The organism is Nitrobacter sp. MLSD-S21, assembly GCF_058809865.1.
Window position 1 is genome coordinate 111,871 of sequence record NZ_JBXASZ010000002.1, and the last position, 54,175, is coordinate 166,045.

General features: G+C 57.4%; 58 protein-coding genes and 7 pseudogenes (1 of these 65 cut by a window edge). 40 read left to right on the top strand and 25 right to left on the bottom strand.

All coding sequences use genetic code 11. The annotated features are described in order from the left end of the window. The 4 genes and pseudogenes from AC1RT6_RS06265 to AC1RT6_RS06280 all read right to left on the bottom strand — a co-directional run. Positions 1-940 carry the 5' portion of a DNA topoisomerase IB gene (locus AC1RT6_RS06265; protein ID WP_472791371.1) on the bottom strand. The gene continues 161 nt to the left of window position 1, outside the view, so the window shows 940 of its 1,101 coding nt (coding positions 1-940); the start codon lies at positions 938-940; the stop codon falls past the left edge of the window. 209 nt (positions 941-1,149) lie between these two features. After that, positions 1,150-1,941: an OBAP family protein gene (locus tag AC1RT6_RS06270; RefSeq protein WP_079447959.1), complete on the bottom strand. Its 792-nt coding sequence runs from the start codon at positions 1,939-1,941 to the stop codon at positions 1,150-1,152. Positions 1,942-2,204: 263 nt separating this feature from the next. After that, positions 2,205-2,719, bottom strand: a pseudogene (locus tag AC1RT6_RS06275) (CAP domain-containing protein). Between the two features lie 112 nt (positions 2,720-2,831). Then, positions 2,832-3,206 carry a hypothetical protein gene (locus AC1RT6_RS06280; RefSeq protein ID WP_079447961.1) on the bottom strand — a complete coding sequence of 125 codons (375 nt, stop codon included), beginning with the start codon at positions 3,204-3,206 and terminating at the stop codon, positions 2,832-2,834. A gap of 243 nt (positions 3,207-3,449) precedes the next feature. Here AC1RT6_RS06280 and AC1RT6_RS06285 point away from each other — a divergent pair, with 243 nt between their 5' ends. The 4 genes and pseudogenes from AC1RT6_RS06285 (at position 3,450) to AC1RT6_RS06300 (ending at position 6,738) form a co-directional block, all read left to right on the top strand. Then, positions 3,450-3,692: a PilZ domain-containing protein gene (locus AC1RT6_RS06285; RefSeq protein ID WP_079447962.1), complete on the top strand. Its 243-nt coding sequence runs from the start codon at positions 3,450-3,452 to the stop codon at positions 3,690-3,692. Between the two features lie 644 nt (positions 3,693-4,336). Then, positions 4,337-4,924 (top strand): hypothetical protein, encoded by a 588-nt coding sequence (locus AC1RT6_RS06290; protein WP_079447964.1) that lies wholly within the window; start codon positions 4,337-4,339, stop codon positions 4,922-4,924. A gap of 455 nt (positions 4,925-5,379) precedes the next feature. Beyond that, a pseudogene (locus tag AC1RT6_RS06295) lies at positions 5,380-5,582 on the top strand (DUF6496 domain-containing protein); the annotation flags it as partial. Between the two features lie 28 nt (positions 5,583-5,610). Continuing rightward, the gene (locus AC1RT6_RS06300) at positions 5,611-6,738 is read left to right on the top strand and encodes a YihY/virulence factor BrkB family protein (RefSeq protein ID WP_472791370.1); all 1,128 of its coding nucleotides are present in this window, start codon (positions 5,611-5,613) and stop codon (positions 6,736-6,738) included. Between the two features lie 433 nt (positions 6,739-7,171). Here AC1RT6_RS06300 and AC1RT6_RS06305 read toward each other — a convergent pair whose 3' ends face one another. After that, positions 7,172-7,324, bottom strand: coding sequence for a hypothetical protein (locus AC1RT6_RS06305; RefSeq protein ID WP_173816036.1), 153 nt, complete (start codon positions 7,322-7,324; stop codon positions 7,172-7,174). 39 nt (positions 7,325-7,363) lie between these two features. Next, the gene (locus tag AC1RT6_RS06310; protein ID WP_079447966.1) at positions 7,364-7,726 is read right to left on the bottom strand and encodes a PRC-barrel domain-containing protein; all 363 of its coding nucleotides are present in this window, start codon (positions 7,724-7,726) and stop codon (positions 7,364-7,366) included. A gap of 364 nt (positions 7,727-8,090) precedes the next feature. Between AC1RT6_RS06310 and AC1RT6_RS06315 the strand changes: the two genes are divergently transcribed. After that, entirely contained in the window at positions 8,091-8,282 is a 192-nt protein-coding gene (locus tag AC1RT6_RS06315; RefSeq protein WP_420799320.1) for an LOG family protein, read from the top strand. A 364-nt stretch (positions 8,283-8,646) separates the two neighbouring features. Here the strand turns inward: AC1RT6_RS06315 and AC1RT6_RS06320 are convergent, their stop codons facing one another. Genes AC1RT6_RS06320 through AC1RT6_RS06330 form a run of 3 tightly spaced genes read right to left on the bottom strand, consistent with a single transcriptional unit; the run spans position 8,647 to position 12,036 of the window. Further along, entirely contained in the window at positions 8,647-9,426 is a 780-nt protein-coding gene (locus AC1RT6_RS06320) for a sulfite exporter TauE/SafE family protein (protein WP_079447968.1), read from the bottom strand. Positions 9,427-9,440: 14 nt separating this feature from the next. Beyond that, complete coding sequence (locus AC1RT6_RS06325) at positions 9,441-11,105, bottom strand: bifunctional protein tyrosine phosphatase family protein/NAD(P)/FAD-dependent oxidoreductase (protein WP_079447969.1); 1,665 nt, start codon at positions 11,103-11,105, stop codon at positions 9,441-9,443. A 43-nt stretch (positions 11,106-11,148) separates the two neighbouring features. Then, positions 11,149-12,036: an MBL fold metallo-hydrolase gene (locus AC1RT6_RS06330; RefSeq protein WP_472791369.1), complete on the bottom strand. Its 888-nt coding sequence runs from the start codon at positions 12,034-12,036 to the stop codon at positions 11,149-11,151. A 384-nt stretch (positions 12,037-12,420) separates the two neighbouring features. Between AC1RT6_RS06330 and AC1RT6_RS06335 the strand changes: the two genes are divergently transcribed. From AC1RT6_RS06335 to AC1RT6_RS06365, 7 genes are all read left to right on the top strand, one after another. Further along, entirely contained in the window at positions 12,421-13,053 is a 633-nt protein-coding gene (locus AC1RT6_RS06335) for a peroxiredoxin (protein ID WP_079447972.1), read from the top strand. Further along, positions 13,050-13,445: an ArsR/SmtB family transcription factor gene (locus tag AC1RT6_RS06340; RefSeq protein WP_079447973.1), complete on the top strand. Its 396-nt coding sequence runs from the start codon at positions 13,050-13,052 to the stop codon at positions 13,443-13,445. The genes AC1RT6_RS06335 and AC1RT6_RS06340 overlap by 4 nt, the downstream gene beginning before the upstream one ends. 297 nt (positions 13,446-13,742) lie before the next feature. Next, positions 13,743-14,495, top strand: a complete 753-nt coding sequence (locus AC1RT6_RS06345) for a DUF3732 domain-containing protein (protein WP_244553557.1) — start codon at positions 13,743-13,745, stop codon at positions 14,493-14,495. Positions 14,496-14,666: 171 nt separating this feature from the next. Next, the gene (tnpA, locus tag AC1RT6_RS06350) at positions 14,667-15,188 is read left to right on the top strand and encodes an IS66 family insertion sequence element accessory protein TnpA (RefSeq protein WP_079448504.1); all 522 of its coding nucleotides are present in this window, start codon (positions 14,667-14,669) and stop codon (positions 15,186-15,188) included. Beyond that, the gene (tnpB, locus tag AC1RT6_RS06355; protein WP_009798194.1) at positions 15,185-15,544 is read left to right on the top strand and encodes an IS66 family insertion sequence element accessory protein TnpB; all 360 of its coding nucleotides are present in this window, start codon (positions 15,185-15,187) and stop codon (positions 15,542-15,544) included. The genes tnpA and tnpB overlap by 4 nt, the downstream gene beginning before the upstream one ends. A 71-nt stretch (positions 15,545-15,615) precedes the next feature. Continuing rightward, positions 15,616-17,157 (top strand): IS66 family transposase, encoded by a 1,542-nt coding sequence (gene tnpC / locus AC1RT6_RS06360; RefSeq protein ID WP_472791368.1) that lies wholly within the window; start codon positions 15,616-15,618, stop codon positions 17,155-17,157. Between the two features lie 127 nt (positions 17,158-17,284). After that, entirely contained in the window at positions 17,285-18,025 is a 741-nt protein-coding gene (locus tag AC1RT6_RS06365) for a DUF4336 domain-containing protein (RefSeq protein WP_472791367.1), read from the top strand. A 306-nt stretch (positions 18,026-18,331) separates the two neighbouring features. Here the strand turns inward: AC1RT6_RS06365 and AC1RT6_RS06370 are convergent, their stop codons facing one another. Continuing rightward, a complete protein-coding gene (locus AC1RT6_RS06370; protein ID WP_472791366.1) occupies positions 18,332-18,931 on the bottom strand; it encodes an AI-2E family transporter in 600 nt (199 codons plus the stop codon). Beyond that, the gene (locus AC1RT6_RS06375; protein WP_472791365.1) at positions 18,928-19,389 is read right to left on the bottom strand and encodes an AI-2E family transporter; all 462 of its coding nucleotides are present in this window, start codon (positions 19,387-19,389) and stop codon (positions 18,928-18,930) included. The genes AC1RT6_RS06370 and AC1RT6_RS06375 overlap by 4 nt, the downstream gene beginning before the upstream one ends. Positions 19,390-19,827: 438 nt before the next feature. Between AC1RT6_RS06375 and AC1RT6_RS06380 the strand changes: the two genes are divergently transcribed. Further along, entirely contained in the window at positions 19,828-20,046 is a 219-nt protein-coding gene (locus AC1RT6_RS06380) for a hypothetical protein (protein ID WP_472791364.1), read from the top strand. A 1,984-nt stretch (positions 20,047-22,030) separates the two neighbouring features. On the opposite strand, the gene AC1RT6_RS06385 is transcribed toward AC1RT6_RS06380, so the two are convergent. Further along, positions 22,031-22,285: a DUF6894 family protein gene (locus AC1RT6_RS06385; protein ID WP_472791362.1), complete on the bottom strand. Its 255-nt coding sequence runs from the start codon at positions 22,283-22,285 to the stop codon at positions 22,031-22,033. Between the two features lie 245 nt (positions 22,286-22,530). Here AC1RT6_RS06385 and AC1RT6_RS06390 point away from each other — a divergent pair, with 245 nt between their 5' ends. Continuing rightward, the gene (locus tag AC1RT6_RS06390) at positions 22,531-22,713 is read left to right on the top strand and encodes a hypothetical protein (RefSeq protein WP_472791361.1); all 183 of its coding nucleotides are present in this window, start codon (positions 22,531-22,533) and stop codon (positions 22,711-22,713) included. Between the two features lie 597 nt (positions 22,714-23,310). Here AC1RT6_RS06390 and AC1RT6_RS06395 read toward each other — a convergent pair. After that, positions 23,311-23,570 (bottom strand): annotated as a pseudogene (locus AC1RT6_RS06395) (GlsB/YeaQ/YmgE family stress response membrane protein). Positions 23,571-23,603: 33 nt separating this feature from the next. Next, positions 23,604-24,065: a YidB family protein gene (locus AC1RT6_RS06400; RefSeq protein WP_472791360.1), complete on the bottom strand. Its 462-nt coding sequence runs from the start codon at positions 24,063-24,065 to the stop codon at positions 23,604-23,606. Positions 24,066-24,587: 522 nt separating this feature from the next. Between AC1RT6_RS06400 and AC1RT6_RS06405 the strand changes: the two genes are divergently transcribed. The 12 genes from AC1RT6_RS06405 (at position 24,588) to AC1RT6_RS06460 (ending at position 31,618) form a co-directional block, all read left to right on the top strand. Then, positions 24,588-24,815, top strand: coding sequence for a hypothetical protein (locus tag AC1RT6_RS06405; protein ID WP_472791359.1), 228 nt, complete (start codon positions 24,588-24,590; stop codon positions 24,813-24,815). A gap of 467 nt (positions 24,816-25,282) precedes the next feature. After that, entirely contained in the window at positions 25,283-25,546 is a 264-nt protein-coding gene (locus AC1RT6_RS06410; protein ID WP_472791358.1) for a hypothetical protein, read from the top strand. Positions 25,547-26,059: 513 nt separating this feature from the next. Then, positions 26,060-26,896 carry a DUF1810 domain-containing protein gene (locus AC1RT6_RS06415; RefSeq protein ID WP_472791357.1) on the top strand — a complete coding sequence of 279 codons (837 nt, stop codon included), beginning with the start codon at positions 26,060-26,062 and terminating at the stop codon, positions 26,894-26,896. After that, positions 26,893-27,663, top strand: coding sequence for an exodeoxyribonuclease III (gene xth, locus AC1RT6_RS06420; RefSeq protein WP_472791356.1), 771 nt, complete (start codon positions 26,893-26,895; stop codon positions 27,661-27,663). The genes AC1RT6_RS06415 and xth overlap by 4 nt, the downstream gene beginning before the upstream one ends. A gap of 232 nt (positions 27,664-27,895) precedes the next feature. Next, a complete protein-coding gene (locus AC1RT6_RS06425) occupies positions 27,896-28,216 on the top strand; it encodes a pyridoxamine 5'-phosphate oxidase family protein (RefSeq protein ID WP_472791355.1) in 321 nt (106 codons plus the stop codon). 586 nt (positions 28,217-28,802) lie between these two features. Next, positions 28,803-29,234 carry a PRC-barrel domain-containing protein gene (locus AC1RT6_RS06430; RefSeq protein ID WP_472791354.1) on the top strand — a complete coding sequence of 144 codons (432 nt, stop codon included), beginning with the start codon at positions 28,803-28,805 and terminating at the stop codon, positions 29,232-29,234. Positions 29,235-29,514: 280 nt separating this feature from the next. Then, positions 29,515-29,703, top strand: coding sequence for a hypothetical protein (locus AC1RT6_RS06435; RefSeq protein ID WP_472791353.1), 189 nt, complete (start codon positions 29,515-29,517; stop codon positions 29,701-29,703). Positions 29,704-30,054: 351 nt separating this feature from the next. Then, a complete protein-coding gene (locus tag AC1RT6_RS06440; RefSeq protein ID WP_472791352.1) occupies positions 30,055-30,228 on the top strand; it encodes a hypothetical protein in 174 nt (57 codons plus the stop codon). 65 nt (positions 30,229-30,293) lie between these two features. Further along, a complete protein-coding gene (locus AC1RT6_RS06445) occupies positions 30,294-30,584 on the top strand; it encodes a hypothetical protein (protein WP_472791351.1) in 291 nt (96 codons plus the stop codon). A gap of 82 nt (positions 30,585-30,666) precedes the next feature. After that, positions 30,667-30,873 (top strand): hypothetical protein, encoded by a 207-nt coding sequence (locus AC1RT6_RS06450; RefSeq protein WP_472791350.1) that lies wholly within the window; start codon positions 30,667-30,669, stop codon positions 30,871-30,873. A gap of 60 nt (positions 30,874-30,933) precedes the next feature. Further along, positions 30,934-31,269: a hypothetical protein gene (locus AC1RT6_RS06455; RefSeq protein WP_472791349.1), complete on the top strand. Its 336-nt coding sequence runs from the start codon at positions 30,934-30,936 to the stop codon at positions 31,267-31,269. A 118-nt stretch (positions 31,270-31,387) separates the two neighbouring features. Further along, positions 31,388-31,618 (top strand): hypothetical protein, encoded by a 231-nt coding sequence (locus tag AC1RT6_RS06460; protein ID WP_472791348.1) that lies wholly within the window; start codon positions 31,388-31,390, stop codon positions 31,616-31,618. Between the two features lie 129 nt (positions 31,619-31,747). On the opposite strand, the gene AC1RT6_RS06465 is transcribed toward AC1RT6_RS06460, so the two are convergent. Beyond that, complete coding sequence (locus AC1RT6_RS06465; protein WP_472791347.1) at positions 31,748-32,200, bottom strand: hypothetical protein; 453 nt, start codon at positions 32,198-32,200, stop codon at positions 31,748-31,750. 372 nt (positions 32,201-32,572) lie between these two features. Between AC1RT6_RS06465 and AC1RT6_RS06470 the strand changes: the two genes are divergently transcribed. Next, a complete protein-coding gene (locus tag AC1RT6_RS06470; protein WP_472791346.1) occupies positions 32,573-32,728 on the top strand; it encodes a hypothetical protein in 156 nt (51 codons plus the stop codon). 166 nt (positions 32,729-32,894) lie between these two features. Here AC1RT6_RS06470 and AC1RT6_RS06475 read toward each other — a convergent pair. Further along, positions 32,895-34,026, bottom strand: a pseudogene (locus AC1RT6_RS06475) (DNA topoisomerase IB). Positions 34,027-34,337: 311 nt separating this feature from the next. Here AC1RT6_RS06475 and AC1RT6_RS06480 point away from each other — a divergent pair. Next, complete coding sequence (locus tag AC1RT6_RS06480; protein ID WP_493029474.1) at positions 34,338-35,288, top strand: manganese catalase family protein; 951 nt, start codon at positions 34,338-34,340, stop codon at positions 35,286-35,288. A 196-nt stretch (positions 35,289-35,484) separates the two neighbouring features. Here AC1RT6_RS06480 and AC1RT6_RS06485 read toward each other — a convergent pair whose 3' ends face one another. The 3 genes from AC1RT6_RS06485 to AC1RT6_RS06495 form a co-directional block, all read right to left on the bottom strand. Beyond that, positions 35,485-36,420 (bottom strand): hypothetical protein, encoded by a 936-nt coding sequence (locus tag AC1RT6_RS06485; RefSeq protein WP_472791344.1) that lies wholly within the window; start codon positions 36,418-36,420, stop codon positions 35,485-35,487. A gap of 725 nt (positions 36,421-37,145) precedes the next feature. Then, complete coding sequence (locus tag AC1RT6_RS06490; protein WP_472791343.1) at positions 37,146-38,318, bottom strand: zinc-dependent alcohol dehydrogenase; 1,173 nt, start codon at positions 38,316-38,318, stop codon at positions 37,146-37,148. A 34-nt stretch (positions 38,319-38,352) separates the two neighbouring features. Further along, positions 38,353-39,138 (bottom strand): SDR family NAD(P)-dependent oxidoreductase, encoded by a 786-nt coding sequence (locus AC1RT6_RS06495; protein ID WP_472791342.1) that lies wholly within the window; start codon positions 39,136-39,138, stop codon positions 38,353-38,355. Between the two features lie 416 nt (positions 39,139-39,554). Here AC1RT6_RS06495 and AC1RT6_RS06500 point away from each other — a divergent pair. From AC1RT6_RS06500 to AC1RT6_RS06510, 3 genes and pseudogenes are all read left to right on the top strand, one after another. Next, a pseudogene (locus AC1RT6_RS06500) lies at positions 39,555-39,734 on the top strand (DUF6496 domain-containing protein); the annotation flags it as partial. Positions 39,735-39,768: 34 nt separating this feature from the next. Next, positions 39,769-40,896 (top strand): YihY/virulence factor BrkB family protein, encoded by a 1,128-nt coding sequence (locus AC1RT6_RS06505; RefSeq protein ID WP_472791341.1) that lies wholly within the window; start codon positions 39,769-39,771, stop codon positions 40,894-40,896. Positions 40,897-41,372: 476 nt separating this feature from the next. Next, positions 41,373-42,878, top strand: coding sequence for an FAD-dependent oxidoreductase (locus AC1RT6_RS06510; RefSeq protein ID WP_472791340.1), 1,506 nt, complete (start codon positions 41,373-41,375; stop codon positions 42,876-42,878). 394 nt (positions 42,879-43,272) lie between these two features. On the opposite strand, the gene AC1RT6_RS06515 is transcribed toward AC1RT6_RS06510, so the two are convergent. The 3 genes from AC1RT6_RS06515 to AC1RT6_RS06525 form a co-directional block, all read right to left on the bottom strand. Then, complete coding sequence (locus AC1RT6_RS06515) at positions 43,273-43,650, bottom strand: PRC-barrel domain-containing protein (RefSeq protein WP_472791339.1); 378 nt, start codon at positions 43,648-43,650, stop codon at positions 43,273-43,275. Between the two features lie 188 nt (positions 43,651-43,838). Beyond that, positions 43,839-43,997: a hypothetical protein gene (locus AC1RT6_RS06520; RefSeq protein ID WP_472791338.1), complete on the bottom strand. Its 159-nt coding sequence runs from the start codon at positions 43,995-43,997 to the stop codon at positions 43,839-43,841. Positions 43,998-44,834: 837 nt separating this feature from the next. Continuing rightward, positions 44,835-45,278 (bottom strand): DUF2231 domain-containing protein, encoded by a 444-nt coding sequence (locus AC1RT6_RS06525; protein WP_472791337.1) that lies wholly within the window; start codon positions 45,276-45,278, stop codon positions 44,835-44,837. Between the two features lie 318 nt (positions 45,279-45,596). On the opposite strand from AC1RT6_RS06525, the gene AC1RT6_RS06530 reads away from it, so the two are divergent. From AC1RT6_RS06530 to AC1RT6_RS06540, 3 genes and pseudogenes are all read left to right on the top strand, one after another. After that, entirely contained in the window at positions 45,597-46,037 is a 441-nt protein-coding gene (locus AC1RT6_RS06530) for a PRC-barrel domain-containing protein (protein WP_493029316.1), read from the top strand. Positions 46,038-46,586: 549 nt separating this feature from the next. Further along, positions 46,587-46,745, top strand: a pseudogene (locus tag AC1RT6_RS06535) (DUF3768 domain-containing protein); the annotation flags it as partial. Between the two features lie 244 nt (positions 46,746-46,989). Next, entirely contained in the window at positions 46,990-47,211 is a 222-nt protein-coding gene (locus AC1RT6_RS06540; protein WP_493029317.1) for a hypothetical protein, read from the top strand. 68 nt (positions 47,212-47,279) lie between these two features. Here AC1RT6_RS06540 and AC1RT6_RS06545 read toward each other — a convergent pair whose 3' ends face one another. Next, positions 47,280-47,462: a hypothetical protein gene (locus tag AC1RT6_RS06545; protein WP_472791333.1), complete on the bottom strand. Its 183-nt coding sequence runs from the start codon at positions 47,460-47,462 to the stop codon at positions 47,280-47,282. Between the two features lie 778 nt (positions 47,463-48,240). Between AC1RT6_RS06545 and AC1RT6_RS06550 the strand changes: the two genes are divergently transcribed. The 3 genes and pseudogenes from AC1RT6_RS06550 to AC1RT6_RS06560 form a co-directional block, all read left to right on the top strand. Then, on the top strand, positions 48,241-48,354 hold the full coding sequence (locus AC1RT6_RS06550) for an NINE protein (protein ID WP_493029475.1): 114 nt from the start codon (positions 48,241-48,243) through the stop codon (positions 48,352-48,354). 33 nt (positions 48,355-48,387) lie between these two features. After that, complete coding sequence (locus AC1RT6_RS06555) at positions 48,388-48,513, top strand: hypothetical protein (RefSeq protein ID WP_472791332.1); 126 nt, start codon at positions 48,388-48,390, stop codon at positions 48,511-48,513. A 282-nt stretch (positions 48,514-48,795) separates the two neighbouring features. Beyond that, positions 48,796-48,873, top strand: a pseudogene (locus AC1RT6_RS06560) (KGG domain-containing protein); the annotation flags it as partial. On the opposite strand, the gene AC1RT6_RS06565 reads toward AC1RT6_RS06560, so the two are convergent. Continuing rightward, positions 48,858-49,259 (bottom strand): hypothetical protein, encoded by a 402-nt coding sequence (locus AC1RT6_RS06565; protein WP_472791331.1) that lies wholly within the window; start codon positions 49,257-49,259, stop codon positions 48,858-48,860. The pseudogene AC1RT6_RS06560 and the gene AC1RT6_RS06565 sit on opposite strands and share 16 nt — an antisense overlap. A gap of 315 nt (positions 49,260-49,574) precedes the next feature. On the opposite strand from AC1RT6_RS06565, the gene AC1RT6_RS06570 reads away from it, so the two are divergent. Together AC1RT6_RS06570 and AC1RT6_RS06575 are read left to right on the top strand one after the other, a co-directional pair. Beyond that, positions 49,575-50,123 (top strand): hypothetical protein, encoded by a 549-nt coding sequence (locus tag AC1RT6_RS06570; RefSeq protein WP_472791330.1) that lies wholly within the window; start codon positions 49,575-49,577, stop codon positions 50,121-50,123. 1,565 nt (positions 50,124-51,688) lie between these two features. Further along, entirely contained in the window at positions 51,689-52,360 is a 672-nt protein-coding gene (locus tag AC1RT6_RS06575) for an HAD family hydrolase (protein WP_493029320.1), read from the top strand. A gap of 51 nt (positions 52,361-52,411) precedes the next feature. Here AC1RT6_RS06575 and AC1RT6_RS06580 read toward each other — a convergent pair whose 3' ends face one another. Then, positions 52,412-52,750 carry a hypothetical protein gene (locus tag AC1RT6_RS06580; RefSeq protein WP_472791328.1) on the bottom strand — a complete coding sequence of 113 codons (339 nt, stop codon included), beginning with the start codon at positions 52,748-52,750 and terminating at the stop codon, positions 52,412-52,414. 698 nt (positions 52,751-53,448) lie between these two features. Between AC1RT6_RS06580 and AC1RT6_RS06585 the strand changes: the two genes are divergently transcribed. Then, complete coding sequence (locus AC1RT6_RS06585; protein ID WP_493029322.1) at positions 53,449-53,850, top strand: hypothetical protein; 402 nt, start codon at positions 53,449-53,451, stop codon at positions 53,848-53,850. Positions 53,851-54,175: the final 325 nt, after the last annotated feature.

The window sequence follows — 54,175 nt, forward strand, 5'->3', positions numbered from 1 at the left end:
TCAGCACCTCGGGGTGCACGTAACATTTGCGACAGATGGTCGGGGTGTTGCCCAAGCGCGCCGCCACGTTCTCAATTGCGGAGCGAAGGTTGCGCTTGGCCTGGGCCGCACTGTCGAAGGCCTTCACCTCATTCAAGGCCATGGCTGCAAGGACGGTACCAGCCCAAGTCCGAAAATCCTTTGCTGTGATGTTCCGTCCGGTGATCTCCTTCAGATACTCGTTGACGTCGCCTGAGGTCACGTCTTGCGGCTTCCCATCTTCATCCAGGTACTGCAATAACTCTTGGCCAGGAAGCTCCTGGCAGGCCCTGATGATTTTTGCGATGCGCCGGTTTCTCACGCGCAGCGACCACTGCTTGCCACTCTTACCGATAAATCGGAAGCGGACTTCGTTGCCCTCCACCGTCGCGTGGCGGGTCTTCAGCGTGGTTAGACCATAGCTATTGTTTTGCTTCACATAGTCATCGTTCCCGACGCGGATAAGAGTGGTTTCGAGAAGGTATACGACCGTAGCAAGAATTTTCTCTCGCCGGAGTCCCCGACATGCCATGTGCTCGCGTATCTGGGCTCGAATCCCAGGCAGAGCCTCAGCGAACGCCACCACGTGCTCGAATTTGGTGCTCTCGCGCACCTCACGGAAACGCGGGTGGTAGCGATACTGCTTTCTGCCTTTCGCGTCGCGGCCCGTCGCTTGAATATGCCCATACGCAAACGGACAAATCCACACGTCAGTCCAAGCCGGCGGAATTGCGAGCGACTTGATGCGACTGAGTGCATTTGCCTCTGCGAGCCTGGAGCCGTCAGCACGAGTGTAGCAGAATCCTTTGCCCGATCTCCGCCGTCGTATGCCGGGCTTACCGTCTGAGACATATCTCAGCCCGGCCGACTCCGCTGCATCCTTAGGATCGACGATCGCCTGCTCGGCCGCGGCTGCGAACAAGGTTTTCCCCTTAGTTGCCTACAGCAGAAACTTGACGCGGTAGTCAAAGTTCCTGCCCAATCGATCCTATTCCTGTGCCGAGAGGCAAGCCGCGGCGAGGACCGTTGAGCCTTCCAAAGATAAAATTGGATGCTCTGTCGATTCCGACGAAAAGGCGCGATCGGCCCTCGGCGGTTTGGATCTCGGCGAGGTGGACCTCCGACAGTCGGCTACCGCTTGTTTATAATCGGCGTCTTAGTCAGGACGAGCTGCGGTGTCGTGCCGCTCTTCCATGCGTCTGCCGCCGCGTCGGGCTGCGGCGCGGAGCTCGCCAAATCCTCGCGGGACTTTTTCGCTTGCGAGGTGTAGGTGCCCAGCTCCTTGTCCCGGCTCTTGATCATCTCGGGCTTGAGCTGGCCGTCCGCCGTGAAGCCCATCATCAGTTGCGGGATGCCGGTAGGAAGCGCGGAGTCCTTGTCTACCTGCCAGGTGTGCCACGTCTTCCCGTAGGTGGACACGAGCGTAGCCATGGCGATGTGCTGCACCGTCGCCGGTATTCCCGGCATCAGCAGCTCGCCTGCGAGCGCCTCGTGGCGGTGGCTGTGCCACAGCGCCTTCTCCTCCTCAGGCAGCGTCTTGAAGATGCGCTCCGAGACGATGTACTCGATGCCTATTAGCCGGGAGTGGGGCTCGTTCCCGTCATAGATGACGCACTGGTAGAATTCCTCGGTCACGTGGCTGCAATAGTGGTGCGCTTCGATCTGCCGGCCCATGTCGTCGGCGTAGAAGTGAAAGCCGTTGAGATACATGTTGATCGCGCTGACGGGGCCGCGGCTCTGAAGAAGGTCCGCCCCCGCGCCGAGCATCGTGCTCTTGGCGGATTTCTCCCCGCCGGGAATGGCGCCGCCTTTCTCCGGCTGCTGCGCGTGGGCGCGGCCGCAGGCGCATGAGAGGAAAGCCGCCGCCGATCCGGCGAGCCCGACGAACCCGCGGCGATTGAACGAGGGATATCTGAAAGCCATGGCGATGATCCGTGCGGTTGACTTGCGAGCCGACAATCATCCGCGAACGTGATTGTTCCCCTTGGCTTGGGGGAGCCGGTCTCAGTCGGTCCTAATCCACACTGAGCCGAAGTGCTCGTGGCAGTACTACTGCACCGCTTAACGAGGAGGATATCGACGCCCTAATCGCGGCGCACTAATTTTTCCCGATTTTAAATCTCCGTTCGAGTATTTCACGAGGTCAAGCACGACCCATTGCCTGATCGTTCAGCGCGGGGGTTCAGCTAATGTGTACTCGGCGCGCGAGTCGCATCACGTTTCCTAGCAATAGGATGCTCCTTTGGCTTCTTACCGGGCGGTCTCGCTTCGTAATCACCGGCGATCACAAGGGTCCAGTAAGTGCGCTTGCCGCTCGCGTCCTTGGCACTCGCAATCCCTACGCGAGACGCATTGTGCAACAGCAGGTTCTTGCGGTGGCCGGAAGAGCCGATCCATTGGCTGAGCGTTTGCTTGAAACCATCATGGCCATAGGCAATGTTCTCGGCGGCACGCCCCGCTCGCGCCGGTGCGACCCGGCTGGTAACGAACCCAGCGTCTCATGACTCAGTTCGTTCTTTGCCGCCATCGCTCGTGCTTGCTCCAGCGCAATGCGGTCAAGGGTTTCATCACGCACGACGGCAACTTCGCCATGCATGAGCCGGAAGTCGGAGATCAGTTCTGCAGGCGACTCGCCGGCTACTGCCGGTGAAGTCATTAGCAAAAAGACTGCGGCAGCTCTGCCAACTCCTCGCTCTTTCATTCTCCCGAAGGACATGGGCTCACCACCATAGCTTCTCGGTGCGGAGGTTCGACGAATCCGCTCCTGGAGTTAGGGTGTTCGAGATCATGCACACTTCGACTGCGTCCCCAGGTCAGCGTTTGGATTTCCTTGACTTCGATTTCTTGGCGACCTTCTTTGCGGTCTTTTTCGCGCTCTTTTTTGGAGCAGATTTCTTAGTGGACTTTTTGGTTACCTTCTTGGCGGCTTTTCTACCGGCACTTTTCTTCGGTGTGGCTTTTTTGGAAGCTTTTGCTTTCTTCTTGGGAATGGCCGACTTCTTCGATTTCTTCCTAGCCTTCGAGACTGCTTTCACTGGAGCCCTCTTCTCTTTCTTAAACCGGTCCACAACCGCCTCGGCTGAATGCGCCAGCAGGGTGGTACTGCTTGCAATCAGGTTGCCGATGGCGTTGCCAATACCCTGTTTGGGTTCGTCGTCCTCTTTATCTGGCTTTTTCTCAGTATCCATGAGGCACCCTCCACAATGGGGATAAGACTAGCCGATTCGACTTTGGCTCAATGGGGAAATAGCGCCTACATTGCTATAGAGTGTGTTTATGCACCAATAAGGGGTGGTTTCTCGGTGCAGTCGAGACGCCGGACTGAACCTGCCAGGCCCGTCGAGCCTACCCGCCTCGACAACCCCTCGCGCGATCCAGAGCCGCCTCGCCAGCGGGAAGTTTGTGATCCATTCTGATTGTTCGAGCGGGCTATGGACGAACGTCGCAGCACAAAGCGCCAGCGGGTCCTGAAGGCCGGCAGCATTCAAATCGGCGCTGGCGGCGCAATCGATTGCACCGTGCGAAATTTATCGCAGTTTGGCGCAGCGCTCGATGTGCAAAGCCCGGTAGGAATTCCAGACGAGTTCATCCTGATCATACCGAACGACCGGCTGCGGCTTCCGTGTCGTGTAGCCTGGCGCAAAGCCGGGCGGATAGGAATCAGGTTCGGTTAGCCTGCATCTTCGAAATGATCCCTCTTGGAACCAGGGAAGCTGCCCGGCGAACGTCAGCTTTCGAAGGCAACGCCAACGAGATGTCGGTTTCGCCAAATCAGCCGGCATCGACGCGCTGTGCGAAATTTATTAAAGAAAATGTCAAAGACTGGGACACGATGGCGAGCCGCGAGCGAAAGGCCAAGTCCAACCTCGGGACATCTACATCCCCGAACAGCATGAGGACAACTGGAGATGAAGGTCGATCAAGATCGTGCGGAACGACTTGAATGCTTGCGCGAGCCCTATCCAGGACAAGAGAGCGCGCCAAATCCACGAAATCGTGGACACAAACAGCAAGAGGCCACGTTGTCCGTGACAAGGGACGCTTAGTCCGTTTGCTAGCCTGTTGTGCGAAACCGCTTTCCTTGTCAGTGGTCCGATGCGGAATTCCCATATGAATGCAGGGAACTGGATTTTCTGGGGGCCGTAAAATTCCCGACCAGCGGCACATCCGCGCCACCCATCCCTAGCCGCCGTCACCTTACCAGTCTGCCTCATACTGGCGCGGAACGAAAACCTTGCCCCTCAGCTTCATTCCATCATACTGACGCGAGACGAAACAGGAGCGCCGTTTGCCACGACGTCCGATAGGCGACAGAGCAATGACCGGCGCGGAACGCCATCGCCAATGGCGAGGGCTACGGCAAGAGCGTGGTCCAACGACAGCGGAGGCCGACGGATCGTCTCGGGAACTGATCAAGGCGCAGCACGAGATCGAGCGGCTGCGCGCGCAACTGGCAGCGGCCACCAAGGCCGCGCCACCGGCTACCGCCGCGTTGCTTAGGATGAAAATCGAAAACGACGAGCTGCGGAAACTGTTGGCTGCTTCCCGCAAGGCTGAGCCCGAACAGATCGCCGATCTACGCCGAGATATGGAACGTCTGCAGGCAGAGCACACTCGCCGTGACGCGGCATCCAAGGTGACAGAGGCGGCAAGGGAGAGAGTTACCAATGATCCTCGCATTGCTCAGCTTCAAAAGACGAACAACGAACTTCGCAAAGAGATCGCTGCCATGCGTAAGCACTTCGACAAGCAGCAGAGCCAGAAACAGGGCGTGATGAGCTTTAAGACAGTCTCAATGATATCAAAGGCCCTGCACCCCGACAGCAAGCCAAGCGATCACGACCGGGCGGAAGCCTTCAAGGCGTTCTCGGGATGGAAGGCCGACAGGAACGCGGCAGAACGCTAAAGGAAGCGTGTAGAAACGCGACGACAAAACGTCACGACTCAGTGCGACGTCGATGCCGAGATCGCTAAGCAGTATCTGCTTTGGGCGATCGAAGTGATCGAAAGAGCTGGCAATAAGAAAACAGCCGAGCACGCCCGCAAGGCGTTGGAGGTGCTGTGCGAAGAGCGGTACCGAACTGATAAAAGCCAAGAGCCTGACCTCGACACCGCCAGGTGGTCGACGGGACTTTGCCGAACACTCTCGATGCGGTGCCTGATGGCAAAGGCTGCTGACCCGGTGACGGGGCAATCGGGGTCCTTGGGAGAGCGATGCGGACGTAACGCGAATGCCACTATCGAAGCAACTGGTTCAAGTCGAAAACTTTAACTAGGAACGAGTTCATGAATAGCAGGTTCGTTGTAGGCGAAAGCAACGGAGAAGACCCATGTTCATGCACAATAAGCGGTTACAATATACTGTTCGCGTTTCGGAACCAAACCCGGTGCTCGGCTCGTTTATGCTCGAAAGAGGCTGGAAAGGAGATGCGCCGCTACAAGAAAGGTACGGCGAAAGCGGCCCCAGCGGCAAGGGTGGCAAGGTGAAGAGTCGCAAGCAGGCCATCGCCATCGGCCTTTCAAAAGCACGCAACAAAGGCCAGAAAGTCCCAAAGAAAAAATCCAGCTAATCTGGGTGACAGTGAGCCACTCATGGCTGTTTCAGAGCGAAGATCTAACCAATTGCTGGACAGCGAAGCAGGGCTCGCCGCGGCAATGTTCGGTATCCTGGCTATCATTGTCCTGAAGCGGTCTTTCACGCAAAACAACAAGAAGCCACCGCCTGGCGCATCACGCCGGAATGCATCGCCCGCAACTCTCGCATCCGAGACCGACGATCGCGGCCGCAACGCACGATCTCCTTCCGAAATCTCAGCCAAAGGATGGAAGGACATTTTGCTTCGCGTGTATGCGAATATAGGCGAGCACCGCATCCTGTCCTTGGCCGCCGGCGTGACATATTACAGCATTCTCGCAATCTTTCCTGCTCTCGCGGCGCTTGTCGCCATCTATGGCCTGTTTTCCGATCCCGTCGGCATCGCGAAACATCTCGACGAGTTGTCCGGCGTGGTGCCGAGCGGCGCGATTGATGTGGCGCGTGAACAGCTCACTCGCCTGAATTCGAAGAGTTCTCAGAGTCTTGGCTTCACCTTCATGATCGCGCTTTCCGTTTCCCTGTGGGGCGCGAACGCCGCGATGAAATCAATGTTCGATACGTTGAACATCATCTATGGCGAGCAGGAAAAGCGCGGCTACATCAAGCTTAATGCGATATCGCTGACGTTCACGATCGCAGGCATCGCATTCATCCTTGCTGCGCTGGGCGGCGTTGTGGTTATCCCGATTATCCTGAACTATCTTTGGCTTTCGGATGCCGCCGATTTCCTCGTTCGTATCATGAGATGGCCGGCCATGTTTGTTGGCTTGGCGCTCGCGCTGGCGTGCATGTATCGATTTGGCCCCAGCCGGCAAACGCCGCGTTGGAAATGGATCAGTTGGGGCAGCACCATCGCTACGCTGGCCTGGCTTGCCGCTTCGGCCCTGTTCTCATGGTATGCCGCGAATTTCGGCAAGTTCAATGAAACCTACGGCTCGCTCGGCGCAGCGGTCGGGTTCATGACTTGGCTTTGGATCTCGGCGATCCTCATCTTACTGGGCGCGGAATTGGACGCGGAAATGGAGCATCAAACGGCGTTTGATACCACGACCGGCAAACCGAAACCGATGGGGATGCGTGGCGCACGAATGGCGGACACCTTAGGCGCTCCGCAAGCACGCTGATAAGTCAATGGCGTTCTGCGATCTTTGAAATGGACGTCACCCGTGGGAACGTCTCGTTCCGCCCGGGCTTGTTGATGCCAACTGCCATACGACCGGCCAGTCTTTCGGAGGACGAAGAAACCAGCGTGAACACTCGTGGCATGCGCCTCTCACCATGTCGGCAACGGCATGACTCTAGGTTCTAATTCAGATGCTTCGTTTTATCACGCGAACAACTTCGCTCGAATACGTAGCTCGTATCTGCTCAATGTCATTGCATTGGGGACCCTCCACGTACGGCGGTTGCATACCGCGCTTTATCGAACGCACGGCACGATCTGCGTCGGGTGTCGGCCTTCTCATAATGATTTCGGAGGAAGGGCTTTCGAAGGACGCGCGGCCCTGCGGGATGGACGCAGGGCCGCGCTAGCTGGCCACAAGCCGTCTGTACGGCTCAGGCTGCGAAGTATGAGATGTAGACGATGATGAACGCCGCCACGACCAAACCGGTCCCTGCAACAAGCACGTTGCGTACCGTCGGCCCGCGCTCCGCGCCACGCGCTTCCGTTGCGGTCTCGACGATGTGTCCGTCTTCCATTCTAGCCATCATTTTTCTCCTTTGAGCTCGATATCAGTTTACGGACGATTATCCGGGCCGGATGACTTCATCGTTGTAATAATCGTCCAGCTCCGCGTAGCGGGCGTCCCAGTCAAAGATGGTATCGGTACCGTTCTTTGGCGCGCCCTTCAGCCGGTTTTCGCTGATGTCGGAATGGTAGCCGTCGAGATTCGAATCGTATCGCAGCACCTTCCACGGCACTGGAAACTGATCCGTGCCGAAGCCGAGAAATCCGCCGAAGCTCAGCACCGCGTAAGCAATTTCTCCGGTGCTCTTGTTGAGCATCACGTGGTCGATCGACCCGATCTTCTTCTTGTCGGCGCCGTAGACGGCTTTGCCCGACTCCTTGTCGCTTTTGGTAAGGTTGCCGGCTCGTGCTTCGATAGACATCAGATTCTCCTTGCTTTAGGGCGCTAGCGGCGCTTTAGGGCGCTAGCGGCGCGTTGCGGTCCATGAAGCTCGCGCGTTGCGAGCAACGTGGATGAATCTCCGAAAGTGTGCTGCTGGATTGGCCGCCACGGATGACGACTCGCGTTCCATCGGGTCGCGTGACCACAATGCTCAGTCCTTCAACCGGATCTGTTTCAATCGCGAACATCGGTCGCTGCATGGCCTCGCTCCAGCCTCAATTACGCCCATGCCGGTTGATACGGCCATGAAAGCGCTTGCATGGAATAACGCCGACGGGACGAGTTGGTTGCTGGGGAAAATGCCAACTGCGTGCGGCTGAATGCTACTGAGCCATTCCGGTATCATGGAAGCTGCGAACCGTGGCGCGGCTGACATCGGCGCGTCGAGCATCGGCTTCAACATAACGAAGCCGCATGAGCAGGCGCCCAACCCCTATATTACGCCGAAATTGAGCTTCCGCTTCCACTACTTTGCCATGCGCAAAATGCATCTGGCGATTCGCGCTAACGCGCTCGCAATCTTTCCCGGCGATTAGGCACGATGGACGAATTGTTCGAGTTGCTGACCCCGCAACAGACACGAAAAAGCGTCTCATACCCCAATTGAGTTTGCGGAAACCGCTGAAGACGGTTGGGCTTCTCTGGTTTGGCGCAGCTTGCGCGCGCACGGTGACGATGTTGATGCCGCTGGTTAGATCGACTCGGAATTGCTCGAGCGCGTATCATTTGGTACCGCCCTGTAATGATCGGTGGGGCGACTATGCGAGCTGGCGTGCGTTGTAGAACCGCCAGCGGATGTCTCATAAGTGCGGTGATATTTCATCGGTCGGCCTCAGAGGAGACACTGACCGTCTCAGTCCCAACTGGGCAAGATTAAATTACCACATCTTGATCAAGTCTTCAGCCGACGAAACCGCGGACGACGACGTAGACACCGACGCCCGCAACTATCACGGCGAACACAATAGACAAGGCTCGCTTCTGCTTCGCCAACCGCGCGGCAATCCGGCCACCAAAAAAACTGCCGGCGATGCCACCCAGCACAAACATGACGACCAACCGCCAGTCGATTAATCCGGATAGAGCATAGTTTGCGGCCGTCGTAAGTCCGAAGGCGAAAACCGATACCAGGGATGATCCGATTGCCGCCAGCAAGGGTAGTCGGGCCCCCGCAACGAGGCCCGGAACGACGAGAAAGCCGCCGCCGATGCCGAAGAATCCTGCAAGCAGCCCTGTCCCACTTCCGAAAACTGCCAGACGCGGAGCAACTGCCGTCATGCTAGCCTTCGTCAATGGAACGAACTTCTTGATCTGGCCTTGCGGCTCTCTAAGCATGAGGAGTGCGATGACGATCATGAGCAGCCCGAACAGGAAGAGCAGCCATTGACCGTCGAACGACTTGCCGATCGTCGAACCCAGACCTGCGCCGACCATCCCGCAAGCTGCAAACACCAGCGCACAAGGCCAACGCACATTGCCGGCGCGGGCATGGACGACCAGGCTCGATAGCGCACTCAGTGCAACAGCCACCGCACTAGTCCCGATGGCCACGTGTGTTGATTGTACGCCTACCACATAGACGAGAAGTGGGACGGCGAGGATAGAACCTCCTCCGCCGATCAGCCCGAGAACGATCCCCACCAGAGTCCCGGCTCCGACCGCGAGTATGTCATGGACCATGGGCGCGCTCGCCCTCAGCGCACATCTGGAGCGGCCATCCACTCCTTACCCTTGAGCATCGCATGCCAATAGATCGGCGGCAGGATTCTCTCCTTCAGCCACCAGGCTGCCCGGGTCGGCTTCCTGCCGTCCAGGATGAAGGTGGGGAAGCTCGGCAAAAGCTTTCCACCATAACCGAATTCGGCCAGGACAATTTTGCCGCGCTCGACGGTTAACGGACACGATCCATAACCATCATACACTGCCTGCTTTGTTCGAAGACCCAAATCAACGCAGATATTCTCGGCAACGATCGGGGCTTGCTTGCGGGCCGCCGCAGCAGTCTTTGCATTCGGAGCTGAGCATACGTCGCCCAGAGACCAGATATTGGCGTATGTCTTGTGACGAAGGGTTCCCTGATCCACATCGACCCATCCGGCTGTGTCCGCCAGTGGACTTACACGGATGAAGTCTGGCGCACACTGAGGCGGTGTCACGTGGATCATATCGAATTGCGCTTCGACGGTCTCCGTCGAACCATCGGCGGAGGTCTTGGTGAAGTACGCTTTCTTTCCCGGCCCATCGACGGCGACGAGATTGTGCTGGAACTTCAGCTTCGCATCGTACTTCTTTACATATTCCATCAAGGCAGGCACGTAATCGGCGACGCCGAACAGCACGCCACCCGCATTATAGAATCCGACATCGATGTCACGGAGGCGGCCCTGACGATACCAATGATCCGCCGACAGATACATCGCCTTCTGCGGTGCGCCAGCGCACTTGATTGGCATCGACGGCTGCGTGAAGATCGCATTTCCCGATTTCAGTGAACGAACAAGCTCCCAAGTATAAGGCGCAAGGTCGAAGCGATAGTTGGAGGTCACTCCATTGCGACCGAGCGTTTTGGTCAGCCCGTCGATCTTGGCCCAATCGAGCTTCAGACCGGGACAGACGACGAGACGGCTATATTTTACGACGCGACATCCTTCCAGAATGACAGCGTTCTCCGCCGGCTCGAACGCGGTGACGGCAGCCTTGATCCAGGTGACGCCAGCGGGCACTACCGCCGCCATCGTATGGACGGTTGACGCGGCGTCGAAGACGCCGGCGCCGACCATGGTCCATCCGGGCTGATAATAATGAATATCGGCAGGATCGATGACTGCAACACCGAGGTTGGGTGCGCGCGCCAGCAGGCTAGATGCGCAGGCGATGCCAGCGGCGCCGCCGCCGACAATGACGACATCGTAGCTCGCGTCTGCCAGCTGTACCGGGGTCCTGCCACCGTTAGCGATCCTCCGCACGATTCCGGACATATCGTAGCCGGCTGCCTTGGCGGCGCCGAGCAGCGCCGGAAGGGGTTGCGTGGATGCATTCGCCAAACACCAAAGCGAAATGGACCGTGTTCCGGTACGGCAGAATGCCAGGGCCGGCTTCGGCAGGTTCTTCAACAACTGCCCGAATTGCACGGCGTCGTCATCGGACATCTTTCCAGGAACAACGGGCAGATGGACGAACTCGAGTCCACGGGCGGATGCCGCCGATTCCAGTTCCCGAGCCGATGGCTGATCGGCAGCCTCACCGTCCGGCCGATTGCAGATGATCGAACGGAAACCGGCCTGCTTCAGCGCGACCATATCCTGCGGCATAATTTGCGCCGACACGCTCAGTTCGTCGGATAATTTCTTCACGTCCATACGTTTCTCCCTCCCGCTGATAATTCGACTTGTCGCTCGGCTCTTAGAGCGTGTTGATCGGCACTTTCAGAAATGTCTTCCCGCTTTTATCCGGTTCAGGCAGGTGTCCCGCGCGTGTATTGACCTGAAGCGACGGCAAAATGAGACGCGGCATCGAAAGGGTCTTGTCGCGGGCTTCGCGCATTTTCACGAAGGAATTTTCGCTCACGCCATCGCGAACATGAATGTTGTGCATGCGCTCTTCGCGGACAGTCGTTTCCCATCGAATCTCGCGACCGTCGGGTCCATAATCGTGGCATAGAAATAACCGCGTTTCCGGCGGCAATGTCTCCAGGAGCTTCCGGACCGAGCGATAAAATGTGCGGGCGTCGCCTCCCGGAAAATCTGCCCGCGCCGTACCTGCGTCAGGCATAAACAACGTGTCGCCGGTGAAGGCGGCGTCTCCGATCACGTGGGTCGTGCAAGCCGGTGTATGTCCCGGCGTATGCATGACAAACGCGGTGATATTGCCGATCGAATAGGTATCGCCATCCTTGAACAGCCGGTCGAACTGACTGCCATCGCGCTTGAACTCCGTGCCTTCGTTGAAAACTTCTCCGAAGGTCTCCTGCACGGTCACAATGTGCTCGCCTATTCCGAGCTTGCCGCCAAGCTGTTGCTGGATGTATGGCGCGGCCGAAAGATGATCGGCGTGTGCGTGGGTTTCGATGAGCCAATCGACTTGCAACCCGTTACGACGGACATAAGCGATGATCAGATCCGCCGATTTGTAACTGATACGACCAGCCGCGTAGTCGATGTCCATGACGGAATCGATGACTGCGCAAGACGACGAGGACGGATCCTTGACGACATAGCTGATGGTGTTGGTCTCGGGGTCGAAGAACGGAGTAACCTCGGGCTTAACCGCGATGTCGATCGGATAGCTCATTGCGAACTCCCTGGGTTCGGCAGGTGTGGACAGTCCTCATCCTCAACGGCCAAGCGGAGCTGATTGCGGGTTGCGAGGCTCAAGATGGGAGCAGGAGAGATGGGTGTCTCCGCCAGCCCGCCGGTCCTCTCGTGCCAAGGACCAAGGTCCAAGCCGCCCGAAAGCGACAACAACCATCATCCATCGCTCATCAATTACATAATATCACATATCATTATATGTAATCGTGAAATTGATATGAGTCAAGCAGTCAAACTTGAGGAGTATGGCATTATTTCTTACGACGGCGGCGTCGTGATATACGATTTTCATAACTATAAAATTATGTAATTGTTATGTAGCGACCGAATCGTCGAGCGACAGGAACCTGCAGGTGATTCCAAGATGGCCCTCTTGATGAACGACTTGACGCCCCGCCCCACTCCTTCTCCGCTGCGGATGGGAGACACCGCTCCCGACTTCGAAGCTCGATCCACGAAGGGTCCGATCCGGCTTTCGGATTACAGGGGCCGATGGCTCGTGTTCTTCTCGCACCCGGCAGATTTTACGCCCGTATGCACGACGGAATTTGTCGCGCTTGCCAAAGCGCAAGACCGCTTCGCCGCGCTGGACTGCGCACTGTTGGGTCTTTCGGTCGATAGCCTCTATTCGCACCTCGCCTGGACCCGGACGATCGCAGAACTGTTCGCGGTGGAGATTCCATTTCCAGTGATCGAGGACCCGTCGATGATGGTAGGTCGTGCCTACGGCATGATTGACGAAACTTCCGAGAACAGCGCGAGCGTGCGGGCAACCTATTTCATAGATCCCGAAGGCGTCATTCGCGCGATTACCCACTATCCGCTTACAATCGGCCGCTCAATCGACGAGATGGTGCGGATGGTGGCGGCGCTGCAGGCAACCGTGTCGGGCCAGAAGTTGGCGCCGGCCAACTGGCAGATCGGAGAACCGCTACTCCTGCCTGCCGATGAAAAAACGCAAAAAGATACTAATTGGTTCTGCCGGAGCGCGGCATGACGGCGTTATGGCAATCGCGCGAGCAAGCAGATTCTGCGGCTGACAAATTGCGCAAGTTCGCTCAACCTCAGCGCCTGATGATCCTATCGCTATTGCGGGAAGGCGAGAAGTCGGTCACGGAAATCGATGCGGCGACCAGGATCGGACAGCCTGCGCTCAGCCAACAGCTCGCGGAACTCCGTAAGGCCGAACTCGTCACGACGCGGCGCCAGGCGAAACAGATCTATTACAGCCTGGCTCATGAATCAGTGGCGCTTTGCGTTCGCAGCATCGAGGCCGTCTTCAACGCCGGAGATCCGGAACAGGCCTTGTTGAACGTGGTGAGGCGCGACCTCCATCTAGAGGGTGAAGGCGTCGTGCGCGGCGCGGCGAATTTCGCGCGACTTCGTTGATTGTACGGCTTTCGACGCGCCAAGGCATGACGACCGATGCGCTGTCCGTGGCAATATATGGAGGGAATGATGCCGCAACGAAATGATCGCTCAGATGGGCAATCGAAACAACGCGGCCGCTCGCGTCGTTGGCCGCATCAGCCTTTTCCTGGAAAACCTCGCCACTGACGAAGAGCTGGAACGCCTGCTAAGCGAGGATCGCCGGCTGAAGGCGGTCATCGAAGACATTGAAGGCCGTTTGGGTGCCGATGACTCTGAGTCTAGGCTGGTGGCTACCTCAGCAACATCGCCATGCACATGTCGGGATACATTAAAGGCCTCAACGGCGAGTTTAATGAATTCCCGGCGAGGCTTGACCTTCATAATCTAACCGTGGTGATCGATCGTCCGGGCAGACCTGTTTACATGAACAAATCCGGGGGAGGAGCCAGCCATCTGGCGTATCAATTGGCTGCACTGCATTCCCTTCACCGCTTCGCAGCAAACTACAAGCAGCCAATCCCAAGGTTCATGGTGATTGATCAACCGACTCAGGTCTACTTCCTATCGGAGAGCGCTTATCGGGCTGCGAGCGGCTCCATTGAACAGACAGAAGAGCAACAGGACGCAAACTTGGACGCCGTCAGGAGACTGTTTGAAATTCTTGCGCGGTTCACGACCAAGGATGTGCCAGGCTTTCAGCTTATCGTCACAGAGCACGCCAATCTCCGGGATAAATGGTTCCAGGATGCTCTTGTCGAAGACCCATGGACGAAACCGCCAGCGGAGCGTCAGCCGGAGACTTGCGGCATTTCAATTGCCTATGACCATGAAATGGGCGCGCGGAGGCGAAAGCTGAATGCACAAAAGCCAGCTATTGGCGGGCTTTTCGTTAATTCTTCGGAGATTCCAGAAAATATCAGACTGCATGGCTGGCGGCGCAGTGACGCGCAACCAAATCTCCATCGAAATTCGCTGCTAACAGGGAATTCTACAGGGAATTTCGCCAATTTGGTGCTTGAGAGACTGGGATCAGATACGAAAAGTGCCTGTATTGCAGGAGTTTCTTGAGTAATTCCCTGCAAAGCTTATCAGGGAAAATGGTTCGAAGAACAGGGAACGGAAAACTTAAAGCAGTGAGCGAATGTGGCTTCGACGTAAGCGTCCATTTCTCGCACCCTTGTTCGATCGTTAGCGACCCCGATCTGTTCCTGTCTTCAATTTGAAGATGGAGAGAACAGCATGACGAGCGAACATCGAGGGTGGAGGCGTCAAGGCGAGGATTTTTGGCGGGCGCATCACGAGGCATGGACGCGTAGCGACTTGAATCAACGTCAGTATTGTGAAGCGCACGGCATTCCGCTCAAGGCGTTTGGCAACTGGCGATCGTTGTTTAAAGTGGAGCCACAGCCGCCCAAGCGGAAGCTGTTGTATCGACGACGCCCCTTAAGTCCTCCCCTTAGTCCGCCGTTAAGTCCCCTCGTAAGTCCGGGGTCTTATCCCTCCTCGACGGCAGCGGAGCCCATTGTTCCAAGACCACGTGAAGGGCATCGGCGACGGTTCAGCGAAGCCGACAAGCGTTGGATTCTTGAAGAGATGATACGGTCCGGTGCGAGCGGCAGCGAGATCTCGCGCCGCTACGGCATCGCTCCGCGCGTTCTGCGCCGATGGAAGCAGGACGTTGCCGCAGCGAAAGAGCTGGGCTTCGTCACTGTGCAGATCGCCGACGGAGCGACACCTGCGGCCGAGAGGGCCATGCCATGACGGCCTTGCTTCCTCCAAACGTAAAGGTGCACCTAGCTCTGGGCTACATCGATATGCGCAAAGGCATCGACGGTCTCGCGATGCTGGTGCAAGGCGTCCTGCACCAGGATCCATTTACCGGACATCTGTTTGTCTTCCGAGGTCGCACCAGGGCCAACCTTATCAAGATCATCTACTGGGATGGCACCGGCTTCTGCCTGTTCACAAAACGGCTCGAGCACGGCGTCTTTCTGTGGCCACCGAGCATTGCGCCTGGCGAAACGCTGTCGTTGACCTCGGCACAGCTATCGCTGCTGATCGAAGGTGTCGATTGGCGCGCGCCCGAGCAACGCTGGCGTCCGGCGATTGCCGGATGATCTGCGACCGATTGACTCGATGATGCAAGAAATGCGGCGAGAACGGTGCGAGTCAGTTAGATTCTTCTCGTATGAACGTCGATCTCGCCGCACTGCCCGACGACGTGGAGACGCTGCAAAAGCTGGTGCGCTCGCTTGTAGCCGAGCGCGTCAGCCTCAGCGAGGCGAAGGTTGAGATCGAACGGCTCAATCTCATCATCAAGAAGTTGCAGCGCAACCAGTACGGCCGCCGGGCTGAGCGGCTGGATGACGAGCAGTTGCAACTCGGCTTCGAAGACCTCAACGCCGATCTTGCGCGCGTCGAAGCTAGCCTTCCGCCTCCGCCAGCCGAGAGCCGTCCCCCGAGGACCCAAAGCGAGCGCCCGAGCCTGCCGGTACACTTGCCCCGCGAGGATGTCAGGCTCGATGTTGAGCATCAAACCTGCCCTTGTTGCGACGGCATACTGCACTTGATCGGCGAAACGACGAGCGAGATGCTCGACCATGTGCCGGCGCGGCTGCGGGTCATCCGAATCTGCCGGCCGCGCTATGGCTGTCGGGCCTGCGGGACTATCCATCAAGCGCCAGCACCAGAGCGGCCGATCGCCAAGGGGCTGGCCTCCCCGGCTCTGCTCGCCCATGTTCTGGTCTCCAAATACTGCGATCACCTGCCGCTCTACAGGCAGAGCCAGATCTTCGCCCGGCAGGGCGTCACGTTGGACCGCTCGACCTTGGCGAACTGGATCGGCGGCGCCTGCTGGTGGCTGGAGCCCCTTCAATCCAAGCTCGCTGAACACATCTTTGCATCGCAGAAACTGTTCGCCGACGACACGCCGATCCCGGTACTCGATCCCGGCCGCGGCCGCACCAAAACTGGCCGGTTGTGGGTGTACGCCCGCGATGACCGGCCTTGGAACGGACCGGATCCGCCAGCCGCGGTCTATCTCTACAGTCCGGATCGCAAGGCTGAGCGTCCCGCTGCTCATCTGGCCAACTTCAGCGGCATCGTTCAGGTCGACGGTTATCCCGGGTTCGATCGGCTTCGCGACGGCGGCACCATCCAGCTCGCAGCTTGTTGGGCTCACGCCAGGCGGAAGTTCTACGAGGTGCAGCAGGCGACCGCCTCGCCTGTCGCGACCGAAGCGCTGCGACGCATCGCCGAGCTTTACGTGATCGAGGCCGCCATCCGCGGCCAGACCGCGGAAGCACGGCAAAGCATGCGTCGATCAAAGTCGTTGCCTCTGGTCACGGCGATGAAAGCATGGCTTGAAATGCAACTCGCCCAAATCCCGCCGCGCGGCGGGCTCGCCGATGCCACTCGCTATGCCCTAAGCCGCTGGGATGCTCTTTGCTGCTTCCTCAATGACGGCCGCATCGAGCTCGACACCAACACCGTCGAACGCGCCATTCGCCCCATCACGCTCGGACGAAAGAACCACCTGTTCGCCGGCTCAGATGGCGGGGCTCAGCGCTGGGCCACAGTCTGCTCCCTCATCACCACGGCAAAGCTAAATGACGTCGAGCCCTTCACCTATCTCAAGGACATCCTTGAACGCATGTCGGCCGGCCATCCCCTGAGCCAGCTCGATCAGCTCTTGCCATGGAACTGGCGCCCGACAACTATCCTCAACTAAGATGACGTGTCAGAAATAGACGCTTACCACAAGACAAGCAGACAGGAAGAACGCATGCTCGCGACGCCGGTTTGGTTGAAGTTACCGGTGCCCAAGAATCGGCCAGAATGGTCTAATCGGGGCCTATATGTCAGCATCAATAACGGTCTACCCTCCGCTCGACGTCCTGAAGCCGGTTGCACCTGATATCTGGATCGTTGACAGCGGCCCACTCCACGCAATCGGACTCGCCATTCCCGTTCGGATGACTGTGGTTCGCTTGAAGAATGGTGACCTCTGGCTGCATTCTCCTACACGCTATGACGAAGGGCTCGACTCGGAGCTCCACCGGATTGGCACGATCCGACATCTTGTTGCGCCAAACGTAGCGCACTGGTCCTTCCTGAAAGATTGGCAGGCTCGCTATCCCGGTGTTGTGACCTGGGCGGCGCCAGGCCTGCGGCAACGTTCGCAGGTGAAGAAGTCCGGGGTCCCTCTCGATCACGATCTGGGATGCTATGCCCCAGAAGCCTGGGCGCTCGATATCGAGCTGGAGGTCGTACCCGGTGGCTTCGGCTTCAACGAGGTGGCCTTTTTCCATCGCTCAACGTCCACGCTCGTGCTGACCGATCTCATCCAGAATTTCGAGCCCGATAAGATCAGTCCTCTTGTTCGGCCATTGGTGCGCTTCGCCGGTGCCATGTCCCCGGACGGGAAAGCTCCCGTGCATCTTCGGTTCGCAATCAACAGAAAAAGAGACATAGCCGCAGCTGCTGCCCGAAAGCTGGTGGGCTGGGCGCCGGAGCGCGTCATCTTCGCCCATGGACGTTGGTTCGACCGCGATGGAGCAACGCAACTCCAGCGCGCGCTGCGCTGGCTTACAGACTGACACGACGGCTCAGCTCGAGTAGCTGTCCTTAGGACAGTCACCTACGCTCAGGGGATAATCAAATGAGCGGCATAATAACCCTCCTGCCGTCGCCGCGGCTGGAATTGGAATCCCTCTTCCGCGGGAAGCAGAAGAGGGCGTCGCTTCCGTCGAAACAGTCCTGATACTTGAGCGCGGATTGAGCGCTCGCGAATAACAGAATTCGGTCGAGCGACGCATGCTGATCGCGATACCAAATGCCACGGTGGCTCGGAGGGATTGTTCATCTGGAGAGAACACGCGCCAAGATACTTCACCGCGCCGTCGCTAGGCGCCGTCCTGCACCGCTCCTCGGGATGCCGCAAATATTTCCCAGCTCACCATGAACATTGCCGCGATCAGCGGACCGATGACGAAACCATTCAGGCCGAAGACTTCGATGCCGCCGAGCGTGGAGATCAGCACCACATAGTCTGGCAGTTTGGTGCCCTTGCCGACCAGAAACGGACGGAGCAGATTGTCCACCAATCCGATCACCAGCACGCCGTACAGGCTTAGTCCGATACCCTGCCATACGGCGCCGATCATCAGTAAGTAGATCGCAACCGGAAGCCAGACCAATGTGGCGCCGACCGCAGGTATCAGCGACAGAAACGCCATCACCACGGCCCATAGCAGTGCCGCGTGGAATCCCAGGAACCAGAACGCAATGCCGCCAAGCGCACCTTGGACGATGGCGACCACAATCCCACCTTTTACGGTGGCGCGAACGACGTCACCGAATCTCGTAAACAGCGCCGCCTTTTGGTCGCTATGGAGTGGAATGGCCTTCTTGATCTGTTCAACTAGTGCTCTGCCGTCCCGCAATAGGAAGAACAAAAGATAGAGCATGATGCCGAGACCGACCATGAAGTCGAACGTGTTCACCCCGATGCTAAGCGCCTGCGGGGCGAGAACTTGCCCCCCTTCATCAGGCCAGCCGCGAACCGCTCGCGCAGGGCAGAAAAATCTGTCAGGTTGAACCGCTCGATTAGCCCCGTTGCCCAGGCAGGCAGGACCTCGAGCATCCGCTGCGAGTAGTTGGCGAAACTGTACTCACCGGACTGGTACTTCGCGAACACGATCGATGCTTCCTGAACCAGGGAGGTCGTGATCACTGCAAGCGGCAGAATGACGATCGCAATAATGATCAGAACGGTGCCCGCGGCAGCAATGCTTGGCCGGTCGGGCACCAATGTGAGCAGCCTGCGATAAGTCGGCGCAAAAATCACCGCCATGACGATCGCCCAGAGCACAGCGCCATAGAACGGCTGAAGAACCCAAGCGAAAGCCAGCGTGACGGCTACAAGCAGCAACAGAAAACCTTGATGTTCAATCCTGCGCACAGATGGCTCGTTTTCTCGCGTTCCAATTGCGTTGTAGGACCGATCAAGGAGCAAGCACGGCCTGCACACTTTCCTCGGCCCACGGTTATGGCAAGACAATGGACGTTACGGGTTAAGGTTGGGAGGCCAGAAAGCGCAAATTCGATTTCAACGCTAATCTCTCGATCGGCGATGGATTGGGATACGACTCCGACTGATACCGGTGGGATACTCAAGCCGCATTCGAGCGTCCGCCTGGCGATTAGGGCAAGCCAACTCCTCAGTTAAACTGTAGGGGCTGGCGTCACCTCGCCGCCCCGCTGTTCCTCAGCTCTTTACCCCATGCGCTTCACTGTGACTGAGCTTTATGACTCTTAGGAGCACCACGTTTAGCACGCCGTTCCTAAAGTGTGCCTCGATCTTGTCTTCCTAAACGTCCGGAACGGGAGACGGCTCAAAGTGACCACAGAGGCGCGGAACGAGGCGCTGCAGGATCGCGTCGGCGAGTTTCGCCAAATAGTGGCTCCAGTCCTGCTGCAGCTCATCCACGATATTGCGCGGGCCGAGATCGAGGTCGAAGTCATCAATCGTCGCGTACCGTGGGCGAGCGCCTTCGGGCTTCTTTCTCGCCCATCGATCTTTGAACTCTGCACGACCGATTCGCTCAGAAGGTACTGAACTATAGATAACGCACAGTGGGGCATGACAACCGAAGCACGCGCCCGCCACCGGCCGTAGCTGATGGCTTGCAAAGTCCCGCAACGGGGCGGACCTGTAAATGATCCTAATAGTCCGAAGAGTTATTTTTCATTTTCTTGTTCGGTGTATTGGGATGCTTCGAAGTGCTTGCTGGCTGCTTGCCGTCCCGTGGGGCCATCATCCTATTGTGTCCGGTAGCCGATCCCGATGCTGAATTTGCGCCCTGCTCACCCGCAGAAGGCACACCGCTCCGGGGATGCGCTCCACCGTCTACATTGTCGCCTTGAGCGAATGAGACCTGAGGCATTCCAAGCGCGAGACCCGAGGTTAGCGCAGCAGCTAATGCAATCCTTTTTGTCATATCTTCACTCCCATATTGTGGTTTGCCATCGCGGCACGAGGTAAGGGGTGCAGCCAGAAAATCGTTCCAGTAAACGTTCTGAACCTATTCTCTCGCTGCTCATGTCGCCGGACGGCCCTTGGCCGGGTATCGTCTGATCATCACTCCCAAACTTACAGCTCGCCCCCGTGGCAAGTTTTTCTTGGGAGCGATGTGCCGAGCCACATTGCCCGGGCCGGGGCCATGCCCAACCCGATCCGTCCCGATCAGGCAAGCCGCTCCTTCTGAGTTCCCACCAAAAAGGCAGGAACCCTGATCGACCTTCTGGATTGAGAGTTGTTCAGCAGCTGTCTCGCGTTCCGACGCAAAGCCAATGGACATTCGCCATGAAGAGGGAAGAGAAGCTTGAGGTCTTCAAGAAGGCCGTGCAGTTCGCGGACTCTGGCAAGCACAAGGGTTGGAAACAAATTCAGTCCTGTCTAGTGAAATCTGGACATAAACGGGCTCCGGAGCTGCTCGACGGAAACAAGATCCGGATGATTCTGGACGCTCAGTGCAGGTTGGCTCGGCGCTAGGCATCATGGGGCGCGGATCGCGGGTATCTTTCAGAAGGTGATCGATCTCGGAAAGCAAACTTGATGTCTTAGTGATGGCGCAAGCTTATATACTCAGCGTCGACCCCATAGAGGGGTCTCGGTATTGACCTTCATTCTGAGCACCTCTTTCAATCGCCTATCCACCTCCGCCTGCATTCTCGGGTTGGCGGCCGTGGCAACCACTTGCCCCCGTTCGTCGGACATTGGCTGCGCAGCCGTAAGCCCGGAGAAGCTGTTCGACGGCGACGATGCTGATTGATGACTGAGCCTGCTCAGGCGGCGCCGGCACGTGCATCTGCATCTGCGATCCTTCAGGCCGAATGTCTTCTATCCGGGGTCCTGCGTCCTCTTCTCTTGGATCTCTTGGACTGCTTTTTGTTCGGGTCCTACCGGTCGTTCGGGTCCTGTTGTTGTTGGTTGTTTGGGTCGGCCTGGGCGCTCTATTTTTCGTCGACATGTTAAAGTCCTGTCTCGCTAAGCCCCGTGAATAAGCTGGTCAGGCGGACCTCGACCTTCGTCGTGACTTCGTCAAGAAATAACGCCCCAAAACGTCCGCGGTTTCCCTCGGAGGGGAAATTCAGCAAATCATGGTTGATCGTTGCCGCCGGGGGTGGGAGCTGCGTTAGAGCTCGCCACCTCGTTCTTGAAGCATCTGCAAGCGGTTTTTTCTGCCGATTTGGTGGCGCCGCTCCCAAGCCCCGATGCGTTCGGCGAGGATTTCATCTGTAAGCGTTAGAGACAGCGGAGACGTAGATCTCACCGCGCTGGTCACGTCTGAGTTTTTCTCAAGATCGTTGACGAGCTCGAGAAATTCTGCCGGCTAGAGGCCGGTGAGAGCCGTAAAAACTGATGATCTTCCAACCTGGGGCTGCCCCGGACGTTAAAACTCGCGATCGAGTCCTTGTCGAACCGACCATCGAGCGAGACGATTCCATCACTTCCCATCGTGCTGCCGTACGCATCCAGGTCCGTAGCGAAGCGCGTAGGGCATCATACAAGTCTCGCGGTGTAATCGTTGTCATGTGATCTATCTCTCATGCGCCGGTCGACCTTCGGTTCCTGCGCTCAAAGTGGATGCAATAGGGACTTTGAACAGCTCGTCGCCCCTCTCGTTGGTCACTAAGATGAAGTTCTCTTCGCGCACCATGTCTGGTTTTTCCGTTCCGACGCGGTGAGCGATGAAGCTTCCGTGTTCCAGCGCTTCATCATCATTGATGCATTCGTGACCCATCAGGTCGTTAGCTGGAAGCTGGCCTGCCAAATGGAAGAAGTACCTGGGCATGGTTCATGCAATTCCGCTGATGATCCGACGTTCCAAATGCCGATCGCTGCCGAGCCCGAACTCGCTGGCGAGGGGCTGGCCGACCGAGCGGACAGCGAGTGCACGAGGTGGGTGCAGGATTCCTGGCTCGAGGAAGCCGCCATTTAGCGTCAGCGCAAGAGTCCGAGGGAGCGCGCCCGCGATCGCGGGCGCGGAACGCCATGATCAGGGCGACGTTTACTCGGCTCATGACAAGGGAGCTTGCAATGGCTGAGAAATTTGACCCTACACGTCGCGATGTGAACGCGGAGGATCCAAAGGAGGCCATAAAGGCCGACAAGGAAATGCATGAGCGGCTGGAGAAAGGACTGGAAGGTACGTTTCCCGCGTCAGATCCGGTCAGCGCAACGCAGCCCGGCAAATCGAAGTCCGACGTCCGCGATAAATAAGAACCCCACCTGACACGAACCAGGTCATCATCTTCGAAGAAAGACGGTGCACTAGCGCATTGCATTGCAATTCATCGGTCGCGCTCTTACACTTGATTGCAGCACAGATGATGAGAGACAAGCAACATGAGCAAGATAGAAAGCATCTGCGCCGATCTCGGAATAACGACTGCCCCAGTGTCATGAGCCCACCGGCCCGTTGCGAACCAAAGCTGATCAGACGCTACGTCGGATGCTTCTCGATCACGGCGACGGTCATGTCATCATCACGCTGCGCACCATCGTGGAATCATCAAGCAATGAACGCGCGCTGACGGCGGCTGGCAATTATGACTCCCTACGTCTTTGAGGGGCGCAATCACGGATTTGAAGCCGGTCATCGCCGAGGAGGATAACCGGTTACCTGACCTCAAGACGCAATTGGCCCGGCCGCGTTCCGACGTCTTGTAGGACAAGTTCACCGGATTACAGAAACGGTCACATGATCCACCAAACTGCACCCGCTTCGGTGATGGGGCGATACGCGAGACGCCTACCCCCACGTGATTGCTCATGACCTTTCACTGATGTCTTCATTAGCTGCAAGCTGTCTCGCGCTTAGATAGCGCGTCGACGGCCTGCAAAGAAGCTATAGATAAACAACACAATGACAGCGCCCACTATAGCGCCGATCAAGCCCGCCCCTTCTCCAGGTCGGTACCACCCGAGTCCCTGACCAAGATAAGTTGCGACGAAAGCTCCGACGATGCCAAGCACTGCGGTTAGGATAAAGCCGGTCGGTTCATTGTCGCCCGCATGATGAACTTCGCTATTACCCCAGCTACAAATCCAATGATTATTGTCCAGATGATACCCATAATCACAAATCTCCGTTCTTTAGAGTTCGATCATCAGCTCGGAATGCGCCCATCCGGCGTATACTTATCAACGGCAGTAGGAAGCTCGCGAGAAAGTCTTGTCAGCAGTTCTTCCTGAGACAGACCCGTTTGCTGTTCCAAGGCGGCCAATACATCCGCTCCGATAGCCTGCTTTAAACTCGGCGCAGGAAGCTCCTGGTTAGGCCCTTTGCTAACCCACGAATCGGCGGCATCTCCCTGACCATTTTCTTTGAACCGCTCGAGCAATTCGCCTAACCCCCCGCTAAGGAGACTACCCACGCCACTGCCTGCGAGAGCTCCACTTAAGTTACCGAGCAGCCCGCCTAAAGGCTGTCCCTGTTGAGCTCCGGGCTCAGCATGATGGGTGTTATCGCCTGCGCCTTTTAAAAGCTCCGCAAGCTTGTCCCTGTTCTGGTAACCGGCCAACGCGAGCAAGCCGAGTAACGCCGTCATCGATGGCATTCCACGTGACATTAAATTTACTCCAGGCTGAGCATGAATCTCCGCACAAACGTTTGATGCCGTCGACCGTTCCACTCTCTGGCCGCAAAAATCAATTGCACGCCCCGGCCATCCTAAAGCCCGCAAGGAAGCAGACAAGCTCGCGCGCGCCGTGGGACCAGCCCGCCTGCTGGTCTGAAAGACCTACGAGCTGGACGCGACCTTCGACATGACCCGGCGTCTATTCGGAGTTCATAGCCGCGCGGCCATCACCCGAACCCACTCTCTGTCAGGATATAAACGAATGTTAAACTTGGGTGACACGGAGGAACGAGAAACGTCCGTTCTGATTAGCTCAACACACGTAAATGGGAGTTCGTATTATGCAAAAGTTGATTATTGCGATAGCGGTTGGTGCCGCGGCAATGTTCAGTGTTTCCGCTGCAAACGCAGCCAAACAAAAGGGCCGAACCGACGTCGCCCAGTCCTCGAGCGGAAGCAAAGCTCAACATCGGCACTATCGACACTCTCATAGTCGTTCGCACTATGGCCACCATGACCGTCGGTACGGCCAATCTGGCCCCGGATACTACCGTGATCAGGGAAGCTATGGTCACGCTCCGCATGGCGGCGGCTATGGTGGCTCAGGTTATGGCGGGGGCGGTTATGGCCAAGGTGGCGGCTACGGTGGCCCTGGTTATGGTGGAGGGTATGGCCCGGGTTACGGCGGCTATGGTGGCCCTGGTTACGGCGGCGGGTATGGTTATGGTGGGCCGGGGATAACATTTGGCTTCGGCAGTGGCGGGTATAGGGGTTGGTGATAAAAAATAGCCCGCAGCAATGCGGGCTTTTTTTTTAAATTCCGACCCCTTTACGACGCTTTAGATAAAAAAACGGATGCTCTATGGGCGAGGTTATGCTCGGAAGGCGTTATCGCGCCGAGCAGTAGCGAAACCTAGCGGCGTCCTCGGTACTAGCCTGAGCGGCTTACGGCAGGATGTGGTTGGTCTAATCTTGATGTTCTCGTCGCCGCCGTTTTCTACCGTCGTGTCGAGCTCTTTCCGCTTCTCGTCGGTCGGCTCCTGCATGGTCTTGCCGGTCTGTCGTTCTTCTGCTGATTGCGCGGGATTAACGGCAGTGTGCCCGCCGCTTTCCTGAAAAGGAGATGCGATCTTGCCGCACCGTGCAGTTGGCGACTGGGGAACCATAAAAAAACGCAGGCGTTTTGAATGGCGAACCCGGAGGAAGCCATGCCGCAACAGATGCCCGTGCCCATTTCCGTGATGCAGAAGTCGCTCGCTATAGCGATGCACTATCTCGTGGAGACGGGGCAAGCGTATCCGGTCTCTCAGACCAGACGCTTCTGCGCCGAGGTAATGTGCCATGAGTGGAAGACCGGCAGGCGACATCCCGTCTGGCTCGCGAACAAGGCGATCGGCGCGCTGGAGCGGACGAGAAAGGAACACTGGTTCCGCATCCTGCACGAGCCCGTGATGGCGTCGGCAGAAGGCTGACCGCGGCACTTCGAGTGAATTGTGCGCCAGCTTGCGCATTAACCGCGCACATGAAGCAAGGAGAGATGATTTCAAATCCGAACGAAGGCGTGCAGCAGACGACGCGAAGATCTCGAACAAGGACGAGAAGTGGCATTTTGCTTGTGACAGAAATTCGCGGTTGCAAATGCGGATAGCGCTTGCGAGCGCGTCCATGACGTGGCGCGTCGGTGCCGAATTAGAGGAACGCGGTGGGTGCAACGCGAAGACGATGGTGAGTTAATCGGGGCCTATATGTCTGCATCAAGAACGGTTTACCCTTCGCTCGATAATCGCCATTAATAAGAAAGGAACGGTAGATCATGACGACCTTTCTCGCCTGTTACCGCCGATTCACACGCGCATGAGTGCCGTCAGCTCGATGGTGGATTCAACCGCCCTCGGAACGTCGAATGCTACAGCGTTACCCCGCGCGACTACGTGTCCAAGCTAGGCCACGCCGGCGCGGTCTAAAATTCGGTTCTAGGTGACAATATGCAGCAGGACACGACCGACAAGTACGACCTCCAACGCTTTGTCCTCGGGCAGCAGCCGGTTTATGCGACGGCGTTATCCGAGTTAATGGCCGGCCGAAAGAGGACGCACTGGATCTGGTTCATCTTCCCGCAAGTCGAAGGCTTGGGCCATAGCGCGATGTCGCAGCGGTACGCGATCAAGTCGAAATCGGAGGCAGTGGCATATCTCGCCCACCCACTTCTCGGCACGCGGCTAGTGGAATGCAGGTGCGCTGTCCTTTCGGTCGCGGACCGGTCCGCCCATGAGATCTTTGGCTCGCCCGACGACGTCAAATACAAGTCGTCGATGACGCTGTTCGACGCGGTCGATGCCGGCAGTCTCTCCGCCAATGTTTGGATCGCTACTTCGATGGCGAACTTGATCCGGCGACACTCACTGTCCTCGACCAATGGGGCGCAGCGGGCGGGCCTCCGGTATCGGCGCGATCGTGACCGAGCGCACCACGTGGTCCTTTTGATGCCAGCGCGGCATCCCGAGACGCCAGATGGCCGCTACTTCGTCGCCAAAGGCAGGCTGTGGCGTCTCGCCAACCCCTCACTGGAGAACCACGAGCGGAAGTCGTTGGTGTCTGCGCTGACGAAGGCTCGTCGGACCGTGAGGGACGCCAAGCGCAGGGGCGACGAGAAAGCCGAGGCGAAAGCGCACCGCGCGGTCGATGGCGCGAAACGCGCACTCGGGGAACGCGGCCCGGTCTGGTGGAACGATGGCGCGCCGGATCTGAACAGGCACCTGGCCAAGAACACGCCCTACGCCGACTGGTATGCAGGTCTCCATAATCGAAAGCATTCGAGTTGAAGATCGCGACATTCAACGTCAACAATGTCAATAAGCGCCTGCCGAACCTGCTGGCCTGGCTGCGGTCGTCAAAACCCGACATCGTCTGTCTGCAGGAGCTCAAGACTGAGCAGGCGGAGTTTCCCGAAGCCGAGTTGAAGAAGGCAGGGTATTCGTCGGCATGGGTCGGACAGCGAAGCTGGAACGGCGTCGCGATCCTAGCAAGACGAAGAGACGTCATCGTTACGCGGCGTAGGTTGCCGGGCGATCCGAAGGATCATCAGAGCCGCTATCTCGAAGCTGCGGTCGAAGGCCTTGTCGTAGCCGCGATATATGCTCCGAACGGCAACCCGCAGCCCGGACCCAAGTTCGACTACAAGCTCGGCTGGCTCCAGCGGCTCGACCGCCACGCATCGAGGCTTCTGAAGACCGGTGCCCCCGTCGTCCTCGCCGGCGACTTCAACGTGGTACCGACGGAAGCTGACATTTACCCGACTAAATCCTGGGACAAGGATGCTCTGGTGCAACCGCAGGCGCGTAAGCTCTATCGTGCGATGCTCGACCATGGATGGTCCGACTCGCTGCGACAGGTCCATCCGAAGGGCCCGCCCTTCACTTTCTGGAGCTACTGGCGCAATCGCTTCGAACGCGACGCGGGCTTACGGATCGACCATATCCTTCTCAGTCCCGATCTGGCCCCGCGGCTGAAGAAGGCCGGCGTTGACCGCAAGGTCCGCGGCCGGGACAACGCGAGCGACCATGCGCCGGCGTGGATCGTGCTGAGCTGAGATTCCGCCAATGCGCAACGTGGTCCTCATGTCGGACGGCGAATGGCTTTGCGAGGCCGTCCGGTGGCGGAACATGAGAAGGTTGCTGCCGTTGTCAACGACAGCAACGGAGAAGAATTTATGTCGAAGAGACCGCTCGCCGAAATCGCCAAAGACATGGCTGGCATTGATATCGCCATCCTGTCCACCCACACCGAGAGGGGCGAGATCGCAAACCGCCCGATGAGCAATAATGGCGACGTTAACCTACGACGGGACGTCGTACTACTTCAGCTACGAACAGGCGCGGGCTGTATCCGACATCCAGCGAAATCCGAAGGTTGCGCTCGGTTTCTCCTCCGAAGCGGGTCTGTTGTCGAAAGGCACCTACGTCGCCGTCGAGGGCGAGGCCCAGTTAATCCGAGACAAGGACGCCTTCAAACGTCATTGGACCAGCGATCTCGACAAGTGGTTCGACAACGGCGTAGATACGGCAGGTATCGTTCTCATCAAGGTGACGGCGAAACGGGTGACCTATTGGAAGGGCAGCGAAGTAGGCGAAGTCGAGATCTGACACTGGCTTTCGTCAACAGCGCCATCCTGCTCGGCGCGCTGCATGGGCTCAAACCCCGCCATTCCAAGAGTACGATGGCTGCCTTTAGGCCGTGTTGCTCGGATTGTCGGCCGCGATCTCGCACACCGCGGTCGTATGGGCCGCCGCGCTGATCGGCCTCTACTGCAGCGAGGCGCGTCTGAGGATCGCGTCGGTGGTCATCATCCTTGGCGTCGCCGTGCTGCTTCGAACTCGGTTTAACGATCACCGTGGTATCGGCCGGCACCGCGGTGCTGAGCATTCGACATGTCGAGCGCCACAGAGCGGATTTAGCCATTTCGCGCATCGGACCCCGTGCGTGTCGGCGGCGCTTGTAGTGCTCGGAAATCCAATCACTTGCCCAAGCAATTTTAAGGCATATTCTGAAAATCAGGCAATTTTTCACTTGTGGCATATCAATAGCTTAGTTGGGCATTTCAGAAATGAGCGGAAGCGATTCAAGGGAGTCGCCACATAGAGGAGATTGAAGTCGGGGAACTCCGTCAGAAGTGGACAAGAAGCATGCCAGGGAACCAAAGCCCATGGTCGCTGTTTTCAAGATCCCACCATGGAGGTTAGCTTGAAAACATTCGCCACTGCCCTCGCACTTCTCGTGTTGTCGACTGCGTCGTTCGCCCAAACACCGGCGCACACGCCTTCGCAAGCCGCAGCTCCTGTTGCTGCCGCTGGCGACTGGAGCGCATCTAAGTTGTCGGGTGTGAACGTCTACAATGAAGCCAATGACAAGATCGGCGAGATCTCCGATCTGATCGTCTCTGCACAAGGCGAACTTAGGGGCGTTGTCATCGAAGCCGGCGGCTTCCTGGGAATGGGAAAGCACCATGTGCTGGTCGCCATGAAAAGCTTGAAGTTCTCGAACGAGGCCGGAAAGACGACCACCGGAAAAACGTCTGAGACCAAGAGAGAATGGTATCCAGACCGCGCTGTCCTGAACGTCACGAAGGATGAACTCAAAGCTATGCCTGAGTTCAAATATTAATTCTTAATGGGGCTCCAAACTTTGTTTGGGGCCCTACTCCGGCCTTCGGGCCTAGACGATTGTCTCCTTGCGTACAAAGGACGATCAGCATGAATAAGAATAAAGATGGTTCGGTCTCGCCTGAATCCGTAAGCAATGTGTGTTTTTTCCTCGGAAGCTTTGGGATTTTGGCGGCGGTCGTTGGATCCGGTTTTATTGTAGCGGCCGCGACAATCTAAAATAACCCGGTTCCTCCCAACCATTGACTGGGCCGGAGATTACTCCGCATAGGAGCCTTAACATGGCGACCGGAATGTACCGTAGGACAGATGGGTTTGCGCAGGTTGATTACGACGGGACAAGTATTCCTGTCTCGCGCATAAAATATGAAGAAAATGGCTATAAGCCAGAGTTCGAAAAGCTACCGGCCGAAGCTGAATATTTGGCGTCGCGAGAAGAGGCGATGAAGCGGGACGCAAAGGGGCCTTAGAACGTCCGCTGCTTGAATCCAGAGGCGAAGCTTTAAACTATTGCTATCGCGGCACGCCACCTGAGAGGGCCATCTGCTGAAATATCGGAGATTTCAGACCATCGCCGGACAACAGAAAAATAGACACACCAACATCGACACCAGCACGAAAAATCCCATTGAGACGGCGAAGACTGAAGCTTGATGCATGCGCGCCACGTCAACCCGCCAATTGATTGCTATTTTTCCAGTAAGAAAGGGGCAAGATGGCGAAGGTGCTTGCTAGAGGTGCTTTCGCGCGTCAGATCGGTGATAACTTCCGACCGGGTTCGAGGAGGATCGATGGGCGTCGAACGGAAGGCAGGATGTTAGATGGCCGAAAATCCGCCAGATCAATGTGATGATTTGCTTGTCGCGATTGAACGGCTTGCCAATCCAGCTCAGCCCCTCCCAAACGGCAAAATCGCTGGCGCCGCTTTCATCGCCGCTGCGAAAAAGGCAGTGGCGCGACTGCAAACACTGATCGACGAGAGCGAAGATCGTTGATGCTCCAAGGCCATCCGCGCCTGGTCGATTTCGGGCTGAGGCGCGCAAGCAACAGAGTTGGACGCATGAATGAGGAAGCCTCCGAAATTGAAGTGTCACCTCTGGGCGGTATAGTGGCTCGCGCCGGCATGACCGTTCACGTCGAAATTTATCGGTTCGTTGAAGGAGACGACAGCTGGACGCTTGAAGTGACGGATCACGAGGGGGGATCGACCGTCTGGGAAGATCGGTTTGCTTCTGATAATGAGGCGCATGCCGAGTTTTATCGAGTGCTCGAAACCGATGGCATCCAATCGTTTTTGGAAGATCAGCCGGAATCGAGGCGTCTCGTGCAAAGGCCCCCTTTCAACGAATGAGATGATCTGGATCCTGAATCCATGACCGCCGCGCAGCGCCAGCCGTCGCCTGGTCGCGCTTGGACTGAAGAAGGGAAATAAGATGAAGGCGCCCGATTGGTTCAAACGGTCTGAGCCCCGTTCGAAAGAGGAGAAGCTAGCCCGCAAGGCGATCAAGGAAGCAGACGCACGAGTGGCCATGGCCGAGCACGAGAAAGCGGCAGAGGCGTTTGCCAACAACCGCGAGCGCCTGAAGGCGCAGCGGCTGGCTCGTGAGGCTGGCGAGGGCACTCCGCCGAAGAGGGATTGAAAGCGATCTCAGCGTTGAAAAAGCAGTTTGGCGCCAAATGGAAAGCGGGGAAGCGACCGAATGCGTAGGTTCAAAACAAGTTTGTTGATTGGTCTGTCGCTTCTTCCCGCCCTTTGCCTTCTGTTTTTTTCAGGTCTGATAGCTATTGAGACTTGGCCCTACATGTGGGGTTCAACCCCACATGCCCCACCTCCTCCGGTTTCTCCACCTTCTCAACAACTCGACAGTTTTTCCGAGACTAAGCAATTTTTCCTCGCTGTTGCGACCTTGTTGCTAACTACAGTAAGCACCGTCTCGACGCTGTGGTTGGCTTGGCGGAGCGACAAAAGACAGTCTCGTGAATTCGAACTGAAAATCGCGCAGCTTCAATCGGAGCTTGATAAGGCGAAAAAATAGAGCTTCGAACTGATCGGCTTACGGCGTGCCAGCAGGAAGCCGAGCTATGGGAGGCAGTTAGCGTAGCCGACGGGATCAGAGTGACGTTTTACAAAGTATCACGGCGGTCGAGGGAGCGATGAACAAGCGTAAGGCCTTAGTTCACATCAAAAGTCTAATGAAGGCGCGGGGGCTAGAAACGCCCGCCCCACAGAAAGATAAAGAGCCCGCCCTCGATCCCGTTGAAGCCTTGCATCATATCAAGACACTTTCCCGCGCCGCGCAGGACAGTATCGATATTGCCATAGTGCAGCAGCACTTAAAGATGATCCAAGCGATCGTGGAGAAGGCGCTGCCGATGCGGAAATAAAAAAAACCCCGCCGGAGCGGGGTTGAATTCGCAAGCGAGCGCGTGAGGTGACCGCTAACCCATGTTTCACTCTGTTTCCAGACGGAAACTCCGTTTGGGCGTAGTGACGTGGGCTCTCACGTCTCCATATCAATACCAACCATAGGGCTGGTAGCAGCCGTATCCGCCCCACCCCCCACAACCATAATTCCCATAGCCATACGGGCCGCCGCCCCAGCCCCAGCCACCACCATAGGGATAGCCCCAGCCACCGCCCCATCCCAAGCCACCGAACCCTACCGCAATGGGAAAACCCCATCCCCAGCCGCCGCGTCGCCATCCTCCGCCGCCCCAACCTCTACCCGCCCAGCCCACGCGCCTGAACCCACCCCCGGCGAACCCGCCCCGAAAACCGCCGGGCATCCCCATTCCAAATCCGCCGCCCCGAAAACCGCCGAATCCGCCGCCGCGAAAACCACCGCCTCCAAATCCGCCACCGCGGAACCCTCCTCCTCGCTGCGCTGCCGCCTCATTCGGCACCAGAGCAAGAGTCGATGCGACGATTGCCACGCCACTTAGGATGGCCAGTACTTTCTTGCGCATTGCACACTCCGTTTCACACTTGCGTCAGCCGAGACTTTGACTGGTCAGGTTCAATGACGAACATTCAACCACCTCCCCGCCGCTCCAACAACGTCAGTGGTGAATTCGTTCCTACGGGGCTGCGTGGCAACCCGGGTCTGATAGCGACTATGGGGCGGTTAGATCAGGCTGCTGACTTTACAGCGGGGCAAGCTGATTATCTTGCATGCCAACGACCCCGCCGCCCGGCGAGCTTGCTCCCCTGACTGTGTGAAGGCTCCCGCGCATAGCCGTCATCGGCCTTTACCTGCCGGCGCCTGGCCGCCATCCGATCGGTAAGGTCTTTCGGGGTACGGACCATCGCGATACTCCACATGCGACGCGGAAAATGTCATGCTCGCGCGGCAGATGGAGTACGGCCCAGCACTAATGTGCAGTGACAAGTTTTCCAGCCGTCCACGTGAGGCGGTCAGCCTTGATAAGTACGCGGTCATTCCCAACTTGCGGCCGGGCGAAAAGACTGACGAGGACAAAGACGGCGCAGAATAGCAGACCTACAAGCATGGTCTTTCGGTTTGCGCCTTTGTCGTGAACGAACATGATGACAGATTAGGCTGTGGAACTGAGCCCGCAATTGTATGAAGGGACTAACCTTACCGGATAACCCTATTCGTCTGCCCACCAGTTCTAGGCAAATAATCGCCTCACCCTATGGCTAGGCAGCGTTCACGCTCATGCGATTGTTCGCCAGCCGATTGCCGGAGAGTTCTCGGGTTAACCGCCCCCGTAACATAGCTAGAACCGCTGCCTCCTCCGGCTTGAGGCCTTCCAACTCGTCCCGCAACTCATTCTCGACCGCCTTTTTAATTTCAAGCACGAGGTTACCGTCGAGATATGATGTCAGCACCTCGGGATGCACGTAACATTTGCGACAGATGGTCGGGGTGTTGCCCAAGCGCGCCGCCACGTTCTCAATTGCGGAGCGAAGGTTACGCTTGGCCTGAGCCGCACTGTCGAAGGCCTTCACCTCATTCAGGGCCATTGCTGCAAGGACGGTACCAGCCCAAGTCCGAAAATCCTTTGCCGTGATGTTCTGTCCGGTGATCTCCTTCAGATACTCGTTGACGTCGCCTGAGGTCACGTCCTGCGGCTTCCCACTTTCATCCAGGTACTGCAATAATTCCTGACCAGGAAGCTCCTGGCAGGCCCTGATGATTTTTGCTATGCGCCGGTTTCTCACGTGCAACGACCACTTCTTGCCACTCTTACCGATAAATCGAAAGCGGACTTCGTTGCCTTCCACCGTCACGTGGCGGGTCTTCAGCGTGGTTAGACCATACCTATTGTTTTGCTTCGCATAGTCATCATTGCCGACGCGGATAAGAGTGGTTTCGAGAAGGTATACGACCGTAGCGAGAATTTTCTCTCGCCGAAGTCCCCGAAATGCCATGTGCTCGCGTATCTGGGATCGAATCCCCGGCAGAGCCTCAGCAAACGCCACCACGTGTTCGAATTTAGTGCTCTCGCGCACCTCACGGAAACGCGGGTGGTAGCTATACTGCTTTCTGCCTTTCGCATCGCGGCCCGTCGCTTGAATATGCCCATACGCAAACGGACAAAATCCACACGTCAGTCCAAGCTGGCGGAATTGCGAGCGACTTGATGCGACCGAGCGCATTTGCCTCTGTGAGCCTGGAGCCGTCAGCACGAGTATAGCAGAATCCTTTGCCCGATCTTCGCCGCCGTATGCCGGGCTTACCATCTGAGACGTATCGTAACCCGGCCGACTCCGCTGCATCCTTAGGATCGACGATCGCCTGTTCGGCCCCGGCTGACTCACACAAGATGCTGTCCTTCGTTCCTTAGGCAAAACGTGATGCGATAGCCAAAAGTTCCTGAGCCAGTGAAGTGCGCGCCCCTCCTCGTTGCCATTTGGACAGCCACTCTCGACGTGCTTAAGGTTTTCCGATTTTCTACGGACGCGAGACCTCTTTTCAGAACTTCGACTTGTCGTCGACCTCATAGTCGTTCCCGTTGGCTATGCGCACGCAAAACGCCACTACCGAAGCAAGGTGGTTCAAGTCCAAGTTTTTATTAGGAACGGGTTCATGAACAGCAGGTTCGTTGTAGGCAAAACCAACGGAGAAGATGAATGTTCATGCACAACAAGCGGCTACAATATACTGTCCGCGTTTCGGAACCAAACCCGGTGCTCGGCTCATTTATGCTCGAACAATTCGGCGGTCCGGACGGTGAGCTCGCAGCCGCGATGCGCTATTTCACGCAAGGTTTGGGAGAAGACGATCCCGGCCGCAAAGACATGCTTCTCGATATCGCCACCGAAGAGCTCAGTCATCTCGAGGTGATTGGTTCCATCGTTGCCATGCTCAACAAAGGCGCCAAGGCGCAGATTTCCGAGGGCAGCATGAAGGAGGCCGAGCTCTATTTGTCCCTCACCAAGGGTGGGAATAGCCATACGCAGTCGATACTTTATGGCGGTGGACCCGCCCTGACTAACTCCTCTGGGGTACCATGGACTGCAGCTTATATCGACAGCCGCGGGGATCCCACATGCGACTTGCGCTCGAACATTGCGGCTGAAAGCCGAGCCAAGATTGTCTACGAGCGACTGATCAATTTAACAGATGACCCTGGCATTAAGGATGCGCTGGGCTTTCTGATGACCCGAGAAATCGCCCACCAAAAGTCATTCGAGAAGGCGCTCTATGCCATCGCGGACAACTTTCCACCCGGTAAGCTGCCCGGACTCAAACCGTTCGCGGATACCTACGTAAACACTTCGCAGGGCGGCGTCGAGCAGAATGGCCCCTGGAACAGCGGTAAGCAGTGGGACCGGGTGGATGATTTGGAAGCAGCACTTCCCGCAGACGGGGGTGATGGCGATGCTACCGTTCAGCTCAGTTCGATTGACACCACAGCGCTCAAGGCCCTTGCGACGCGCACAATGTCGCAGCAAGGCGGCGACCCAAAGACCGGAGCCGATTTGGGCGCTGGTCCTGGCGCAGGAAAGGTCACTGACGGCGACAAGGGTGGCGCGGAAGACATGGACGAAGCCGAAGCAATGGCGAAAAAAAGAACGGCGGCGTGACGCAACGCTGTAAGTGGTACGGTTCACGCTCGAGGTTTACTAAACGGCTTAAGCGCGGCTGAACCGTACCGCCAAATTTGGTGGCAGACGGCCCGATCAGTCCGAATGGCACCCCGGAAGACATCGAAGGCGCGCTGCTCGGGCGATGTCGGGCGGCAAATAGGGCGAACCGCTCATTTGAGATACTTGGGAACGGTTATCCGCTTCCAAGTTGGTTCGATCGCCACCATTGAGAAATCGCTTCAGTCAGATCGTCCCACAGGACGGTCGGCAAATCGGGCACTGCAAGACGAACGGCGTACCTCTTGGCAATTGTGTCTTGTGCCCATTCCGTTGTCGCAAAATCAAAACCAAAGCTTCCCGCGTGACGGATAGGAAGGCCAGCTTGACCGAGATAACCACTCATCTCGGTGGCGGCTTTACGGGCGGCAGCTTCATCGAGAAGTCGCTCGGAACCTAAAGTAACATAGAGGCCGTGAACAAACTGGAGCTCCGCTTCCGAACCGTTGAGAGCCGTACGGAAATAACGGGAACTTCGGCGGCCGTTGTTCAGGATTGATGCTACCCTCCGGCGCGTCAATGATCGGTAAGGTGGATTTCCAACATAAGGGGGGAAATGGTCGGGAAGCGCAGCGCCTCCAAATAGCCTTACCGCTGTTTGGGTTTCGATGAACAGCCGATGAAGTTCCGACCCACAAGCACGGCTTTCTGGATCTATGAAAGCAATCGACCCCAGGCGGCCATACTCTAAACCCAGCGAGTCTAGTTTTGTATGGCTCCGAACAAGCACGACAGGAATGTCCGACCGCTTTGCTAGTCGCAACACGCGCCGCATCATTGCAGAGCCGCCGGCAAAGCAGGTAGTGTCGAAAATCAAAAGGTCGACCGAGGAATTTAGAGCATAAAGCGCGGCTTTAAAGGACCAGGACGGTACACAAGAATCGAGCAAAAGAAATTTCGGCGACCGCTGCTGTCTTCCAAGACTTTCATCCGCAAGCTCAACGGTCCGCAAATGACGTGCATAACCTTGGATCAACTCTCGCGTTTCTGAGTACGAGCCCGGTGAGATCAAGATGTCTGCTTTGCGCCAGACGTGACTCGTAGCAAGCAAGAACGCGGTGATCGCAGCCATCCCAGACGCGGTATATATTGTCGAGGATACAGATATCTCGTCCAATTCATAGAAAGAGGGACCGTCTACGCCGAGGTCCGCGCGCTGGTAATCATAGTTGAACTCGAATGGACCAGCGACACAAGGCCTGTGCGACCACGACGTCTCTGTCGCTCTCCAGTTACCACAGTCGTGCTGAGCCCGCAGTGCCGCCGAAAGCTGAATTTTTGCTCAACGGCATCGTTCGGCGAGTGGGGCGGTTCAAGACACAAAGGCTGCGCTAGGCATTTGTTGAGGAGGGCAATCTCCTTTCGCTTCCTATCCAGATATTCCTCCGTGGTTTCCACTTGTGCTTTATCCAGAGGCATCAGGAGATATTCAACGTTCGACCTCGTCGGTAGGATCCAATTCGTCGCCGGCGGAGGTCAGAATGAAACGCCAGCGGATCCTTGCGCCTCCGCCGACGCCTGCTTGGCGGCGTGCTCGGTTTCCCGCAGAATCTGATCGTTAGACCAGCAACGGCACGACGGGCTGAGTCCTTGATCACTTTGGGAGCTGAACTCGGAAGCTGACGCGAATCTGACACGATAGCACTAAGGATTGTGGAGCACGTCGCCGGATAGTCGGCTCCCCCGCCGAGGATGATGCGAGGCTCGCTCTTCAATCCGACTAAATGCCCGTGATGGCCCGTCATCAAGCCGCAGTCACGCCCGCGGGGGCATAAAAACATGGTTAGTGATTTTCCCTCAAGTTGGCTTCAGCACCACTTTGATGCACCCGTCCGCCTTGTCGCGAAACGTCTCGTAGAGCTTTGGTCCGTCGGCAAGCGTTGCGCGATGAGTGATTACAAAGGACGGATCAATTTCGCCCTGTTGAATGCGATCGAGAAGCTGAGGAAGATAATGCTGAACCGGGGTCTGAGCCATTCGGAATGTGAGACCGCGATTGATTGCCGATCCCATCGGTATCTTATCAACGGACCCACCGTAAACGCCCACAATTGAAACCACGCCGAAGTTGCGGCAGCACTGGATCGCTTGCCGAAGCACGTGGGGGCGATCGGTCCCCATGAAGGTCGCAACCTTGATGCGGTCAACGACTGCATCGAACCCAGACCCGGTGTCAGGCTCGGTACCAACCGCATCGATGCATGCATCCGCGCCTCGACCGCCCGTCAGATCCTGGATTCGATCGTAAATATCATGCTTCTTAAAATCGAGCGTGATTGCACCGGAAGCCTCGGCCAACCGCAACCGCTCCGGAACAGTATCTATGGCGATGACACGTTCGGCGCCAAGGAGAAAGGCGCTTTTGACAGCGAACTGGCCGACCGGTCCGCACCCCCACACCGCAACCGTCTCCCCACCTTTTAACCCGCAGAAATCCGCAGCCATAAATCCTGTCGGAAAAATGTCGGATAGAAATAGAACCTGCTCGTCCGAGAGCCCATCTGGAACCTTGATCGGACCGACGTCGGCGTAAGGAACGCGCATGTATTCGGCCTGCCCGCCGGGAAAGCCGCCGAGAAGATGCGAGTAACCGAACAAACCCGCCGGCGAATGGCCCCACATCTCCTCTGCTTTCTTCTTGTTCGGATTGGACCGCTCGCACCCGGAATAGAAACCGCGCTTGCAGAAAAAGCATTCACCGCATGAGATGGTAAAAGGCACCACCACGCGATCGCCAATTCTCAGCTTCTTATTATCGCGACCGACCTCGACGACTTCTCCCATGGTTTCATGACCGACGACGTCACCCTTCTCCATCGTCGGAATAATGCCGTCGAAAATATGAAGATCAGAACCGCAGATAGCGCAGGCGGTAACGCGGATAATTGCATCACGCCCGTCTTGAATGGCGGGGTCGGGGACGCTCTCGCAGCGAATGTCGCTCTTGCCATGCCAAGTCAACGCTTTCATCGCCACCGCCTTTTGCCAGCGTCCTATGTCTCGCTCAATGTTCTGCCGTACCGGGCTCGGCCATTTTGCGGTGCTGCTCCGCCAGTGTCTCAGATGGCGTGACATTGGCCAGGGACGACTGCAGCTTATTTTTCCAGCCGCTCACGACATCCCCTTCACCCTTCATCATGGCCTCGAAACCAGCCTTAGCAACGTCGGTCGGATCATCCTTCTCTTCAGTCCCGACCTTGGTATCCATCATGTCGGCCCGCCTGAAAAATTCAGTGTCTGTTGCGCCCGGCATAAGGCAAGTAACCGTTACGGCCGTATCTTTCAGTTCCTCGCGCAGGGCGAACGAGAACGAATTGAGGAACGACTTGCTGCCGTTATAAACAGCCTGAAAACTGCCAGGTACGAAGCCGGCGATTGAACCCGTGATCAGGATGCGGCCTGCATTGCGCCGCCGCATGTCGTTCCCGATCTTGTGGATCAAATACGTCGTTCCCACGATGTTTGTGTCGATCACGCGCCGTGCCCTCGCATAGTCCTGATCAAGGAATGAGCGGCCAAGCCCAATTCCCGCGTTGGCGAGAAGCGCGCTGACAGGTCGCCCTTTCACTGCGGCATGGAGTTTGTCGACACCTTCCTCTGTGGCAAGATCAACCTGAACGGTCTCGACCGTAGCGCCACCGGCGCTCAGGTCATTAGCAACCTGTTCAATCGCCGGCTCGTCGGCGGCGATCAGCAAACTGAATCCGTGGGCCGCGCAACACCGCGCCAGTTCCAGGCCGATACCGGTTGATGCGCCTGTAATAATCGCCAATCCGTTTTGGTCCGACATGAACTGCTCCTGGTGGTGCATGCGGCAACAGCAAGCTTCCCAGAACGTTCCTAACGCCCCATTGGACCATGAGCGTGTGGCTTGAGCGCCCCGTCAACCTTGGCTTTAACGGACCGCCGATCCGCATCGCTCGAAAGAACAAAGCCTCCGAACAGAAGTTGGGAGGCCAGGACGGGCTTATGAATGCGCTCCTAATCAGTTGATCCAGAACCGCTGGCTTACCTCTGGCCCTGGTCGGGGGTTACCCTTTCCATGTAGGCTGCTTTCCGCGGCTGTCATCGAAGGAACCGCACGTCTTCTCCCCGCATTGTTCTCGAATGCATCAGTTGGAGATGGCCATGGCAAAGAAGACGAAAGCCTCAAAAAGAAAGACGAAGACCCCAAAGAAGTCGACCAAGTCATCTAAGCAGGCCACCAAGAAGCGTCGCTATTCGAAAGGCGCCGGAAAAGAGGTTGGAAAGGAGATGCGCCGCTATAAGAAAGGTACGGCGAAAAGCGGCCGCAGCGGCAAGGGCGGCAAGGTGAAGAGTCGCAAGCAGGCCATCGCCATCGGCCTTTCAAAAGCACGGAGCAAAGGCGAGAAAGTCCCAAAGAAAAAATTCAGCTAATCTGGGTGACAGTGAGCCACTGATGGCTGTTTCAGAGCGAAGATCTAACCAATTGCTGGACAGCGAAGCAGGTCTCGCCGCGGCAATGTTTGGTATCCTGGCTATCATTGTCCTGAAGCGGTCTTTCACGCAAAACAACAAGAAGCCGCCGCCTGGCGTATCACGCCGGAATGCCTCACCCGGAATTCTCGCAGCCGAGACCGACGATCGCGGCCGCAACGCACGATCTCCTTCTGAAATCTCCGCCAAAGGATGGAAGGACATTTTGCTTCGGGTGTATGCGAATATAGGCGAGCATCGCATCCTGTCTTTGGCCGCTGGCGTGACATATTACAGCATTCTTGCAATCTTCCCTGCCCTCGCGGCGCTTGTCGCCATCTATGGCCTATTTTCCGATCCCGTCGGTATCGCGAAACATCTCGAGGAGTTGTCCGACGTGGTGCCGAGCGGCGCGATAGATGTGGCGCGTGACCAGCTCACGCGCCTGAGTTCGAAGAGCTCTCAGAGCCTTGGATTCACCTTCATGATCGCGCTTTCCGTTTCCATGTGGAGTGCGAACGCCGCGATGAAATCAATGTTTGATACGTTGAACATCATCTATGGCGAGCAGGAAAAGCGGGGCTACATCAAGCTTAATGCGATATCTCTGACGTTCACGATCGCAGGCATCGCATTCATCCTTGCTGCGCTCAGCGGCGTTGTGGTTATCCCGATTATCCTGAACTATCTTTGGCTTTCGGATGCCGCCGATTTCCTCGTTCGTATCATGAGATGGCCGGCCATGTTTGTTGGCTTGGCGCTCGTCCTGGCGTGCATGTATCGATTTGGCCCCAGCCGGCAAACGCCGCGTTGGAGGTGGATCAGTTGGGGCAGCACCATCGCTACGCTGGCCTGGCTTGCCGCTTCGGCCTTGTTCTCATGGTATGCAGCGAATTTTGGCAAGTTTAACGAAACCTACGGCTCGCTCGGCGCAGCCGTCGGATTCATGACTTGGCTTTGGATCTCGGCGATCCTTATCTTACTAGGGGCGGAGTTGAACGCGGAAATGGAGCATCAAACAACCTTCGATACCACGACCGGTAAGCCCAAACCGATGGGGATGCGCGGCGCACGAATGGCGGACACCTTAGGCGCTCCGCAAACACTCTGATCAGTCATTGAATTGAGGCGTTCTGCGGTCTGCGAAATGGAGGTCTCCCGTGGAAACGTCTCATTCCGCCCGAGCTTGTTGGTGCCAACCGCCATGCGACCGGCCCAGTCTTTCGGGGGCGAAAAACTAGCGTGAACATTCGCGACATTAGCCTCGCACCATGTCCGCAACCGCGAATGGCTCTGGGTTCTAATTTTATCACGCGAACAACTTCGCTCGAAGACTTGCGATGGGGACGATCACATATGCAATCCCGGGGCGGGAGCGGCCGCCGAGACAAGCCGGCTCACTTGTCCCCTGGTCCCAGCGCGTATCCAGAGCTTGGCTGCGATGCCTCGTTTGGCCTTCGCTGAAGCTCGCGAGCGTCCTGAACGATTAGACCGCAATTCTCGGTCGGCTGAAGGATGCCAGGGACGGAGTACCCTTAACTGGAACTCTGACAGGAGAGCGGACGTTTGCAACGTTTGGGAGTTTTCATGACCAGCACCTCGATATGGATGGATGTTGACGTAATGCCTACCGCCGAATCGCTGGTTGGGGAGACAGAGTGCGATGTTGCAGTGATAGGATCAGGGATTGCCGGCATTTCAACAGCCTACGAACTTTGTAAGCGGGGTAAGTCGGCTATTGTGATCGACCGCGGGCGCATAGCGGGTGGTATAACGTCCCGGACATCCGCGCACCTGGCGCCTTTATGCGACGATCTCGTAAGCGAGATGGTCAGGATCAAGGGGCTCGAAGCCACAAAGCTCTTCTACGACAGCCAGGCAGCAGCGGTGGACCGTATCGAAGAGATTCAGAAAAATGAGAACATCGACTGCGATTTCCGTAGGCTGGATGGCTACCTGTTCCAGGGTCGCGGTATGCCGGCCGACATCATCGAAAAGGAGCGCGACGCGGTCCGCGAGGTCGGAGCGCCAGTGGACCGCCTCACGGGTGTGCCGTTCAACGGATGCGAAAACCGTCATGTGCTACGCTATCCGAGGCAGGCGGCTTTCCACCCGCTTAAATACCTCGCGGGGGTCGCGAAGGCCTGTAAAGAGAACGGGGCTACCTTTTTTGCGAACAGTCCGGTTGAAGAAGTCGGTGAGGAAGAGGGCATCGTCACGGTTAAGGTGGCCCGGGGTGCTATTCGCGCAAAGTACGCGGTTGTCGCCACCAACTCATCGATCTCCGACCGCTTCGCCATCCACACCAAGACCGCTCCGTACAGAACCTATGTCATGGCGTTTGAAATCGAACGCGGAGCGTTGCCCGATGCGCTCTACTGGGACACGGAAGATCCTTATCATTACGTGCGGCTTCAGCCCGGCCCAGGACAAACCGATTATGTGTTGGTCGGTGGAGAAGACCATAAGAGCGCAACGGCAGATGATGCTGACATTCGCTTTGGAAAGCTTGAGGCTTGGGCGCGCAGCCTGATCTCGGTGCTGGGGAAAGAGACCCACCGTTGGTCCGGGCAGGTGCTGGAAACAGTCGATTATGCTGGCTTTATCGGCCGCGATCCTGGGGGCAGCAATGTTTATGTCGCGATGGGCGACTCAGGTCAGGGATTAACCCATGGCGTCATGGGCGCGATGCTTAATACGGGTCTTATTCTCGGCGAAGATCATCCATGGAAGGATCTGTATGCGCCCGGCCGAATTCCGCTCAAAGCGGCAAAAAACTTTGTTACGGAAAATACAACTGCGATCAGAAGCTTTGCTGAATACGTTGCGCCCGGAGAAATTGGCTCACTCGACGAGCTTAAGCCCGGGCATGGCGCGATCGTCCGGCGCGGCCTTGAAAAGATTGCCGCGTACCGCGACTCTGATGGCGGCCTGCATCTCAACTCCGCATCCTGCAGCCATGTCGGCTGTCATCTGCACTTCAACAGTTTTGAGACCTGTTGGGATTGCCCCTGTCACGGCTCGATGTTCAGCGTGGATGGATGTCCGATCAATGCTCCTGCCATCGGACCACTTGGCGAAGTCAAGGAATAGAAGGCTGCTGAATGGGAGGAAGCGCCAACAACCGTGTTTTCTGCATCGCGCTCTCGGATAGGCGCGAATGTTTTCCAGCCTCCCGCGCGAACACACAAGTATGTTTAGAACGGACTTCGACAGCAAAGGCGCGCCTCACAGGCGATGAGCCGCGCCTTCTCTTCCCCGATCCCTCATCGGCATAAAGGCATATCTTCAGCCTTACTTAAGGGACAGCCGGCCTTCGACAAATCGTATTTATTGCGGCGATCCATCTGCGCTCAAGGCATGCAGATGTGCTTGCTGGTCCGGCAAATGCGGAGTACTGCGCGACGGAAGAACATGGGGCCGTGTGCCCAGCGGAGCTGGCGAAGTCCAGCTCATGTTGCGGCCAGCCAAGCACCGCCCGTTCGTTCTATCCGAATGCCGAATGGGTGATGCGGGGTCCGTAGTAATCATCGACGGATTTGGTCCGGCTAGGCTCGTCCCAGTTCCAGCTGCTCTCTTCTGTGTATTTCGGAGCATTCTCGAGATGATCCGCGGTGACGCCCATCCGGTACCCGCCGATTGCCGTGTCGTACTTCAGGCTGTCCCAGGGGAGCGGATAGTGGTCGTGGCCGATGCCGAGGAATCCGCCAAAGCCGAGGACCGCATAAGACACGCGCCCGCTTGTCTTCTCGATCATAACGCGCTCGATCTCGCCGATCTTCTGGTTGTCGGGCCCGTAGACGCCGGTCCCTTCTACCTTATCGCTGCCGATCAGCGTGGATGTCTCTCTGGCTTCGGTAACCATGTAATTCTCCTTTGTGATTGATTAGCGCATATGGTTTCGCGCACCATTCCGCAAAAAAGCCCGCTGCGGCGGGCAATTTGCTCTTTTCTGAGCGGCGTATCGGTGGGTTTAACGACCGAAGAACAGCCACAAGAGAAGTATGACGGGGATCGGCACGCCGATAAGCCAGAGCAGGAGTCCGCGTCCCATTACCCTCCGCCTCCGAAATACACGATGTAGACGACCACGAAGGCCGCGATCACCAGAGCCGTGCCCGCAACCAGGACGTTGCGCACAGTGGGGCCGCGCTCCGCGCCGCGCGCTTCCATCGCAGTCTCGACAATATGTCCATCTTCCATTCTCGCCATGTCAGTTCTCCCGAGATTTGTGCGAAGCGGACGCAGCTTGCTCCGCTTCAGTCAGAAGTTGAACAGCTTTAGCGAGCGATCGTTCCCCGAGCCGTCATCGCAGGCGCTGCGAAGGGTCATGCAAGACCCACCGCGCCATTCTGCTGAAAGAAAGCCCGCCGGTTGTGAGGCGCGGCGGGAAAGGCGTCATACTTCATCGCCGGGCCACAAAGTTCCGGCCGCGTCGTCGACGCTCCCGTCACTTCGTGGGTGCAAGCCTGCCGATCTCCGCGGCGATCTCGGCCTGCTTCAGAAGCTTGGTGTAGTCAGCGCCTCCCGGCATGCTTCGCGCTTTGGCTCCTGGCTAGCGAATTCCGATAGGGCCGGAATGAAGTTGTCTGCTTGAAAGCCGCCGCTCTGCATCAAGTGCTCCTTTCCGTAAAAGGCACGGTTGCCTCCGGGATCAGTGATCGCCCATGATCCGATCACCGGCCGCGGAGTTCAGTTCAATGCCGTCCATAGCGCATGGCACGATGGTCACGGAAGCTTCTTCGGCTCTTGCTTACTTGTCACATTCTCGCACTACGCCAATCGCCCGCCCTTCCCCGTCTCGGAGGGATGCATGCGCTCGCCGCCGTTGCGGGCGCTGACTGTAGCGCATGCGTTCGATTTCGGCTCGGAGGACGGAAAGGTCGGGCATGGGCAGACTCGCGGGCAGGAAGGTGAGGCTGATGAGAACAAAAACATAAACTCTGCGTCAAGGCGATTTGGCAGGGTTCTGACAAAATGCAAAAACCCCCGCAGTATGGGGGTTTCGGTGCTTGAATGCATGCAAAGCTGCTTGGGAAGGCTTCGCCTCTAGTCGGCCACGCCGACGCGGTGTCGGAACACCATTTCGCCGCCCTTCCAGCCGGCGAATATAAGCACGAGGACGACGATGCCCGAGAGGACCATGCCAGTCGGCACTACGGCGGAGCTGCCATGCTCGAACCTCGAATACCAGTTAAAGAGCGCGAGCAGCAGCGCGATGCCGTTGCTGACTGCGTGCACCCGCGTGTCGGACAGGTCGCGGACGCGGTTGTCGCCAAACACTTCGACAAGGCCGGTTACGGCGGCGACCGCGGCCGTAATGAGCCCAACGCTGAGGAGCCAGAACGAGGACGTCGCCCAAAACTGGTTTGAGGTCGCGTAGAAGGCGATGTCTGAAGCGAAGGCGAAAACGAAGCAGGCGATGGGGAATGCGATCACCATCGGGTGGATGGGATGTCCGGCTACTTGCGCCGTGGAACGTGGATTGGTCATTGGGGAAACTCCTTTTCTGATGCAGCCAACTATCCGCGGGAGCGCCCGTTCCTCCGGAAACGCAGAAACCCCCGGGGACGGGGGTTTCCTTCTCTCGAACGCATTATAGGGCGTCTGGGCGCGTTCCTGCTATCGCCGCACGGTCCCGCATTTCCTAGCGAAGAAGTCCGCGGAACCGTGCCGGCCGCGGGGAAGAACACGGCCTATCAGATAAGCCTGTCCCTTTCGGGCTCGTTCCTACGGTTCCGCGCGTGCATTGGCGCGGAACGACGAGCCGTTTTGCGGGTTGGTTTTAGGCAACCAAAATGGAGATCCCTTATGGCCGATAACAACCCGCCGCCCGCTCCCGACAGCGTGCGTTCCTCCGGCAACCTGGTTTCCTCTGACAAGTACAACGGGAAGGCCGTTTACGGCGCTGAAGACAATAAGGTTGGCTCGATCGAATCGGTGATGGTCGATAAGTCCACCGGCGAGCCGGCATATGCCGTGCTGAGCATGGGCGGAATTCTCGGCATGGGCGCCGAGCATTACCCGGTGCCCTGGAGGCTCCTGAGATTCGACTCCAAACTCGACGGCTATCGCAGCGACATCAGCGGGAACCGGCTGAAAGGCTATCCGAAGAGCGTGTTCGGCAGTTCCGGCTCCGAGCTCTATGATTGGAACGCGAAACGCGCGGAGCTCGACTCTTATTACGACAACGTCGATACCGTAACGACCAAGGAAGGCGCGGAGAATCCTATGACGCGAAGCAGCGGCTGAGCCGGTTAGGTCACAACGGAGTCGGCTGATGAAACGCCGCGGAACGCTCCAAAACTAGCGCCAGACACCGCAAAACAGTAAAGGCCCCCTCGGGGCCTTTACTTCGTGGAAGGGCGTACCGTCCAGACTCCCAATGCCCTCCTGTTCCTGCCCCAGCTATGCAGCACTCAAACTCTCAGCCCGGAATGGGGCGGATCGCAGCACTTCGACAGCTGGGCGGAGGCCAGGGCAGACAAGCAGGTGGGGTTAGCTTCCGTTTTGGTCGACTTCAACAGAGGCTTTTCAATCATCGGTCGTCACCGAAGGCGGTCACGCAGAACGAGGAGATGCGCTACCGCTTCATCGACCAAGTCTACGCCGCAGTGAGAATACCGGGAGAAAACGCTGAAGCCCGTTGAAGTGACCGACGAGTACTTCGATAAGGCCGCGCGCCGGCTCGAGAACGACGCGCGGTGGCGGAGGAGCATCCTGTGCGGAGCAGGCTCATCTGCGCGCTCGACCTCGTCAACAGGGTGCTGACATCCGTCAGGCTCTTCGGCCCGCGACCCCCACGGCGAGCATGACTTCGTGTCCGTCAAGGTGGACGGCGAAACGTACTTCGGCAAGATCGACTACTACGCGCCCGACATGGAGCACGGGAGCGAGGACCCGGCGGACGAAGCGAAGACGGTCCGCGTGCTCACGATAATGCATTCCTCGGAATACTGACGTGCCCCGCATCAACCGCGCGTACGTCAGGCGCTGGAGGACCTCATCGTGCAGCTCGATAGCACCTTCTCCGACATAGAGAGCTCGCACACCAAGGGCTACCTGTCGCGGGACATGGCCGCGCTCCACAAGGAGGCCGGCCGCATCCGCTTGGCCCTCTTTTTCTTTAGCAGGCGCGCGTGCGTCTTTCTGTCAGCCGGCGCCGATGGAACGATCGGAATCCGAAGGCATTCAGTCTGCGGAGATGGCGACTTTCAGTTACAGCATTACGGACCTTTCCCAATACGAATCGGACCTCATCGAGGTCCCGTGGGAGTCGGAGCACCAAGCGGTCAGCTTCGGGAGCGAGATCGCGCGCGAGATGCTCGAGCGGATGCCCGAATTGGCGGTCAGGGGCTGCAGCGTCAGCGTGTACGACAGCAGGAGGAAGCTCGTCTCGGTCGTTCCGATCGCCGCGGTCTGCTAGTCGGGCCGCAGTGACAAAGCAAAGCCGCCAGCCCTTGCGGACCGGCGGCCGATTCGCGCGCGCACCAATCAGCTGTAGCTCTCGCCCTCGCCGGTGCCCGAGGAGCCCTCGCCCTTGTTCTTCTCGTCCTTCTCGCCATCCTTCTTCGGAATCTTCACGCCCGGCTGCTGGTTGGGCTGCACGCCGGCCTTCATGTCAGATTTCAGCGGCGCCTTCGAGCTGTGGTCTACCTTGTCGTTCGGGTTCGACATCGAACTCTCCATGCTTCGTGTGCGCGGGTAATGCGCGGGCGCGCGCAAAGTTCAATTCGCATCGCATGCGGCCTACCACCATAGGTTGGCGCGTGCTTTTGTCGCGGACGCGGTCCCTTAGGAACGCGCGCAAGGCGCCCATGTTCTTGCCATCAGCGAAAAGGAGACCTGGCAATGGGCAGCGATAACAGCAGCTCGAACTTCCCGCCGCCGAGACCTAAGCGGGACCCGGAAAAGGCGCCGGAAGATGAAAGGGAGAATGAGCCGGACAAGTGCCGCATCATCCCGTTCCGAAAGAAACGGTGATGGCGCGCAAAGCATCGGTTTAGACTAAGAGCTAAGTGCCGAGGGAAGCCGTCAGCGCCCGCGAGGGGCAGGCGGCTTTTCTTTTTCGCCTACTAGTGCTGCGTTTGCGTTGCGGCCGCCGGCGGGCTCGGGGGCTTATAATGCGTGCCACGCCCGCTGGCAGTAATTAGGACCAGCACCACGATGAGCGCAACCCCGACAACCCAGCTTGTCTCGATGCTGGTCATATTGCTCGACCTCCTGAGGTATGCAGTCGGGGCATCATGCTGCGCCTTGTCATCAATAGCAACCTCAAGACGCCGGTTCACGCTCGCCGTGACAGATCTCAAAGCGCCGCTGCGGCCTCTGTCCCCCTCTCCTCACGCTTATCCCATGCTCGTGCTTAACGAGCGGTTGTGTGTGCTATACAGGCGCTAAGGTTCGCAGGGCGCTTATTAATTGATCACCACCTAGTTTATGCATTCAACCGAGTATTCGGACACTAGCCGGCCGGGCGTTTTTCTACTCGCCGGCAAGCCGCAAGTCGCGCTTGGTCACCTTCCTGCTCGCGTTCTTCCTGGGCATGTTCGGGGCGCACCGCTGCTAAGTCGGTAAGACCGGCACCGCGATCGCTCAGCTCATGCTCTCGATCACGGTGGTCAACATGCTGGTATCCGGGCCGTGGGTCTTAGTCGACTGGATCGTTATCCTGTGCGGCAATTTCAAGGATGGCATGGGACGCAGGATCACCCGCTGGGATAACTAGCATGCGGGACTTCTTCACTCGGCGCACCAGAACAAATTTCGAATTCGCTGGCTCGGGCGTCTTCGGTATTCTTCTCGTTTACGCAGATGGCTGGTATTTTGCGCTATGGTTCGGATCGTACTTGCTCTTTAGAGCCGTATCAGAATTTCTCGCTTATCATTTCGCAATCTAATCAATCACTATGGCTAAACAAATGAGGGGCTTCGCTCTCATGAGCGCGGAGCGGCGGCGCGAGGTCCATCACGAGGCGGACGGGCGCAGGGCAAGAAGAACAATCCGGTCAATTTCGCACATGATCCGAAGCGAGCGGCGAAGGCGGGCCGCAAGGGTGGGAAGACTAAGCACTACTCGCATCGATAACTCTCGGTCTCGCGCGGGAAACCCTTGAGCACGGGGCTGTAGCGATGGCCGTCTGCCGCGGCAGCCTTGTCAGAGAAGCGCGCAATGCATTCGAAGTCGTCCATATTGGCCGCCAACTGGTTCACCAGCCAAACGCGCCAATATTGGTTGCCCGAATACCCGCAACCCAGGGGCGGACGATACGAGGCCGCGCCGACGCTCTCGCTCGACATTTCCCAGCGCGTCGCATCGATGCAGGCGCCGTAGCGGGCCTTGCTCACCGGCCGCCATGCTAGCCGGCCCGTCTCCTTATGGGTCGCATACCCCGACCAAGGATTTTCGCCGGACCCGGACGGGCTGCCGGAGCCTATGAGCATGCCCCACAGGAGGACAAGTATGATACGCAACTCTCACCTCATCTCGGCTAGACGAACCACTTCCCTACCCTACTGGCGGCGTCCCGGCCATCCCCTCTCCCGCTTGAAGCGGGATCCCTGCCCGATAGGGGAGCGGGCGTGCAATAATCTCGGTATGAAATTCGATAACTTCTCAACCAAGCAGCTCACGAGCCGGCGGCAAGCGATGCCCCGACTGCGACACTGTGCCGTGCTTTCCATTCCGCGTCTTCAACTCCGTCGTGTACAACAGGCTCATCTGCAAGTGCGGCCGCGTCGTCGACGGCAAGGGCCATAGGATCAGGCGCCGCGTGCTACGATAGGCTCATGGCGAAGAAAAAGGCGAAGGCCGCTACGGCTGTTGAAGAGAGCTGGCTCACACTTGGACGCGAGCTCTTCTGCCGATACATCACTCAGAATAGCGACACGTTCGGCAACGGCACCCTCTCCTACGGCCTTGCATTCGGCTACAAGCTCGACGAGCTGTCGCGCGAGCCTGAATACGAGGGCGAAGGCAAGAAGCGGAAGATACTGCCAAGCCAATACGACCGGGCCTGCGCGGTGCGCGCGACTGAAGCCGCCCGGCTCCTCAGAATTCCTGAGGTGTTCGATCGCGTCCGCGTACTGCTTAATGAGCTGCTCAAGGACGTGGTCCATGCGCGGTTGGCCGAGCACATCATGCAGGTGGACGACGGCGACCTCAGCTTCCAGGGCATCAAGGAATACAGAGACCACATGTCGCGCAAGGGCGAGAATTATCTATTGATCCGGAGTGCTATTCTTCATTTTCTTGTTCGGCTTATTGCGGTGCATCGACGTGCTTGGGGGCTCCTTCCCATTCCTTGGAGCCATCATCCTGTTGTGTCCCGTGGCTGATCCGGATGCTGAGTTAGCGCCTTGCTCTCCCGCAGTGGGCACACCGGTCCGAGGATGCGCCCCACCGTCGACATTGTCGCCCTGGGCGAATGAAGTTTGAGGGAATCCAAGAGCGAGACCGAAGCCTAGCACAGCCAATGCAATCCGTTTTGTCATAGCTTCACTCCCATCATGTTTGCCATCGCGGTACGAAGTAAGAGGCCAGCCAGAAATCGTTCCGTATTCTCGGAACCTATCTCGGTGCTCACTGTATTCTCGGACGGCCCTTGGCTGGGGCACCGTCTCATCGACACTTCTAAAATTATAGCTCGCGCCCGTGGTGGAAGGCTTTTCTATGCAGGTGCTTCAGGTGATCCGACCCGGCTTTATTTTTGCAAACACCGCTTCGCCCGCGCTATTTGAGCCTCAGACACGCCGGCCGCTTTTGCTACCGCTTCAGCCTTTGCCTTTCCCACAGCAGCGACCACAGTTCGCACGTCGGCGCAGGTCGCTATATGCTCACGGAGCCATTCCTTGACGGCGGCCGCTGACACGTCGGCATGGGCCTTTTCACCGATCAGGCATACCAGTCCGAACCCGGCCCAGACAGCAACTGCGAGGAGGACGATGCCTCTTCATTGCAGTGCCAACCTCGCGCCGTGCGGTTGCACGATCTTGAAGCCTGAATCGACCGGGGATGAATAGGCGTCGAATGACGCTCGCTGTTTGTGGTCGAGCCACCCCGATTACCTGGCGCTCGAGCACGACGACCTGACCGCTTCTCACGGCAACTACTCCTAGTGAGGGAACAACGCTTGGGAACCGCAGTCAGTTCCTAGCGAGCCATAGCGATTGGATCGGTCGAGACCGAGTTGCGGCCTGGCCAATGTGCCCACAGCGCACACAGCTATAGAATTGGCGAGAACACATGCCGTCCTAGCCCGCAGGCGCAGGTAGGCAGCATACCTCGGGAAGGTCCCGCGATATCTCGCGTGATGCTGACTCCACCAGCCTCATGTGCATCTTATTTTGCAGTTGCTCTAGACTGCCGAAGAGAACCGGCGGCTTCCGACAAGTCCGTCACCATCTCGTTCGGGATGAACAGGCCGTACTGTACGTTCTCACTGACAGACGCCACTCTCTCAACGACAGCACGACCAGCCGCCATCCGCGTAACTGTGCCAACTGAGCCCCCAATACCCGTCAAGAGACGAGAGACCGCGCATGCCCCCAGTTTCCGATTTGCACTTTCCGGCGGAAGCATCGCCAATTCGGAGTGACCTAGTGTGAAAACCCGCGTCAATTTTCGGAACGATACCGCCGAGAGATAGTTTGAGCACGAGGAGGTGACACATGCATTCAGCGCCAGGAAATCAAATTCCAGATATGCCCAATCCTATGCCGCCCTCTTCTCCCGGCCCCGACCTCATTCCGGAGATTAAAGAGCCTCCATCGCCGGATTTGCCTGGCGAGAGGCCCGTTCCAAATCCGGATGAAAAGCGAGACCCTCCAGAGCGAACCTAACCCGTAGATGAGCTGCTCCATCTAATGGAAGTTATCGCTCTCTTGATCAGGAAGAATATTAATTGCTAAAGGCCGCTATCTTCGACCTAGACGGCACGCTTCTCGACTCAGTCGATCTGCACGCGCTCGCATGGCAAGAATCTTTGGTCAAGTTCGGCCACGCCGTGAGCTTCGAACATGTGCGTGACCAAATTGGCAAGGGCGGAGACAAACTCCTACCCGTCTTCCTGTCTTCCGACGAACTACGTGATTGCGGCGAAGAGCTGGCACGATGGCGAGGCAATCATTTCAAAGAGAAATATCTGCCGCTTGTTAGGCCCTTTTCGGCGGTTCCTGAACTGCTGCACCGCGTGCGCGAGGCTGGACTTCGAATTGCCGTCGCTTCATCCGCCAAGAAAGACGAACTCGATAGTTTTCTCGAAATCGCGCAGATCGTAGATCTGGTAGATGTTGCGGTCTGCTCGGACGACGCCGAGGAATCAAAGCCGGCGCCGGATGTTTTCGAAGTCGTCTTGAAGAAACTTAACATCCAAGGCCCGGATGCCATCGCGATTGGCGATACGCCCTATGATGCCGAAGCAGCCGCGAAGGCCAATGTAGCTACTATCGGCGTGCTCTGCGGCGGCTTCCCGGAAAAGGCATTAATAGACGCTGGATGCGTCGAGATTTTTCGAGGACCAGCTGCGTTGTTTGCCCGCTTTGAGGGTAGCTTACTGGGGCGATCGGAAACCTAATTCCACGACGGAATGATGGCTGAGCGCCCCGAGGCCAAGCCGGCGCAACCATTACTTGTCAGTGAAGAACGTCAAAAGCACTTTCCCTTTTTCGCCAATGAGGCACAGGAAAGTTCGTCTTGTATCTTGCTTTCCTTTTTCCAGAAAAGCGTCACCGATTACGACTGTCTTGATTGGTGTGTCCTCAATCTTGGTATTAGCTTTCGCGACTGTCATACACTCGACATCGAGTGTCATGTCTTTAATTGCCGGATTGCGCTCTCGCAGAGCCACCAAACCGGTCGATCGGCATAATTCGAGCTCGGGATTAGGAACTTGAGCCGCCGCGGATTGGACTGACGCACAGGCTGCCAGCAGCGCTAGAATACAGGTTGCTTTCCAGACCGTCATTTTGATTCCCCGAGATTAAGCCGCAGTGGTGGGCTTCGAGATGGTCAAGCGTGCGCCGACGAGTCCGCCCGCGTACGCCGGGATCGTCCCAACTTACAGTGAATAATAATCGTCGACCGCCTTGGGTCGGTTTGGGATCGGACCAGTTCCAGCTGTTCTCGTCTGCATACTTTGGTGCACTGTTGAGTTTATCCACGGTAATTCCGGTGCGGTAAACGGCTCAGCGTGCCGTCTTCTCTTCATATGTGGTCATTTAAAAATGACGGGTCCCTTAAGTCCAGGTTATAGGCACAAACGGGATACTTCGAGCGAGCATCACCTTTATGATTGCGTCGGATTGTTCACGCCATGCCGAACTGCCGCGAATTGGGTTATGCTCATCCGCCCTGGCGTCGGCTTCAGCCAAAATCCGTCTGATGCTTTCGTGCGCCTCGAGCAGCGTCTCTTGGGAAGCGGTTTCGAGATTCCGAAGCTCCGCGCGGGCACTGCACCGCGGTCTTGCTGGTGACTGTCCCGCTGCCGCAGAATTCCGGCCCCACGACAAAAGTCGGTCATCGGGGATCTGTTCCTGGAATGTGGTCAGAATTCAATTGGTAAACACTGGAACGCACCTGGACTTCAGGCATTAGCCGGGTTTAAGCGCTGCTCGAATAGCGCTTCGGAGGATTGTCATGTCGCGGGGTTTAGGCGCTATTCAAATGGCAGTGCTTGATGCCTTGTCAGCTAACCAGATCCTCGCCCTCTCTACGATTGATCTGGCTTTGGTGCTCAACAACGGCGTTCGCAGCAGGTCGATCATCGCATCGGTTCATCGTGCGCTCCGAACGTTGGAGGCTGTGGGAAAGGTGGTCCGTATTGAGGGCAAATGGGTCTTGGCGACGCGGCAGAGAGAAGCCAGAAATTACAATCGGAGAAAGCAGCATGCGCCGGCAACACCTCAAGATGGACGATTGAGGTTGCTTTCAAAGATTCTTGGCATGCTCGGCTCGTCTGAAGATGGCGAAGTCCTAGCGGCCGCGAGAAAGGCAGAAGCTAAGAGGATGGAGCTAGGCTTGTCTTGGGAGACAATCATCATGCACGACCCAATCGCCGTCGACTAAGCGCGCCACTTGCGCAGGATTAGCCGGGGTGTTGGTTACGATGAGGGGTTTTCCGAGCCAATGTACAAACTTGCACTGAGAATGATCGAACGGGTCAGGACCGAGAGCCTGACATGCATCGTGTTTATGAAGCCACGAGCGAATTATCTTGGACCGCAGACGGAGAGCAGTTGAATGCACGGAAACCCGCTGTTGGCTCTGTTCCGAATTAACCGGGGGCACGACCTCATTGTTTTAGCAGTCATCCGGTTCGGCGTATCTGTCATGACAGTGGATAATAATCGTCCCAGGATACGAAACGAACTTTTTGCTAGCGTGGCTAAGC

What these genes read in the sequence shown, in the direction of transcription:
- AC1RT6_RS06270 (WP_079447959.1), bottom strand. Translation starts at nt 1,941, where the DNA reads ATGGCTTTCAGATATCCCTCGTTCAATCGCCGCGGGTTCGTCGGGCTC.
- AC1RT6_RS06280 (WP_079447961.1), bottom strand. Translation starts at nt 3,206, where the DNA reads ATGGATACTGAGAAAAAGCCAGATAAAGAGGACGACGAACCCAAACAG.
- AC1RT6_RS06285 (WP_079447962.1), top strand. Translation starts at nt 3,450, where the DNA reads ATGGACGAACGTCGCAGCACAAAGCGCCAGCGGGTCCTGAAGGCCGGC.
- AC1RT6_RS06290 (WP_079447964.1), top strand. Translation starts at nt 4,337, where the DNA reads ATGACCGGCGCGGAACGCCATCGCCAATGGCGAGGGCTACGGCAAGAG.
- AC1RT6_RS06300 (WP_472791370.1), top strand. Translation starts at nt 5,611, where the DNA reads ATGGCTGTTTCAGAGCGAAGATCTAACCAATTGCTGGACAGCGAAGCA.
- AC1RT6_RS06305 (WP_173816036.1), bottom strand. Translation starts at nt 7,324, where the DNA reads ATGGCTAGAATGGAAGACGGACACATCGTCGAGACCGCAACGGAAGCG.
- AC1RT6_RS06310 (WP_079447966.1), bottom strand. Translation starts at nt 7,726, where the DNA reads ATGTCTATCGAAGCACGAGCCGGCAACCTTACCAAAAGCGACAAGGAG.
- AC1RT6_RS06315 (WP_420799320.1), top strand. Translation starts at nt 8,091, where the DNA reads ATGGAAGCTGCGAACCGTGGCGCGGCTGACATCGGCGCGTCGAGCATC.
- AC1RT6_RS06320 (WP_079447968.1), bottom strand. Translation starts at nt 9,426, where the DNA reads ATGGTCCATGACATACTCGCGGTCGGAGCCGGGACTCTGGTGGGGATC.
- AC1RT6_RS06325 (WP_079447969.1), bottom strand. Translation starts at nt 11,105, where the DNA reads ATGGACGTGAAGAAATTATCCGACGAACTGAGCGTGTCGGCGCAAATT.
- AC1RT6_RS06330 (WP_472791369.1), bottom strand. Translation starts at nt 12,036, where the DNA reads ATGAGCTATCCGATCGACATCGCGGTTAAGCCCGAGGTTACTCCGTTC.
- AC1RT6_RS06335 (WP_079447972.1), top strand. Translation starts at nt 12,421, where the DNA reads ATGGCCCTCTTGATGAACGACTTGACGCCCCGCCCCACTCCTTCTCCG.
- AC1RT6_RS06340 (WP_079447973.1), top strand. Translation starts at nt 13,050, where the DNA reads ATGACGGCGTTATGGCAATCGCGCGAGCAAGCAGATTCTGCGGCTGAC.
- AC1RT6_RS06345 (WP_244553557.1), top strand. Translation starts at nt 13,743, where the DNA reads ATGTCGGGATACATTAAAGGCCTCAACGGCGAGTTTAATGAATTCCCG.
- tnpA (WP_079448504.1), top strand. Translation starts at nt 14,667, where the DNA reads ATGACGAGCGAACATCGAGGGTGGAGGCGTCAAGGCGAGGATTTTTGG.
- tnpB (WP_009798194.1), top strand. Translation starts at nt 15,185, where the DNA reads ATGACGGCCTTGCTTCCTCCAAACGTAAAGGTGCACCTAGCTCTGGGC.
- tnpC (WP_472791368.1), top strand. Translation starts at nt 15,616, where the DNA reads ATGAACGTCGATCTCGCCGCACTGCCCGACGACGTGGAGACGCTGCAA.
- AC1RT6_RS06365 (WP_472791367.1), top strand. Translation starts at nt 17,285, where the DNA reads ATGTCAGCATCAATAACGGTCTACCCTCCGCTCGACGTCCTGAAGCCG.
- AC1RT6_RS06385 (WP_472791362.1), bottom strand. Translation starts at nt 22,285, where the DNA reads ATGCCCAGGTACTTCTTCCATTTGGCAGGCCAGCTTCCAGCTAACGAC.
- AC1RT6_RS06390 (WP_472791361.1), top strand. Translation starts at nt 22,531, where the DNA reads ATGGCTGAGAAATTTGACCCTACACGTCGCGATGTGAACGCGGAGGAT.
- AC1RT6_RS06400 (WP_472791360.1), bottom strand. Translation starts at nt 24,065, where the DNA reads ATGTCACGTGGAATGCCATCGATGACGGCGTTACTCGGCTTGCTCGCG.
- AC1RT6_RS06405 (WP_472791359.1), top strand. Translation starts at nt 24,588, where the DNA reads ATGACCGTCGGTACGGCCAATCTGGCCCCGGATACTACCGTGATCAGG.
- AC1RT6_RS06410 (WP_472791358.1), top strand. Translation starts at nt 25,283, where the DNA reads ATGCCGCAACAGATGCCCGTGCCCATTTCCGTGATGCAGAAGTCGCTC.
- AC1RT6_RS06415 (WP_472791357.1), top strand. Translation starts at nt 26,060, where the DNA reads ATGCAGCAGGACACGACCGACAAGTACGACCTCCAACGCTTTGTCCTC.
- AC1RT6_RS06425 (WP_472791355.1), top strand. Translation starts at nt 27,896, where the DNA reads ATGGCGACGTTAACCTACGACGGGACGTCGTACTACTTCAGCTACGAA.
- AC1RT6_RS06430 (WP_472791354.1), top strand. Translation starts at nt 28,803, where the DNA reads ATGGAGGTTAGCTTGAAAACATTCGCCACTGCCCTCGCACTTCTCGTG.
- AC1RT6_RS06435 (WP_472791353.1), top strand. Translation starts at nt 29,515, where the DNA reads ATGGCGACCGGAATGTACCGTAGGACAGATGGGTTTGCGCAGGTTGAT.
- AC1RT6_RS06440 (WP_472791352.1), top strand. Translation starts at nt 30,055, where the DNA reads ATGGCCGAAAATCCGCCAGATCAATGTGATGATTTGCTTGTCGCGATT.
- AC1RT6_RS06445 (WP_472791351.1), top strand. Translation starts at nt 30,294, where the DNA reads ATGAATGAGGAAGCCTCCGAAATTGAAGTGTCACCTCTGGGCGGTATA.
- AC1RT6_RS06450 (WP_472791350.1), top strand. Translation starts at nt 30,667, where the DNA reads ATGAAGGCGCCCGATTGGTTCAAACGGTCTGAGCCCCGTTCGAAAGAG.
- AC1RT6_RS06455 (WP_472791349.1), top strand. Translation starts at nt 30,934, where the DNA reads ATGCGTAGGTTCAAAACAAGTTTGTTGATTGGTCTGTCGCTTCTTCCC.
- AC1RT6_RS06460 (WP_472791348.1), top strand. Translation starts at nt 31,388, where the DNA reads ATGAACAAGCGTAAGGCCTTAGTTCACATCAAAAGTCTAATGAAGGCG.
- AC1RT6_RS06465 (WP_472791347.1), bottom strand. Translation starts at nt 32,200, where the DNA reads ATGCGCAAGAAAGTACTGGCCATCCTAAGTGGCGTGGCAATCGTCGCA.
- AC1RT6_RS06470 (WP_472791346.1), top strand. Translation starts at nt 32,573, where the DNA reads ATGCTCGCGCGGCAGATGGAGTACGGCCCAGCACTAATGTGCAGTGAC.
- AC1RT6_RS06480 (WP_493029474.1), top strand. Translation starts at nt 34,338, where the DNA reads ATGCACAACAAGCGGCTACAATATACTGTCCGCGTTTCGGAACCAAAC.
- AC1RT6_RS06485 (WP_472791344.1), bottom strand. Translation starts at nt 36,420, where the DNA reads ATGGCTGCGATCACCGCGTTCTTGCTTGCTACGAGTCACGTCTGGCGC.
- AC1RT6_RS06490 (WP_472791343.1), bottom strand. Translation starts at nt 38,318, where the DNA reads ATGAAAGCGTTGACTTGGCATGGCAAGAGCGACATTCGCTGCGAGAGC.
- AC1RT6_RS06495 (WP_472791342.1), bottom strand. Translation starts at nt 39,138, where the DNA reads ATGTCGGACCAAAACGGATTGGCGATTATTACAGGCGCATCAACCGGT.
- AC1RT6_RS06505 (WP_472791341.1), top strand. Translation starts at nt 39,769, where the DNA reads ATGGCTGTTTCAGAGCGAAGATCTAACCAATTGCTGGACAGCGAAGCA.
- AC1RT6_RS06510 (WP_472791340.1), top strand. Translation starts at nt 41,373, where the DNA reads ATGACCAGCACCTCGATATGGATGGATGTTGACGTAATGCCTACCGCC.
- AC1RT6_RS06515 (WP_472791339.1), bottom strand. Translation starts at nt 43,650, where the DNA reads ATGGTTACCGAAGCCAGAGAGACATCCACGCTGATCGGCAGCGATAAG.
- AC1RT6_RS06520 (WP_472791338.1), bottom strand. Translation starts at nt 43,997, where the DNA reads ATGGCGAGAATGGAAGATGGACATATTGTCGAGACTGCGATGGAAGCG.
- AC1RT6_RS06525 (WP_472791337.1), bottom strand. Translation starts at nt 45,278, where the DNA reads ATGACCAATCCACGTTCCACGGCGCAAGTAGCCGGACATCCCATCCAC.
- AC1RT6_RS06530 (WP_493029316.1), top strand. Translation starts at nt 45,597, where the DNA reads ATGGCCGATAACAACCCGCCGCCCGCTCCCGACAGCGTGCGTTCCTCC.
- AC1RT6_RS06540 (WP_493029317.1), top strand. Translation starts at nt 46,990, where the DNA reads ATGGCGACTTTCAGTTACAGCATTACGGACCTTTCCCAATACGAATCG.
- AC1RT6_RS06545 (WP_472791333.1), bottom strand. Translation starts at nt 47,462, where the DNA reads ATGTCGAACCCGAACGACAAGGTAGACCACAGCTCGAAGGCGCCGCTG.
- AC1RT6_RS06555 (WP_472791332.1), top strand. Translation starts at nt 48,388, where the DNA reads ATGCTCTCGATCACGGTGGTCAACATGCTGGTATCCGGGCCGTGGGTC.
- AC1RT6_RS06570 (WP_472791330.1), top strand. Translation starts at nt 49,575, where the DNA reads ATGGCGAAGAAAAAGGCGAAGGCCGCTACGGCTGTTGAAGAGAGCTGG.
- AC1RT6_RS06580 (WP_472791328.1), bottom strand. Translation starts at nt 52,750, where the DNA reads ATGACGGTCTGGAAAGCAACCTGTATTCTAGCGCTGCTGGCAGCCTGT.
- AC1RT6_RS06585 (WP_493029322.1), top strand. Translation starts at nt 53,449, where the DNA reads ATGGCAGTGCTTGATGCCTTGTCAGCTAACCAGATCCTCGCCCTCTCT.